At 28.1% G+C, this 57,671-nt stretch carries 60 protein-coding genes, 1 tRNA gene, 1 other RNA gene and 1 pseudogene (2 of these 63 running past the window's edge); 33 read left to right on the forward strand and 30 right to left on the reverse strand.

Annotated features, from left to right (window positions below; translation table 11 throughout):
* Positions 1-115: a transfer-messenger RNA gene (gene ssrA / locus L8V85_RS01450) on the forward strand; it begins 244 nt to the left of the window's first position.
* A gap of 4 nt (positions 116-119) precedes the next feature.
* Here ssrA and L8V85_RS01455 read toward each other — a convergent pair.
* The 3 genes from L8V85_RS01455 to L8V85_RS01465 form a co-directional block, all read right to left on the reverse strand.
* Positions 120-341 (reverse strand): hypothetical protein, encoded by a 222-nt coding sequence (locus L8V85_RS01455; protein ID WP_133319756.1) that lies wholly within the window; start codon positions 339-341, stop codon positions 120-122.
* Positions 342-459: 118 nt separating this feature from the next.
* The gene (locus L8V85_RS01460; RefSeq protein ID WP_139470980.1) at positions 460-1,389 is read right to left on the reverse strand and encodes a ribose-phosphate pyrophosphokinase; all 930 of its coding nucleotides are present in this window, start codon (positions 1,387-1,389) and stop codon (positions 460-462) included.
* A 64-nt stretch (positions 1,390-1,453) separates the two neighbouring features.
* A complete protein-coding gene (locus tag L8V85_RS01465; protein WP_133319755.1) occupies positions 1,454-1,858 on the reverse strand; it encodes an acyl-CoA thioesterase in 405 nt (134 codons plus the stop codon).
* Between the two features lie 64 nt (positions 1,859-1,922).
* On the opposite strand from L8V85_RS01465, the gene ciaB reads away from it, so the two are divergent.
* Positions 1,923-3,758: an invasion protein CiaB gene (gene ciaB / locus L8V85_RS01470; protein ID WP_263737328.1), complete on the forward strand. Its 1,836-nt coding sequence runs from the start codon at positions 1,923-1,925 to the stop codon at positions 3,756-3,758.
* 18 nt (positions 3,759-3,776) lie between these two features.
* On the opposite strand, the gene L8V85_RS01475 is transcribed toward ciaB, so the two are convergent.
* Positions 3,777-3,971 carry a hypothetical protein gene (locus L8V85_RS01475; RefSeq protein ID WP_039668753.1) on the reverse strand — a complete coding sequence of 65 codons (195 nt, stop codon included), beginning with the start codon at positions 3,969-3,971 and terminating at the stop codon, positions 3,777-3,779.
* On the reverse strand, positions 3,964-5,433 hold the full coding sequence (locus tag L8V85_RS01480; RefSeq protein ID WP_263737329.1) for a DNA methylase: 1,470 nt from the start codon (positions 5,431-5,433) through the stop codon (positions 3,964-3,966). The genes L8V85_RS01475 and L8V85_RS01480 overlap by 8 nt, the downstream gene beginning before the upstream one ends.
* A 204-nt stretch (positions 5,434-5,637) precedes the next feature.
* On the opposite strand from L8V85_RS01480, the gene L8V85_RS01485 reads away from it, so the two are divergent.
* Both L8V85_RS01485 and L8V85_RS01490 read left to right on the forward strand, forming a co-directional pair.
* Positions 5,638-5,874 carry a hypothetical protein gene (locus L8V85_RS01485; RefSeq protein ID WP_133319752.1) on the forward strand — a complete coding sequence of 79 codons (237 nt, stop codon included), beginning with the start codon at positions 5,638-5,640 and terminating at the stop codon, positions 5,872-5,874.
* A complete protein-coding gene (locus L8V85_RS01490) occupies positions 5,855-6,136 on the forward strand; it encodes a type II toxin-antitoxin system RelE/ParE family toxin (protein ID WP_133319751.1) in 282 nt (93 codons plus the stop codon). Before L8V85_RS01485 ends, L8V85_RS01490 begins: the two co-directional genes overlap by 20 nt.
* Positions 6,137-6,275: 139 nt before the next feature.
* Here L8V85_RS01490 and L8V85_RS01495 read toward each other — a convergent pair whose 3' ends face one another.
* The gene (locus tag L8V85_RS01495) at positions 6,276-6,584 is read right to left on the reverse strand and encodes a TetR/AcrR family transcriptional regulator (protein WP_263666378.1); all 309 of its coding nucleotides are present in this window, start codon (positions 6,582-6,584) and stop codon (positions 6,276-6,278) included.
* A 345-nt stretch (positions 6,585-6,929) separates the two neighbouring features.
* Between L8V85_RS01495 and L8V85_RS01500 the strand changes: the two genes are divergently transcribed.
* From L8V85_RS01500 to L8V85_RS01550, 11 genes are all read left to right on the forward strand, one after another.
* Positions 6,930-7,301 carry a hypothetical protein gene (locus tag L8V85_RS01500; protein ID WP_133319750.1) on the forward strand — a complete coding sequence of 124 codons (372 nt, stop codon included), beginning with the start codon at positions 6,930-6,932 and terminating at the stop codon, positions 7,299-7,301.
* A gap of 114 nt (positions 7,302-7,415) precedes the next feature.
* Positions 7,416-7,634, forward strand: a complete 219-nt coding sequence (locus tag L8V85_RS01505) for a hypothetical protein (RefSeq protein ID WP_133319749.1) — start codon at positions 7,416-7,418, stop codon at positions 7,632-7,634.
* A gap of 9 nt (positions 7,635-7,643) precedes the next feature.
* Positions 7,644-7,787, forward strand: a complete 144-nt coding sequence (locus L8V85_RS01510; protein ID WP_165955278.1) for a hypothetical protein — start codon at positions 7,644-7,646, stop codon at positions 7,785-7,787.
* A 121-nt stretch (positions 7,788-7,908) separates the two neighbouring features.
* A complete protein-coding gene (locus L8V85_RS01515) occupies positions 7,909-8,049 on the forward strand; it encodes a hypothetical protein (protein ID WP_165955277.1) in 141 nt (46 codons plus the stop codon).
* Positions 8,050-8,060: 11 nt separating this feature from the next.
* Entirely contained in the window at positions 8,061-8,192 is a 132-nt protein-coding gene (locus L8V85_RS01520) for a hypothetical protein (protein WP_263662597.1), read from the forward strand.
* The gene (locus L8V85_RS01525) at positions 8,193-10,022 is read left to right on the forward strand and encodes a hypothetical protein (protein ID WP_263662598.1); all 1,830 of its coding nucleotides are present in this window, start codon (positions 8,193-8,195) and stop codon (positions 10,020-10,022) included. It begins immediately after the preceding gene.
* Between the two features lie 9 nt (positions 10,023-10,031).
* On the forward strand, positions 10,032-10,451 hold the full coding sequence (locus L8V85_RS01530; RefSeq protein ID WP_133319747.1) for a hypothetical protein: 420 nt from the start codon (positions 10,032-10,034) through the stop codon (positions 10,449-10,451).
* Positions 10,452-10,453: 2 nt separating this feature from the next.
* The gene (locus L8V85_RS01535) at positions 10,454-11,599 is read left to right on the forward strand and encodes a zonular occludens toxin domain-containing protein (RefSeq protein WP_133319746.1); all 1,146 of its coding nucleotides are present in this window, start codon (positions 10,454-10,456) and stop codon (positions 11,597-11,599) included.
* A complete protein-coding gene (locus L8V85_RS01540) occupies positions 11,562-12,734 on the forward strand; it encodes a type II secretion system protein GspD (RefSeq protein WP_263666381.1) in 1,173 nt (390 codons plus the stop codon). The genes L8V85_RS01535 and L8V85_RS01540 overlap by 38 nt, the downstream gene beginning before the upstream one ends.
* A gap of 19 nt (positions 12,735-12,753) precedes the next feature.
* Entirely contained in the window at positions 12,754-14,148 is a 1,395-nt protein-coding gene (locus L8V85_RS01545) for a hypothetical protein (protein ID WP_263737330.1), read from the forward strand.
* On the forward strand, positions 14,138-15,019 hold the full coding sequence (locus tag L8V85_RS01550) for a tyrosine-type recombinase/integrase (protein WP_133319745.1): 882 nt from the start codon (positions 14,138-14,140) through the stop codon (positions 15,017-15,019). The genes L8V85_RS01545 and L8V85_RS01550 overlap by 11 nt, the downstream gene beginning before the upstream one ends.
* Positions 15,020-15,111: 92 nt before the next feature.
* Here L8V85_RS01550 and L8V85_RS01555 read toward each other — a convergent pair.
* The 18 genes from L8V85_RS01555 to L8V85_RS01640 all read right to left on the reverse strand — a co-directional run bounded on the left by L8V85_RS01555 (position 15,112) and on the right by L8V85_RS01640 (position 33,494).
* A tRNA-Ser gene (locus L8V85_RS01555) sits at positions 15,112-15,201 on the reverse strand.
* A gap of 49 nt (positions 15,202-15,250) precedes the next feature.
* Positions 15,251-15,805, reverse strand: a complete 555-nt coding sequence (locus L8V85_RS01560) for a hypothetical protein (protein ID WP_263737331.1) — start codon at positions 15,803-15,805, stop codon at positions 15,251-15,253.
* A 63-nt stretch (positions 15,806-15,868) separates the two neighbouring features.
* Positions 15,869-16,579: a CDP-diacylglycerol--serine O-phosphatidyltransferase gene (gene pssA, locus L8V85_RS01565; RefSeq protein WP_263737332.1), complete on the reverse strand. Its 711-nt coding sequence runs from the start codon at positions 16,577-16,579 to the stop codon at positions 15,869-15,871.
* Positions 16,576-17,193: a phosphatidylserine decarboxylase gene (locus tag L8V85_RS01570; protein WP_263737333.1), complete on the reverse strand. Its 618-nt coding sequence runs from the start codon at positions 17,191-17,193 to the stop codon at positions 16,576-16,578. The genes pssA and L8V85_RS01570 overlap by 4 nt, the downstream gene beginning before the upstream one ends.
* Positions 17,193-19,115: an ATP-dependent zinc metalloprotease FtsH gene (gene ftsH, locus L8V85_RS01575; RefSeq protein WP_263664935.1), complete on the reverse strand. Its 1,923-nt coding sequence runs from the start codon at positions 19,113-19,115 to the stop codon at positions 17,193-17,195. The genes L8V85_RS01570 and ftsH overlap by 1 nt, the downstream gene beginning before the upstream one ends.
* Positions 19,115-19,951, reverse strand: a complete 837-nt coding sequence (locus L8V85_RS01580; RefSeq protein WP_133319740.1) for a 50S ribosomal protein L11 methyltransferase — start codon at positions 19,949-19,951, stop codon at positions 19,115-19,117. The genes ftsH and L8V85_RS01580 overlap by 1 nt, the downstream gene beginning before the upstream one ends.
* 12 nt (positions 19,952-19,963) lie before the next feature.
* Positions 19,964-20,341, reverse strand: a complete 378-nt coding sequence (locus L8V85_RS01585; protein ID WP_039619063.1) for a chemotaxis response regulator CheY — start codon at positions 20,339-20,341, stop codon at positions 19,964-19,966.
* A 113-nt stretch (positions 20,342-20,454) separates the two neighbouring features.
* On the reverse strand, positions 20,455-22,218 hold the full coding sequence (gene pglF / locus L8V85_RS01590) for a UDP-N-acetylglucosamine 4,6-dehydratase (configuration-retaining) (RefSeq protein WP_263666384.1): 1,764 nt from the start codon (positions 22,216-22,218) through the stop codon (positions 20,455-20,457).
* Entirely contained in the window at positions 22,208-23,380 is a 1,173-nt protein-coding gene (gene pglE, locus L8V85_RS01595) for a UDP-N-acetylbacillosamine transaminase (protein WP_263737334.1), read from the reverse strand. Before pglE ends, pglF begins: the two co-directional genes overlap by 11 nt.
* A complete protein-coding gene (pglD, locus tag L8V85_RS01600; RefSeq protein WP_263673355.1) occupies positions 23,377-23,973 on the reverse strand; it encodes a UDP-N-acetylbacillosamine N-acetyltransferase in 597 nt (198 codons plus the stop codon). The genes pglE and pglD overlap by 4 nt, the downstream gene beginning before the upstream one ends.
* Positions 23,960-24,562 (reverse strand): undecaprenyl phosphate N,N'-diacetylbacillosamine 1-phosphate transferase, encoded by a 603-nt coding sequence (gene pglC, locus L8V85_RS01605; protein WP_263737335.1) that lies wholly within the window; start codon positions 24,560-24,562, stop codon positions 23,960-23,962. Before pglC ends, pglD begins: the two co-directional genes overlap by 14 nt.
* Positions 24,555-25,682 (reverse strand): N,N'-diacetylbacillosaminyl-diphospho-undecaprenol alpha-1,3-N-acetylgalactosaminyltransferase, encoded by a 1,128-nt coding sequence (gene pglA / locus L8V85_RS01610; RefSeq protein WP_263737336.1) that lies wholly within the window; start codon positions 25,680-25,682, stop codon positions 24,555-24,557. Before pglA ends, pglC begins: the two co-directional genes overlap by 8 nt.
* Positions 25,679-27,817 carry an STT3 domain-containing protein gene (locus L8V85_RS01615; RefSeq protein WP_263737337.1) on the reverse strand — a complete coding sequence of 713 codons (2,139 nt, stop codon included), beginning with the start codon at positions 27,815-27,817 and terminating at the stop codon, positions 25,679-25,681. The genes pglA and L8V85_RS01615 overlap by 4 nt, the downstream gene beginning before the upstream one ends.
* Position 27,818: 1 nt before the next feature.
* Positions 27,819-28,919, reverse strand: coding sequence for a glycosyltransferase (locus tag L8V85_RS01620; RefSeq protein WP_263737338.1), 1,101 nt, complete (start codon positions 28,917-28,919; stop codon positions 27,819-27,821).
* Between the two features lies 1 nt (position 28,920).
* Positions 28,921-29,985 (reverse strand): glycosyltransferase, encoded by a 1,065-nt coding sequence (locus L8V85_RS01625; RefSeq protein WP_263737339.1) that lies wholly within the window; start codon positions 29,983-29,985, stop codon positions 28,921-28,923.
* Positions 29,982-31,676 (reverse strand): ABC transporter ATP-binding protein, encoded by a 1,695-nt coding sequence (locus tag L8V85_RS01630; protein WP_263737340.1) that lies wholly within the window; start codon positions 31,674-31,676, stop codon positions 29,982-29,984. The genes L8V85_RS01625 and L8V85_RS01630 overlap by 4 nt, the downstream gene beginning before the upstream one ends.
* On the reverse strand, positions 31,670-32,656 hold the full coding sequence (gene galE, locus L8V85_RS01635) for a UDP-glucose 4-epimerase GalE (RefSeq protein WP_012661952.1): 987 nt from the start codon (positions 32,654-32,656) through the stop codon (positions 31,670-31,672). The genes L8V85_RS01630 and galE overlap by 7 nt, the downstream gene beginning before the upstream one ends.
* Before the next feature lie 58 nt (positions 32,657-32,714).
* Complete coding sequence (locus L8V85_RS01640) at positions 32,715-33,494, reverse strand: 3'-5' exonuclease (protein ID WP_220567218.1); 780 nt, start codon at positions 33,492-33,494, stop codon at positions 32,715-32,717.
* Positions 33,495-33,560: 66 nt separating this feature from the next.
* Between L8V85_RS01640 and waaC the strand changes: the two genes are divergently transcribed.
* The 4 genes and pseudogenes from waaC to L8V85_RS01660 all read left to right on the forward strand — a co-directional run bounded on the left by waaC (position 33,561) and on the right by L8V85_RS01660 (position 38,182).
* The gene (waaC, locus tag L8V85_RS01645) at positions 33,561-34,580 is read left to right on the forward strand and encodes a lipopolysaccharide heptosyltransferase I (protein WP_261545120.1); all 1,020 of its coding nucleotides are present in this window, start codon (positions 33,561-33,563) and stop codon (positions 34,578-34,580) included.
* Positions 34,577-35,449, forward strand: coding sequence for a lipid A biosynthesis lauroyl acyltransferase (locus tag L8V85_RS01650; RefSeq protein WP_263737341.1), 873 nt, complete (start codon positions 34,577-34,579; stop codon positions 35,447-35,449). The genes waaC and L8V85_RS01650 overlap by 4 nt, the downstream gene beginning before the upstream one ends.
* An 8-nt stretch (positions 35,450-35,457) precedes the next feature.
* Entirely contained in the window at positions 35,458-37,005 is a 1,548-nt protein-coding gene (locus L8V85_RS01655; RefSeq protein WP_263737342.1) for a glycosyltransferase family 2 protein, read from the forward strand.
* 3 nt (positions 37,006-37,008) lie between these two features.
* Positions 37,009-38,182: pseudogene (locus L8V85_RS01660) on the forward strand (glycosyltransferase family 2 protein).
* Here the strand turns inward: L8V85_RS01660 and L8V85_RS01665 are convergent.
* Entirely contained in the window at positions 38,166-39,161 is a 996-nt protein-coding gene (locus L8V85_RS01665) for a capsular polysaccharide synthesis protein (protein ID WP_263737343.1), read from the reverse strand. The pseudogene L8V85_RS01660 and the gene L8V85_RS01665 overlap by 17 nt on opposite strands.
* A 57-nt stretch (positions 39,162-39,218) precedes the next feature.
* On the opposite strand from L8V85_RS01665, the gene L8V85_RS01670 reads away from it, so the two are divergent.
* A complete protein-coding gene (locus tag L8V85_RS01670) occupies positions 39,219-40,391 on the forward strand; it encodes a glycosyltransferase family 2 protein (RefSeq protein WP_263737344.1) in 1,173 nt (390 codons plus the stop codon).
* On the opposite strand, the gene L8V85_RS01675 is transcribed toward L8V85_RS01670, so the two are convergent.
* Positions 40,386-41,759 (reverse strand): hypothetical protein, encoded by a 1,374-nt coding sequence (locus L8V85_RS01675; protein ID WP_133319723.1) that lies wholly within the window; start codon positions 41,757-41,759, stop codon positions 40,386-40,388. The genes L8V85_RS01670 and L8V85_RS01675 overlap by 6 nt on opposite strands.
* Before the next feature lie 77 nt (positions 41,760-41,836).
* Between L8V85_RS01675 and L8V85_RS01680 the strand changes: the two genes are divergently transcribed.
* The 7 genes from L8V85_RS01680 to L8V85_RS01710 are packed head-to-tail and all read left to right on the forward strand — an operon-like array spanning position 41,837 to position 48,420.
* Positions 41,837-42,847, forward strand: coding sequence for an NAD-dependent 4,6-dehydratase LegB (locus L8V85_RS01680; RefSeq protein WP_258108821.1), 1,011 nt, complete (start codon positions 41,837-41,839; stop codon positions 42,845-42,847).
* A gap of 7 nt (positions 42,848-42,854) precedes the next feature.
* Positions 42,855-43,418 carry an acetyltransferase gene (locus L8V85_RS01685; RefSeq protein ID WP_258108820.1) on the forward strand — a complete coding sequence of 188 codons (564 nt, stop codon included), beginning with the start codon at positions 42,855-42,857 and terminating at the stop codon, positions 43,416-43,418.
* A 2-nt stretch (positions 43,419-43,420) separates the two neighbouring features.
* A complete protein-coding gene (locus tag L8V85_RS01690) occupies positions 43,421-44,542 on the forward strand; it encodes an N-acetyl sugar amidotransferase (RefSeq protein ID WP_258108867.1) in 1,122 nt (373 codons plus the stop codon).
* Positions 44,529-45,539, forward strand: a complete 1,011-nt coding sequence (gene neuB / locus L8V85_RS01695; RefSeq protein WP_133319720.1) for an N-acetylneuraminate synthase — start codon at positions 44,529-44,531, stop codon at positions 45,537-45,539. Before L8V85_RS01690 ends, neuB begins: the two co-directional genes overlap by 14 nt.
* On the forward strand, positions 45,529-46,689 hold the full coding sequence (neuC, locus tag L8V85_RS01700; protein ID WP_263659301.1) for a UDP-N-acetylglucosamine 2-epimerase: 1,161 nt from the start codon (positions 45,529-45,531) through the stop codon (positions 46,687-46,689). Before neuB ends, neuC begins: the two co-directional genes overlap by 11 nt.
* Positions 46,686-47,717, forward strand: a complete 1,032-nt coding sequence (locus L8V85_RS01705; RefSeq protein ID WP_133319718.1) for a nucleotidyltransferase family protein — start codon at positions 46,686-46,688, stop codon at positions 47,715-47,717. Before neuC ends, L8V85_RS01705 begins: the two co-directional genes overlap by 4 nt.
* Positions 47,704-48,420, forward strand: a complete 717-nt coding sequence (locus L8V85_RS01710; protein ID WP_258108817.1) for a cytidylyltransferase domain-containing protein — start codon at positions 47,704-47,706, stop codon at positions 48,418-48,420. The genes L8V85_RS01705 and L8V85_RS01710 overlap by 14 nt, the downstream gene beginning before the upstream one ends.
* Here the strand turns inward: L8V85_RS01710 and L8V85_RS01715 are convergent.
* The gene (locus L8V85_RS01715) at positions 48,417-49,223 is read right to left on the reverse strand and encodes a glycosyltransferase family 2 protein (protein ID WP_263737345.1); all 807 of its coding nucleotides are present in this window, start codon (positions 49,221-49,223) and stop codon (positions 48,417-48,419) included. The two genes, L8V85_RS01710 and L8V85_RS01715, sit on opposite strands and share 4 nt — an antisense overlap.
* A 57-nt stretch (positions 49,224-49,280) precedes the next feature.
* Here L8V85_RS01715 and waaF point away from each other — a divergent pair, with 57 nt between their 5' ends.
* From waaF to L8V85_RS01745, 6 genes are all read left to right on the forward strand, one after another.
* Positions 49,281-50,201 (forward strand): lipopolysaccharide heptosyltransferase II, encoded by a 921-nt coding sequence (gene waaF / locus L8V85_RS01720; protein ID WP_263737346.1) that lies wholly within the window; start codon positions 49,281-49,283, stop codon positions 50,199-50,201.
* The gene (locus tag L8V85_RS01725; protein ID WP_263737347.1) at positions 50,202-51,704 is read left to right on the forward strand and encodes an MBOAT family O-acyltransferase; all 1,503 of its coding nucleotides are present in this window, start codon (positions 50,202-50,204) and stop codon (positions 51,702-51,704) included. It abuts the gene before it with no gap.
* An 8-nt stretch (positions 51,705-51,712) separates the two neighbouring features.
* Positions 51,713-52,840 (forward strand): hypothetical protein, encoded by a 1,128-nt coding sequence (locus L8V85_RS01730; protein ID WP_263737348.1) that lies wholly within the window; start codon positions 51,713-51,715, stop codon positions 52,838-52,840.
* A 92-nt stretch (positions 52,841-52,932) separates the two neighbouring features.
* The gene (locus L8V85_RS01735) at positions 52,933-53,235 is read left to right on the forward strand and encodes an HU family DNA-binding protein (protein WP_039619003.1); all 303 of its coding nucleotides are present in this window, start codon (positions 52,933-52,935) and stop codon (positions 53,233-53,235) included.
* A gap of 96 nt (positions 53,236-53,331) precedes the next feature.
* On the forward strand, positions 53,332-54,234 hold the full coding sequence (gene cysK / locus L8V85_RS01740; protein ID WP_263737349.1) for a cysteine synthase A: 903 nt from the start codon (positions 53,332-53,334) through the stop codon (positions 54,232-54,234).
* A 12-nt stretch (positions 54,235-54,246) separates the two neighbouring features.
* On the forward strand, positions 54,247-55,632 hold the full coding sequence (locus L8V85_RS01745) for a replicative DNA helicase (RefSeq protein ID WP_133319711.1): 1,386 nt from the start codon (positions 54,247-54,249) through the stop codon (positions 55,630-55,632).
* Here L8V85_RS01745 and tpx read toward each other — a convergent pair.
* The 3 genes in view from tpx to L8V85_RS01760 are tightly spaced (at most 11 nt apart) and all read right to left on the reverse strand, a layout consistent with a single transcriptional unit that may run on beyond the window.
* A complete protein-coding gene (gene tpx / locus L8V85_RS01750) occupies positions 55,629-56,147 on the reverse strand; it encodes a thiol peroxidase (RefSeq protein ID WP_220566323.1) in 519 nt (172 codons plus the stop codon). The two genes, L8V85_RS01745 and tpx, sit on opposite strands and share 4 nt — an antisense overlap.
* Before the next feature lie 11 nt (positions 56,148-56,158).
* Positions 56,159-57,502, reverse strand: coding sequence for a magnesium transporter (gene mgtE, locus L8V85_RS01755; RefSeq protein WP_133319709.1), 1,344 nt, complete (start codon positions 57,500-57,502; stop codon positions 56,159-56,161).
* A 1-nt stretch (position 57,503) separates the two neighbouring features.
* Positions 57,504-57,671, reverse strand: partial view of a M23 family metallopeptidase gene (locus L8V85_RS01760; RefSeq protein ID WP_133319708.1) — the 3' end only. Its footprint extends 990 nt past the window's final position; 168 of the gene's 1,158 nt are visible here — the last part of the coding sequence; its start codon lies off the right edge, out of view; the stop codon is at positions 57,504-57,506.

A 57,671-nucleotide genomic window follows, 5' to 3' on the forward strand; every position in this document is an offset into this window, starting at 1 on the left:
GCTTGAAATTTTGGAAGGTGAGTTTGGCTAGATGAAATTTTCACCTTTGCTAAGCATGTAGATGCCGTGGTTGTTTTATTTTTGGACAGGGGTTCAATTCCCCTCGTCTCCACCAGTAATTAGTTTTTATTAACTAGTGCATCTCTTATATCTATGACAAGGTAAATCACAAAAAAGCTTAAAAATATCGCAACTAAAGATCCAATAAGTGTTACTAGACCTACTATAAATCCTAGAGTAAACATCAGCGCAATAGAATAAATAATCGCTATAATAAAGCTTAATGCAGCTGCTATATCTAGCAAAGTTCTACCAAATTTTATGATTAAATTTTTAATCATAATAACTCCTTAATTAATAATAATTTATTAATTATATCAAAATATATTTTTAATTAATATAAAATTGTAGAATTATTGAAGTTTAGATTTTCTTTGCAAGGCTATCCTTGCAAAGAATTTATACAAATAAAGAATTTACGCTTTCATTGTGATAAACTCTGCGTATTACCTCGCCAAAAATAGGTGCTACGCTTAGGACTTTGATTTTATCCATTTGTTGTTTTAAAGGTATAGTGTCAGTTACTACTAGCTCATCAAGCGCATCTTTGGCTATTCTTTCATAAGCTACGCCGCTAAGTACAGGGTGGGTACAGCAAGCTATAACTGACTTTGCACCTTTGTTTTTAAATACTTCAGCAGCTTTTACTATGGTTCCTGCTGTATCAATGATATCATCTACCAAAATAACTTCTTTATCTTTTACATCACCGATGACATTCATCACTTCGCTTTCATTAGCCTTTTCGCGTCTTTTATCTACTATAACTATATCAAGTCCTAAAGCTTTTGCTACGCTCCTAGCTCTTGCTATACCGCCTATATCAGGACTTGCAATGATAGGATTTTTATAGTTTTTATTTTTAATATAATCATTAAAAATAATACTCCCATAAAGATTATCTACAGGTATATCAAAAAAGCCTTGAATTTGTCCAGCATGTAAGTCTATGGTAGCTACTCTATCCACACCGGCTGATTCTATAAGATTTGCTACTAATTTTGCAGTAATAGGCACCCTAGGACTTGCTTTTCTATCTTGTCTAGCGTAACCAAAATAAGGGATGATAGCTGTGATAGAGCTTGCACTTGAGCGACGCAGAGCATCTGTCATGATTAAAAGTTCCATTAGATTATCATTTGTTGGAGCACAAGTACTTTGAATGATAAATACATCTTTACCACGCACGCTTTCATCTATTTGAATGCTAATTTCACCATCACTAAAACGTTTCACACCCGCATTGCTTAGAGGCAGTGAAAGGTATTTTGAGATTTTTTTAGCAAATTCCTCATTTGCTGAACCAGAAAATATTTTATATCCGCGCATATATAAGCCTTAGAAAGTTTTCTGTGATGATATAAAATTTTTTTTGAAAATACAATAAAACATATCAAAAGCCGTGCAATCTTTTTAAATCCGCATCAATAGGAAGTTTATTTCCGTCTTTATCTACACTTACATAAGTTACCACAGCTGAAGTTACATGCATGCAATATACACGGCCATAATCATTGGCTCTTTGGGTAACTACTTCTACTTCTACGGTGATAGAAGTATTACCTGCTTTGATGATTTTTGCATAGCAAGATACCAAATCACCTACGAAAATTGGTTCTTTAAAAATGATCTTATCCACTGCTACAGTTACTACTCTTTGCGGAGAAAGCTCCCTTGCTGCAATGGCTCCAGCTAGATCAATTTGTGACATGATCCAACCACCAAAGATATTACCAGCGGGGTTTGTATTGCTTGGCATAGCTATAACTCTTAGTTTAGGTTCTCCCATATCTTTCATACATTCTCCTTGTGTTTTGAAAAAAACATTATAATTAAGTTTTAAAAATAAAGAAAGGTAAAAAATGAATGATTTTAAGCAAATAGCAAAAATTGTGAAAAATAGGAAACAAAATATCAATAGTCTTTATAATATACTTCAAACTAATCAAAGTCATCCTTTGATAGATAGAGCTTTAGAACTAGCTAATCTTGAAAATGAAAAAAGCAATGTTTTAGCAATGTTGCGTCGTTTGGTGGATTTAAAAGAGGAAAATTTAGTCCAAGAACTTGAGAAAAAAGGTTTAAATGAAGAAGAAATTTCTCAAATAAAATATAAAGTTTTTTCTTTAGTAAGAGCCTTTTATGAAGTAGAACATCAAGATTTAATCGATGAGATTAAGAGTAAAAATTTACTTGATGAGTTTTATTTGGCTCTAGTTCAAGGTGTGCATAATATAGGCGTAGTTATGAATTCTTTTGAGCTTGTTTGGAGCAAGCAAATTTTAGATACAAATAATAAAATCTTAAAAGAACAATTTCCAAATTTAAGCGATGCTTTGGAGTTTTTAAAACAAAATGAGCTTTATCAGCTTAATCAAGATGGTGAAATTTGTGAAAGAAGCTATGGAGCTTTAGTTAAAATAGGAACACTTTGGAGATTTTTACCTTATGCAAAAGCTTTTGAAAATGAAGTTTTAAAGCTTGAATATGAGTTTGATAAACTTTTAGAAAAACTAAGAAATTGTGTGCTAGATGATGAAAAAAATGCTTATATTGATTATATAGAAAAATTAAAATTTGCATTTTGTGAAAAAGATAATAATGAAGTAGTTAAAAAATGGCAAGAAGCAGAGCTTGCGTGGATGGAAGTAAAATGTCCATTACAAATTGGCCATCCTTTAGAATACTATGAGGACTCTTATACACATGCAGTAGCACTTGAGTGGGATATACGCTTAGAAGATGTGAGTGATTTTAATGGGAGTGAGTTTAAAGATAAAATCAAAGAAAGTTTTGCAATGGTGTATGCAAATTTAGATGAAGAAGATGAAGCTTTGTTTGATGAAGTGAATTTTAATCTTGAAAAAACTCAGCTTTATATTTGTATGCCTATGATTTTTTATGGAGCAGAGCTTAAGGGGCTTTTTTCCGCTCAAGTAGTGCCAAATGATGAGTATGTAAGCAATATAGCAGGTAAAAAGATCTTTGCTTTTTTAAATTATGTTTATGAAAATGCTAAAACCAAGCCTTTTATGAAGCTTTCTTCTATGGTATTTGAAAAAGAATTTTTAGATTATGGTAGAGAAATTTTATTTTACAATGAAAAATTATGGAAAAGAATTTATGAAGTTTCTACCATAGGTCATGAGTTTGGGCATATTTTCTTTGTGGCAAATGATAGCGAAAAGAAAATGAATGAAAGTGGTGTGTTTAAAAATATAGAAGAGTTTAAAGCTACTGCGGGCGGGCTTGTAAATTTCTTTTTACATGAAGAAGATGATTTAAAGCTTCCTGTATTTTATGAGCTTATTAAAAGGGCTATAGGATTGATTGCTTGGCAAAGAGTAGAGGAGGTTAAGCCTTATTATACAGAAGGTTTGATTCATTTGTCATTGTTGTTTAAATCAGGGGTGTTATCTTTTGCAAATGAGAAATTAAACATTAAATTTGATGAGGAAGCTTACGAGAGTTTTAAGGCTGTGTTTATGCAAAATTATTATAAGCTAGCAAGACATTATATGTTAAAAGAAGATGCTAAAAATTATTTAGATGAATTTTGTGTTTTAGAAGATGAGGTATTTTTACCACTTGATGAAGAGTGTAAAGAATTTGTAAAATACTACTATGAATTACACAAACTTTATGGCAATGAAATCGATGAAAGTGGAGAGTTTGAAAAATACTCTAATGTAAAATAAAATTTTATCAAGAAGAACTTAGCTTTCTTCTTGATATTTACTATTTTCTAATGCTTTTTCCATATCTTTTTGCGTTTTTAAAATAGCTTTACTAAAGCCATTTAGTACTGAAAATGGAGCAAATTGTGCCGCTCTTTTTTCTCTTGACATTGGTGGAAATTGTTTTGATTTTTGATATTTTATATCTATTATATCTTTATAATCATCATGCATTATGACCTCCTATTAAAGAAGTAATTTCTTTAGTCTCATCATCCAAGCTTGAAGCTTTTAAAATAGCTTTTTTACCAAATTTTTGCATGATTTGAAGTCTTGCTTTTTGGAGCTTTTCTTCTTTTTCAAGTTGATTTTTTTCTTGTGAAATTGCGTTAAAATCACTAAATAAATTTAATTCTTGGAAATTTTCTTGAGCTTTATCTGTGATATTATTTAAACTTAGGCTGATTTTTCTAATACTTAAGTTTTTATCACTGATTTTATAAAAAAGTTCTAAGGTTTTTTTGTTGATGATTTTTAAAGAATGGGTAAAATTTTCTAAATTCATACTTCCGTGAGCATTTTTAGGCATAGCTCTTCCGTAATTATCTTTAGTAATAGCTCCTTTATAAGAACTCAAAAAACTTGAATTTTCTAAATTGCTTTTATCATATTGTATATCTAGTGTGATATGGTTTGTTTTAAGGTTATTTTGTATAAGTTCAAGTACCAAATGATCTACAAGTTCTTTTAAAACCTTTATTGTTTGATTATTATCATATGCAAAAGGTAAAACTTTAGCCATGATTTTAGAGTGATTTTGTGATTTGTAATTTTTAATATCTTTCATTGTGCAAGTTTCAATACCCCATGCATGATCGATCAAAAGTTCAGCATTAACACCAAAGTGTTTATAAAGCAAGTCTTCATGTTTTAAAGAAAATCTTGCAAGATCTCCCATAGTATAAATGTTTAAATCTGCAAGTTTTAAGGCAATACCTTTACCTATACGCCAAAAATCTTTTAAAGGTTTATGCTGCCACAATTTATATCTATATAATTTTTCATCTAAAAAGGCTATAAGCAAGCCATTTTCATCTACTTTTTGTCTTTTAGCGAGTATATCCATAGCAATTTTAGCTAAGTATAAATTTGTGCCTATACCTGCTGTTGCGGTGATTTTACTTGTGTGTGAAATATCAAGTAAAACCTTAGTAAGTAGCTCATAAGCTGAAAGTTTGTATTTTTCAAGATAAGAACTAAGATCAATAAAAACCTCATCAATAGAGTATATATGAATATCTTTAGCATCAAAATACTTCAAATAAATGCTGTATATTTTTGTGCTAAATTCTATATAAGTAGCCATTCTAGGCTTAGCAATAATGTAGTCTAATTCTAAATTTAAATCATTTTCAAGTTCCAATATATTAAAACTTTTAGCTTTAAAGTGGTGTTTTTGAGCTTGTTTTAGTCTTTCTTGGTTGATTAAATGGATTTTTTGTTTAAACTCAAAAAGTCTTAATCTACCGGGTATATTGTAAGTTTTTAACGCGGGTGAAACTGCTAGTATGATGGTTTTGTCCGTTCTTGTTTCATCTGCTACAATAAGATTAGTTGTTAAAGGATCTAAATTTCTTAAAACGCACTCAGCTGATGCATAAAAAGATTTCAAGTCAATAGAAGCGTAAATTTGCATAGTATGTGAAGCTTGCCTTTAGATTTATTAAGTTTTGATGGTATTAATTATAACAATAAAAATTACTAAAATAGATGAAATAAAATGAAATTTATAAGGTGGCGGACAGAGAGGGATTTGAACCCTAATAAATATTGATTTTTTCATAAAAATATTTTATTATGTTTTTTTGTTATAATTTTCAAAAAAAGAAAGGATTGTTATATGTATTTAGAGCTTTCAAGAGAATCAGAACATTTTTTAACTAATTATTGTAAAGATAACAATTTAAGTCAAAAAGAAGTTTTAGAACTCGCTTTAACCTATTTAGAGCATAAGATAAGAATAGAAGATTATAAAAAAGATATAGAACTTTATAAACAAGGAAAATTAAAAACATATACTTCTGATGAAGTTTTTTCAAAAGTTAGGTCTAAAATAAATGCAGATCATACAAACTGATCGTTTTTTAAATGAATTAGGGGTAATATCTGATTTTATTTCATTGGATAGTGTAAAACAAGCTAATTTATTTTTAGATAAATTAGAACAAAGTATTCATAATCTTTCTTTTATGCCTTATAAAAATAGAAAATCTTTATCTTTTGATGATGAAAATATAAGAGATTTAATTTTTAAAGGTTATGTTATCCCTTATTTAATTGATACAAACAAAGATCAAATTATAATACTTGGTATTTATAAAAGTAACATTTTCTTTTAAATTTTTATTTTTTATTTTATTTTTTATAAAAATAATAAATAAATATACTATAATTTATAATCGTAATTAATTACAAATGCTATTTTTTAGAATCTTGATTTCTTTCTTTTATTTCTTTTTTAAATCAAGATTCTTTTACTCATTCTATTTCTTTTTTTAATATTCTAGCTTCTATATCAGCAATATAGAATTTTTTTTCCTTTTCGTTTAATTTCTCAAAAAGTTCTAATAACTTGCTTTCCATTAGATTATTTTTCTTTTCTTTTTCTTTTTTCTTTTCTTTAATTTCATTAAAATATTTTATTATCTCGCTTTGTCCTATTTCTCCACCATTTTCATATTTTAATCCATATTCTATAAGTTTTATTAATTCTGGTTTTGTTTTTTGCCAATTATACAGTGTTGTAATTGTTACATTTATTCTTTTTGCTATTTCTTTTTTATCCATTTTTTATTTCTTTCTTTAATTTAATTTATTTGATGTATATTACAAATAAATTAAATATTATTTTTTTGCTATTTCTTTTTTATAAACTATTATAATTTTTTAATTAATTGAAATTTTTTATAATATTTAAGTTTATTCTAATTTTAAATAATTATAATAATTGAAATATTATAAATTCATTTTTTTAATTATTTTTAATTTTACTAAATTTTTTTAAATTTTTCAAAAGCTGAAAAGTCAAATTATTAGAATTTAATTTTTGAGCTTTTGCTCTGCTCCCTTTTTTCTTAACACCTTGAAAGGGAGTTTTTTTAAAGGTGTTAATTTTTTTTGAAAGGTGTAAAAATGGAAATTGTAAGTCAAGATTATTTAATTAATTATAGTCTTTCAAATGGTCTTGTTAGATCTGTTGCTGAAGGTTCTTTTGATGGTAGGACTTATTCTGCTAGTGTTAGAATAGAATCATCTAATGTTTATGATGTTTTAAATGAAAAAACCGGCGTTTTGGATACTATTAAAAAAGAACTTATCTTTCGTATTATTTGCCCTGATAATTTAACCGCTGGTCAAGTTCTCTCATTTATCCGCAATAAGTTTAAAAATAAAGAAATTATTGTTATTGACGGTGGTATTCCTGATAATAATGGAGTTGTTAGAGTGAATAATCCAATAGAACATTTTTTAGGTGTCGAGTTTAAAAAATCCGATAAAAAATAATTTTTTTGAAGTATTTAAAATATTTTAAATACTTCTTTTTGAATTTTCTTATATTTTTTGGTGTTGAAAATATAAGAGAATTTAAATTCTCTAATAAAAATATAAGGAATTGTTATGTTAAAGAAAATTTCTAAACATAAAATGTTAGCTTCTGCTTTTGGTGTTGCATCTTTTGCATCTTTTGCTTCGGCTGCTGTTACTGTTAGCGAAGCTGGTGTTATGAGTGGTTCTCTTGATATGGCTCCCTTTTTTGGTGGTGTTGCTATTGTCATCGCTGCTATTGGGACTATAGTTGCTGTTAAAGCCGGTATAAAAATGCTTAAGTCAATTTAAGGTTTTTTTATGGGTTTTGGTTTTAGCAATGTATTTGATGTAGGTAAATTAATTCTTTTTGCTAATTCGCTTATCGCTTTACTTATAGCAACTTTTTTTATTGCTAAATCTGTATTAATTTCAATTAAAATCTTAAATGATGTTGTTGATTAGTTTTTTTGCACTATTTTTTTAAAAAAAATAGTGCCTAGCGCCGACAATTCAACTTAAAGGCTTTTTAAAAACTTCTCGGCGATGTGTAACACTTTCAAAGCCTATTTTAAAGGATTTTTTTATGAAACTTGAATTACCTTTGGAAGTTTTATATATTTTGGGTCAGCAAAACTATAATTTTTTAATGAGTTTAACAGGTATTCTTTGTGGTTTTTCTCTTTTGCTTCTTGTGGTGCTTTTGATAGCTTCTTTTAAGTCTTAAAAGGTGTTTTTATGAGTGGTATTCTTAACATAACAGGCGTTGTTAGTTTTGATTTCTTTTTTAGTATTTTCATATATTTTATTGTTGGTATAACTCCTATTTTGCTTATTTTGGTTTTATTTGTTAGTCGTTGGATGAAGTAAATGCGTTTTTTAATTTCTTTGTTATTTTTTCTTGATTTTTCTTTTGCTTTTTGGCCTGTGTATTATTCTCCTTCGGATTGGCTAAATCGTTCTTTTCCTAAAAATTTTATTGGTAATGCACATTTTAGTGCTAATTTTGCTTTTAGTGAGATTGGTTTTGTAGTCAGTGAGCGTGGAGCACTCTATTTTAACTCATCTAAGGAGTTAGATCCTGATTATCAAGATTTTACTGTAGCTGATTCAAGATATCCATATTCTGACTATTTTTATGATAAGTATGATTTTAAAGTTCCAGATACTGCATTTTATGAAGTTCATGTTATTAATGATAATTATATTTACGGAAAATTATTTATAGATGATGTTCATTTCGGTGGTGGTGAAATTGGTATTTTACTTAGTTTTGGAAAGCCAAATACCCTGAAAGAGATTGATAATAGTTGTTTGCGTCCTTTAGATTCTATTTTTGATTATGAAGAAGGTTATATATACACCGACGGCGGTGATAATTACTATAATTCTCCTTTTATCATGAACAGTGAAGATGAAGGTTGCGAAGGCTCTTATAATGGAGAATATGTTAATATTGAATTGCAAAGAGGTTTACAAGTTCAGAAATTTTATCAAACTTTTTATAAAAAAATTCATGAACCTTGTGAAGATAATTATATTTTTAAAATTGATGATAGCGTTAATTCTGTTACTTGCGTTCCTTGCCAACCTGGTGAAATAGCTGATAGTTTTAAAAATAAATGTGTTTCTTTGATTGATAAAGAAAGTATATCTAATCCCTATTCTTATGCTAAAGCTCAGTGTTTTGAAAATGGTGGTTTAAAATACATTGATAGCGTTCTTGGTATTTCTAATGGTGGTAAAGGTTATAATTGTGTTAGTATTTGTGCTGATGAAACTACTTATATAAATTATAATTGCCCTAATATTATTGATTTTTCTAAAGATAATTTTACTCCTTCTTGTATTGAGCATCATTGTAGTTTTATTTCAAATGAAAATACTAGTTCTAATAATATACCTTTTCATAAACCTTCTACCCCATCTTCTAGTGGTTCTGAAATTAGTATTTCTAAAGATAATGATAATATTTGTTTTGATGGTAATAGTTGTTTTAAAGCTGATGATAATACTGATGTAAAAGACAATAAAATCTGTATTAATGGTAAGTGTTCTTCTATTAATAAAGGATCAGGCTTTAGTAAAAATAATACTATTTGTATTGATAATAATTGTTTTCATTTTGGTCATAGTGATGAAAGAACTTCTATTAAGGATAATAATAAGTTATGTATTGGTAGTAATTGTTCTTCTATAAAACCTTCTAATCCTGTTGGAAATGGTTCTAATAATAGTAATAGCTCTAATAATAGTAATAGCTCTAATCCTGTTGGAAATGGTTCTAATAATGGAAATGGTTCTAATGGCGATAATGTTTGTAAAGATAATAATTGCGGTTCTTATGATGGATCTGATTTTGGTAGCTATAATAGTTTTATTGATTCTTTAAAATCAGATTTTTTATCTTTTTCTGATGATTTGAATAATCAATATAAGTCTTTTTCTAATTCTATAAATGATTTTATATCTGTTGTTGAAAGTGGTTTTAAATCTATAGATTTTCCAATACAGACAAATACTTGTCCTTTAACTTTTGATTTTGATTATATAGATGGTAAAAATGAAATAAAAATTGATTTTTGTGAATTTACAAGTAAATTATCAGGCGTTTTCTATGTTTTCTTTTATTGCCTTTTTTTCTTATTTTTTATCAGGGTTATTTGGCGTTTTTCTCTTAAGTTTTTAATTAATCTTTAAAGGAATAATATGTTTCAAATTATTGTAGCTACGCTTGCTTTTTTTGGTGATTTTTTTAAAAGATATGTTATTGAAGCTAGTTTAAGAATTTCTAGTTTTGTTACGATCATTGCTATAAATTCTTTATTTTTTTTGGCTTTTTTTGCTGGTCTTTTATCGTTTGCAAAAATTATAATTTTTGTTTTTAATGAAATAAATAATTTTTTTGAATATATCAATTCTTTATTTTTAAGTTCAGATGATATATTTTTAAATGTTTTGTCTGTATTTTCATCTCTTGGATTTTTTAAGGCTTTTAATGATGTTTTTTCTGTTTTTTCTCCTATTTTAATTAGTGTTTTTGTTTTAATTTTTTCTAAACTTCTTTGGTCTGTTCTTTTTCATATTAGAAATTCTGTTTTAGCTGTAATTATTTCTATTAAGGAGTAAAAATGGCTATTACTTATATTGTTGGCAATCCTGGAAGTGGTAAAACTTATTTTGCGGTAAATAAGCTATATGAATATTTTGTTGAGCCTACTTTAAAGAATAAAAAAATATTAGGTTTTGAAATTAAAAGAAAAATTAAGACTTTTGATTATCTTTATTGCTATACTAATATAAATGGCTTAAAATTTGATATTAGCAATAAGCTTTTAAAGTTTGATTTTGATGTTTTTTATTTGTATCTATCAGAACTTTATAATTTATATTCTAATAGTGCTAATGATGATGAAATAAATATTAAAGCCAATGAATTGAAATTATTTAAATCAATGTTTATTATTGATGAGATACACAATGTTTTTAAAAATAAAGATGATAAAATTTTAATTTGGTGGTTAACATATCATCGTCATATACATCAAGAAATTATTTTAATCACTCAAGATTTAAGTTTAGTTTCTAATGAATATAAAAGAGTTGCTGAGTTTTTTTATAAAGCTTTAGATAGTGGTAAAAGAATAAGTAAAAATTCTTTTAGATACGCTCAATTTTCATCTTATAAAATGTATGGCAAAGATTTAGTTTTTAGATTTTCTTTAAAAGCTAATCAAGAAGTTTTTAATCTTTATCAGTCTGGGAAATCTAGCTCTAATAAATCTTTTTTTACTAAAATTTTTATTTTTGCTTTTATTTCTTTTTTTCTTTTAATTTTATTTTTCTATATTTTTTTAAATTATTTTAATACTAATTCAAATGATATACCTAAAATTAATTCTGATGAAAATAACTTAACTTTTAACTTTGATAATAATTCTTCATTTCCTTTATTTAAAACAAGTAATTATTTAAATGATTTTTCTGATAATGTTAAAGATTTTAATTCTACTTTTGTTTATAAGGTTAATTGTATTCAACTTGAATGTAATATTGTTGATAAGGATGATAATTCTTTTTTTAGTATTCCTAGAGATTATTTTGATGAAATTCTTAATTTTTACAATCCTGTTTTTATTCATAAAACAAAAATTTTTAAGGGATATTCTTATTTTTTAGTCTTTAAAATTGAAGTTTTTGATAATCTTAAGAAAGGTGTTAAAAAAAATGATAAATCTAATGAAAAAACAACTAGTTTTAATTCTTTTAAGTTTTAGTTTTTTATTTGGTCATACTTTTTCAAATAATATATTTGAATATGCTGAGTTAGCTTCCACTTATAATAATGTTGATATTTTGGTAAGTTCTAATATTAATCCTGATAAATATATTTTTTATACTAATAAAAATTTTCCTAATATTACTTTAGATGTTTTTGAAAGTGCTTTAAAGCTTCAAAATCTAAAGCTTGCTTTTACCGGATCTTTTTATTATGTGTATGAAAATAATTTTAAAGATAATAATTTAAGTTATTTAAAAAATAAAAATAATAATAAGAATTTAAGATATATAAGACTTAATAAAAATTCTTATGATGATATATCTTCTCTTTTAAATATTTATGATATTAATTCTACCTATATTTATCGTTCTAATTCTATTTCTTTTTTAAGTGATGATTTCATATATTCTAAGTTAAAAAGTGCTATTAATGATATTGATAGTTTTGATTTAAAACAATTAAAGTTTAAAATCACTATCTTAGAAACTAATCTTGATAATTTAAAAGATATGGGTTCTACCTTAAAAGCTCGTTTAAAAAATAATTCTATCAATAATTTTAATTTCTATGTTAATTTAATTACTATTCCTTATTCAACTGAAAATAATATTATTGAAGTTGATAAAAAGAGTTTTTATTCAACTCTTAGCTTTTTAGAAAATAAAGGTATTACCAAAATCGTTTCTAATCCTTTTTTGGTCGCTAGATCTAATTCTGAAGTGTTTTTTAGTTCTGTTCAAAATATTCCATTTTTAAAATCTACTACACAAGTTTCTAATACTGAAGTTGCTCAAAATTCAAGTTATGATTATAAAGATGTAGGATTACAAGTTAGGTTAAAACCTTTAATTATAGGTGATTTAGTTGATTTTGATTTACATTTAATTGTTGAAGATTTAATATCAAATAATAATCTAACTCCTATTACTTCTAAAAAAGAATTAAAATCATCTTATACACTTAAGCGGGGCGATTTATTGGTTTTAAGTGGAATTAATAAGCAAACTAATATTAATTATGAATCTGGTATTCCATTATTAAAAGATATTTGGCTTCTTGGTTATTTATTTAAGATAGAAAGAAATCAAGTTAGTAATACTGTCTTAACTCTCTCAATAGAAATATTATAAATTATATAAAGGTGTTGCAATGGAAAATAATTTATTTAATCAATCAATAAATTACAATCTAAAAAAAGATGGCATTATGAGCGACGCAGTCGCACATAATGACAGCTCTTGTCAATTTAATAAAAAACTCTTACCTTTAAGTTATGGACTAAGTTTAAAAGATTTAGAGCTGTGTAATTTAAAATTAGATAATCAAAGAAATTATCTTTCTAATAGATTTTATACTTCTTTTACCGGTGAAATAAAATCTTTTTTAGATTTGTCATATTCTGCCAATTTTGGTAAAAAATATTATGCTGAGCTTGTTAATCGTTGTAATGTTATTTCAAGCTTACAATTTGATTACGATCTAATGCCTGTTTTTTTGACTATTACTCTTAATGGTTGTTTTAGAAATGCTTTAAAAGGCGATTTTACTTCTTTTAAACCATTTGATAGAAAATATCTTGATTATTCTTTAAATTATAAAATAAATATTAATGAAGCTTTTACAATTAAAGATTTAATTAAACTATTAAATTATCAATGGAATTTATTTATTATGAGAATTCATAGAAAATATAAAGGTTTAAAAAAGCTTTATATCAGGTGCTTTGAACCGCATAAAAAGGACGGAGTTCCACATATTCACGCTTTAATTTATATTCCTAAATATGCGTTTAATTATACTTTTGAAATATATAAAAAAATATTCTATGCACCTCAAAACTTAAAACAAGGCAATAAACTTACAAAAGAACAAGTTTTAAATGGTGAAATTAATGGTTTTCAATGGTCTTTAAATAATCCTACCGGCTATGTTATGAAATATATTTATAAAACTTTTATTAATTTCAATGATAGACATGATTTAGATTTTTTAAGTGCGTGGTATGTTAAGCATAAAGTAAGAAGATTTTTAACTTCTAAAACTCCTGTTCCATTATGGATATATAGAAAAATTAATTTTTTTAAAAAAGATTTTTATAATTTATTTGATTTTATAAATAATGATGATTGTGTCTGTGAATGGAGTTTTGATAAGCAATATTTTTGTTTTATGAATGATAAGGAAACTATAGAGTATGATAATTGTAAATTAATTTATAAATTTATGGGAAGAATTGTATATCAGTATGAAAAAGAAAAACATCCTAAATTATATAAAAGATATAAAAAAATATCATTCAAAAAAAGAGAAAATACAGGCATTCTCTCTGTAATGAGAAATAATAAACATCCATTAAGTGATTATGCACTTATGAAATTAATTCAAAGCGATGATTTTAAATATTGTGGTATTGATGGAAAAATTTTATATCATGTGAATTTAGCTATTGAACGCGGGCTTATTGATGCTAAAAAAATAAAAATAAATGATATTGATGATTTAGAAGATTATTTGATTGAAAAAGGTTATAAATATGTCTTTTAAATCATATTCTGAATTATTTTTGAAAATTTCTCAAAATAACTATAAAGTTTCAACACATTATAAAGTTAATGGTATTATTAAAAATCGTCTTTCTTATTTTTTTGAATATGATATAAGTGAAATTAAACCATCCATTATAAAAAACTGGATAAGCAATATTAATGATGTAAGTATTAAGTCAAAAAAGCATTATTTAGGTATTTTAAGTCAGATATTTGATTTAGCTTTAGACGATGAAATAATTTTAAAAAATCCAACAAAGAATATAAAACTTCCAAAACATCAAAAAAAACGCATTAAGCCATTTTCTAAAGATGAAGTTCTAAAAATTATTGATTTTAGTAAAAAATATAATGATAAATTTCAAATATTTTTAAAATTAGGTTTTTTTACTGGTATGAGAACTGGTGAGATTTTGGCATTAAAAATAAATGATATAGATTTTAAAGCTAAAACTATAAATATAAACTCTACTCGGTCGCGATTTGGAGAAAGCACTCCTAAAACTTTTTATAGCATTCGAAAAATACCTTTATTTAATGTTATTTATAGTGATTTATATGAGTATGTTCATAAATACAAAAATAATACTTATCTTTTGGAAACTCAGTATTCAGATCCTTATAAAGATGATTATGTTTTTAGTCGAAATTATTGGAAAATAATTTTAAAAGATTTAAATTTAGAATATAGACGACTTTATTCAATGCGTCATACATTTGCAACTAATGCACTTTTATCAAAGTCTTTAAGTCCTATTGAGTTAAGTAAAATCTTAGGTCATTCAAATTGTGAAATGGTTTATAAAGTTTATGTTTCTTATATAAATAATTTAGAAAAGAATATTGATTTTGATATAAATATTTATTAAAAATAATAGTTATAATAAATAATTATAATATTAAGTATTATTTTTTTATTTCTTTCATACCCTTTTATTATGGAAAAATAGTATTCAGATAGTGGCGGACAGAGAGGGATTTGAACCCTCGAGACCCGTTAAGATCTGCACCCTTAGCAGGGGTGTGGTTTCAGCCACTCACCCATCTGTCCGTATTAAAAGGGAAAGTATATCTTATTGTTTATAAGATATACCTTAAATTTATACACTAAGATAAGCTATGATTAAAGTTATAACAAAACCAGCACCTAAAACTGCGATTTGTTTGCCTCTGTCTTTGCGTATAGCTATGATAGTGATTAAAAGTCCTGAAATATAAAGGATTATCATAGCAAGCGCAAAAGCTAACCCAAGCACAGAAAAATACCACATACCTTTGTCTTTATGAAGCAAAATCATATTTCCAAGTAAGCTTCTTTCTTTTGTGATGATTTCATAATTGTTTTCATCTATTTTAATAATACTTGCAGTATAGCTTATAGTACCAAGCTCTATACCATTACCTTTTTTGTTGAGTTTTGGTTCCAAAGATGAAGGAATTTTTAAGTTGTTTTTCTTTAAAAAGTCAATTAAAAATTCAGCTTCAGCACCCTCTTGAATAATAGCTTGAACTTTGTAATTTTGAATTTCAGCTCCACTTTCTCCATCATAACCAGCTATATAGGCAAAACCTGTGATTGCATATAAAAATGCAAGTGGTAAGAAAAATAAACTAATGTAAATGTGAATTTGTCTGAATAATTTGTTTTTATTCATTTTTACTCCTTTTTGAAAAATAATGAAAAGTATATTATCAAAAAGTGAAGTGAAAATAAAATTTTAATCTTTTTTAAATTTACGGGCTAGAGTAAAAAAGCTTCGAATGATTCCATAAAGCACATATAAACTTGCAACGATTAACGCACTTTCTAAAAAATACAGATAAAGCATAGAAAATAAAATTACTAAAAGGATTAACACCTTCAAAACATTTGCTCTTTTTAGATCGATTTTCTTAAAACTTGGATACCTTATGTTGCTTACCATTAAAAAGGCTAGAAGCATTTGGATACATATTATTATTAAAGAAAAATCATGTAAAAAATCATAATATAAATAAGCACTTACCCATAAAGCACTTACAACTGCTGCTGTTGGTATAGGTAGACCTATAAAAACCGATGGTTCATAAGTTCCTGTTGTGACATTAAATCTTGCCAAGCGTATAGCGCCAAAAACTACAAATAAACCAGCTATTAATGAGCCAAAACGACCATATTCATAACCTATGCTCATATAAAAAAGCATGGCAGGTGCTACACCAAAGGCTATTAAATCAGCTAGTGAGTCAAACTCAACTCCAAATTTAGAAGTAGAGTTGGTAGCTCTTGCAACGCGTCCATCTAAACCATCGCAAATTAATGATAAAATGATATAAATTAATGCTTTATCAAAGTTTTGATTAATAGAAGCAATCACTGAAATAATACCTAAAAATATGGAAGCGGCTGTAAAAAGATTAGGTAAAATATAAATTAGTTTAAAATTCATGGATTTAAATACCCTATTAATGTACCAATGCGTACTTTATCATTTTCATTTACGCAAATTCTAGTGTCTTTTGGAAGTAATAAACTCACACTGCCATCAAACATAAAACCTATATTTTGTCCATGGTTTAAATGATGGCCAAAATCATCAATATGAGCTTTTCTATTTAATGCTCCAAAAATAACGCGTAATGCCCATTGTTTGCTCTTGGAATTAGCTAAAAATAACATTCTTTCACCCATTAAATTTGTATTTTTCATAAATGGACATAAAAAAAGTCCATGCCTTATTCTAGTTTCTTCTATATTCATATCAAGCGGAGCTATGATATTTCCTTGGGAAAAAATATTATTGATAATTTGCACTTCTATACACTCGCCAAGCTCTTTATATGAGCTTGTTTTGATACATTTGATTTTTCCTTCTATGGGAGCTATGATAGTATTTGGATCTGCTATATAATCGATTTTACTAGTTCTAAAAAGACAAGCAAAAAATATAAAAATACACCATAAAAGCCAAGAAAATCCCCATATAAATTGAAATATTGCAAAAACTATAGCTAGAACTATAAGCAAACTCCAACCAGTTTTTGCAATAAAATTTGTTTTCATTAGTTTTCCTTAGTAGCTTCTTGCTCTTTTTCTTCTAGGCGTGTTGGAAGATTATTTTCTTCTTCATAGTTTTTAATAATCTCTCTTACTTTGGCACCATCAATAGTTTCTTCTTCATAGAGTGCTTGCACCATCACCTCTATAGCACCGCTATAGGTTTTTAAAATTTCTTTTACGCCTGCATAGCGTTCATCTAATGTTTTCTTTACATACTCATCTAAATCTTGAGCCATTTTATCAGAATAATCTTTTACAGTTTGCCCGCCACTTAAGAAAGTATTTCTTTGCTTTTCAAGTACCATTAAGCCAGCAATTTCACTCATACCATACATAGAAATCATAGCTTTGATGATATCAGTTGCACGCTCAAGGTCATTGCTTGCACCTGTTGAAATTTCTTTAATGAAAATTTCTTCAGCTGCGCGTCCTCCTAAAAGCACATCAACTTCAGCTAAAAGTTCATGTTTTTGCATTAAAAATTTATTTTCTTCAGGGGTATTGAGTGTATATCCTAAAGCTGCTAAACCACGAGGAATAACAGAAACTTTACTTACTTTTTTAGCACCTTTTGTAGTTTCAGCTATTAAAGCATGGCCGCACTCATGATAAGTTACGATTTTTTTCTCTTTATCATTAATTCTGCGTGATTTTTTCTCAAGTCCTGCTATGGCTCTTTCTACTGCCTCTACTAAGTCTTTTTGTTCCACATGTTTTTTAGAATCCCTACCTGCAAGCAAAGCTGCTTCATTAATGATATTTGCCAAATCAGCACCCGCAAGACCTGCTGTTAATCTTGCAATATCTTCTACTTTTACTTCAGGTGAAATTTTAACATCTTTCATATGGACTTTTAAAATATCACATCTACCTTTAAAATCAGGCTTATCTACTAAAACTTGCCTATCAAAACGCCCCGGTCTAAGTAATGCTGCATCAAGTACTTCAGGACGGTTTGTCGCTGCTAGTACGATTACCGGTGAGCTTTCAGTACCAAAGCCATCCATTTCTGCTAGAAGTTGATTTAAAGTTTGCTCTCTTTCATCATTTCCACCCATCATGCCACTTGCAGCACGGGATTTACCTATAGCATCGATTTCATCTATAAATACAATAGCTGGAGCTTCTTTTTTAGCATTTTCAAACAAATCTCTAACCCTGCTAGCACCAACACCAACAAACATTTCTATAAAAGATGAACCTGATACGCTAAAAAATGGCACATCAGCTTCGCCTGCTACTGCTTTTGCAAGCAAAGTTTTACCTGTACCTGGAGGGCCAACAAGCAAAAGTCCTTTTGGAATTTTTGCTCCAAGATTAATGTATCTTTCAGGATATTTTAGAAAATCAACAATTTCTTTAACTTCTTCTTTTGCTTCTTCAACACCTGCAACATCATTAAATTTAACCTTCGGTTTTTCTGAATTTACAAGTTTTTTAGAACTTCCTATACCAAGTATAGATCCACCCATATTTTTTTGCATACGAGAAGCTAAAAACATCCATATACCAAAGAAAATAAATACTGGCAAAACCCAAGAAAGTAAGATATCTATAAACCAATTGCTTTCATTAAAAGCACCATAGGAAACGCCTTTTGAGTCAAGTAAAGGAACAAAAGTAGCATCATTTGGAACTTTTTTGGTAATATATACCATATTTCCTGCTTTAGATACAGCTTTTATAGTAGTTTGACCTATATTAACTTGGGCAATTTGATTATTTTCAATTAAAGTTTTTAATTCAGAATAAGTAACTTTTTTAGTGTTTTCTCCGCCCATAATACCCATGCTACCATCATCTGAAAATCCTTTAAATAAAAGAATCATCACAATGGCAAAAATGGCAAAAATAAAAATGGGATTTTTGTTAAAAAAGTTATTATTGTTTTGATTATCTTTTAAATCATTTGGTTTTTTATTCATTATTGCAATTCCTTTTTATAAACTAAACTCAACCATTCTCCTTTGTGTTTGCATTCTAACAAAGTGAAATCTTTGAATTTATTTTTAATCCTTTCTTCATATTTATTTAATATACCAGATAAGATCAAAATTCCACCTTCTTTGGTTTTTTCTTTAAGATCTTTTTCTAGTATGATCAATATATCGGCAATGATATTTGCCACAACTATATCATATTTATGTAAGCTTTTATTAATAGAACCTACCCAAATATCATCAAAGCTAACTTGATTTAATTTTGCGTTTTCTTTACTTGCAACTATAGCTAATTCATCTGTATCGCAAGCTTGTACTTTGGCTCCAAGTTTTGCCATGATAATGCTTAAAATTCCACTTCCACAACCCACATCTAAGCAAAATTTGGAATTATCTGTATATTTTTGTAGAAATTCTATACAAGTATAAGTACTCTCATGATGTCCTGAGCCAAAAGCTAGAGCAGGATCTATAATGATATTAATTTTATCTTGTTTAGCTTCTTGCCAAGTGGTGTGAATATGGATATTATCGATCGTCAAAGCTTGTATACCTTTTTTATACTCTTCTATCCAATTTTTATTTTCTTTTTTTTCTAAGGTAGAGTGGAAATTAATATGAGTATTTAGTTTTTGACATAATTTTTGATGAAAATCATGCAAGGCTATTTTAATGAGTTCTATATCTTCTTCTGATCTTATATAAATACCATTGTTTTTTTCTTCTATAGCGTCTATCTCTAGAGAAAAGATAAGATCAAGGAATAAATCTAAATATTCCTTGTCTGTTTGAAAAAAAAGTTCGTAATAATGTGTTTGCATAAAAACTTATAATTAGCCTTCGTTTGTTCCTAAAACATCTTCAAGTTTTTCTTTTAACACTTGAGGAGTAAAAGGTTTTACAATATAGTTATTTACGCCTGCTTTTAAGGCGGTAATAACTTCTGCTTTACCACCTTCTGTAGTTACCATAATAATTGGCATATCAGCATATTTTTCTTCTGCTCTTACTTTTTTTACTAATTCCAAGCCATTCATTTCAGGCATATTCCAGTCAGTAATTAAAATTTTAATATCATCATTTTGTGAAAGTAAATCCCAAGCTTCAACCCCGTGTTCAGCTTCTAAAACATCCTTGTGGCCTAATCTTACAAGGGTATTTTTGATTATTCTTCTCATGGTAGAACTATCATCAACTACTAATAACTTCACTTTTTTTCCTTTATCTTGATGTAATTACATAAAACTGTAATTGTATCGTTTTTATTTTTATTAATCAATTAAAAGTTTATATTATATCATTTTAAAATAAAATTAGAATTTAATCACTCTCCGTTTTTATTGTGATTAAATTCAGGCACAATCTCCTTTAAAACTTTTGCAGGATCTGTGCTTTGGAGTAATTTTTCTATTTCTTGATTTAAAATTTTTAAATCTTTAAGATCACTAGTGGTAACAAATATACTTTCATATTGAGTTTTTAAATCATTTTCATGGATTAAAAGCTCTTCGTAAAGTTTTTCACCTTTTCTAAGTCCAGTGATTTTGATTTCTAACTTTTTATTAGAAAGCAAAAGCATTTTTTTAGCTAAATCCATGATTTTAACAGGCTCACCCATATCAAGTACAAATAATTCCCCACCTTTGGCAATAGCCGCAGCTTGTAAAACAAGTTGCACAGCCTCATCTACTAACATAAAATAACGCACTATATCAGGATGAGTAAGAGTAAGTGGCTCATTAGCTGCAATTTGAGCTTTAAATTTAGGTATTACACTTCCACTTGACCCTAAAACATTACCAAAACGCACACAAGCTACTTCAAAATTTTCACAACTTGAGCTTAATGTATAAAGTTCACAAATTCTTTTTGTGCAACCCATGATGTTAGTCGGTCTTACAGCCTTATCAGTGCTTATCATAACAAATTTAGCAACCTTATAAGCTTTTGCAAGATCGATTAAATTTTTAGTACCTATGATGTTATTTAAAATAGCTGAATGTGGATTTTGCTCACATAAAGGCACATGTTTGTAAGCTGCTGCATGTAAAATTAAATCTATGTTTTTTTCTTGTAAAAGTTTTTCCAATGCTTCTTTGTCTAATATACTCATCATAATAGGTTCGATTTTTTCTTTATGTAAGCTTAATTCTTCATTTATTTTATATAAATTATACTCACTATGATCAAGCATGATTAAGTGTTTTGCACCAAATTTAATGCATTGTTTGCAAAGCTCACTTCCTATTGTTCCACCAGCTCCACTAACTAAAACTACTTTATCTTTGATAAAATCAATCACGCAAGCATTATCCAAATCTTTTGGCTTACGCGCTAATAAATCTTCGATACTTATATCTCTTGCTTCATTTTGCGTAAAAGAAAAAAGCTTTATATCGTTAATCCCATAAGCAATGAGTTCGTCAAAAAGCTTTTTTAATTCTTCTTGCTCAAGTTTTAAAGCAATGATAGCAGTATGAATTCCTTCAGCGGTATATTTTCTGATTGCTTCTTTTTCTTCAACTATAAATTTATCACAATAAGTACCTATTAAATTTTTACGCTCATCTACCACAGCTACAGGGAAAAGTCCTAAGCTCCCTTCTTTAGCTCCTTTTAATAAATGCAAAGCCTTTGAAGTGGCGCCAACTACTATACAAGGATGTTCTTCATTGTATTTTGGCTTTCTAAAATCAACTATCATTCTTTTGCTTATACGCAAACTTCCAATTAGCATACAAGATAAAACAAAGTCTATTCCTATAACGCTTCTTGGAAAAGGATTAAAAAAATCATCATAAAAATAATAAATTGCTAAAAATACAAGCTCAGCCAAAGCTAAAGCGATGACTAATTTACGCGCTTCATTAAGGGAGAAAAATCTCCAAGCAACTTGATAAATTTTAAAAAAAGCTAGAAAAATGATTTTAAGTAAAATCAAAATCACAGCACTTTTAAACATACCTTCATAAAATTCACTTGGGATGTCTGCGCTAAAGCGTAAAGAAAAAGACAAATAAATACTTATAACAAAAAGTAAAATATCAGCGCCTAGAAAAAATCCTAAGCGTTTGCTTTTATAATCCATCTGAGTCCTTTAAGGTGTTTAAGATTAAAGTAGAAACTTCCTCTACATCAGCTTTGCTCATAGTAGTTGCACTTGGAAGGCAAATTCCATTACTAAAGAAAAACTCACTATTACCATTTAAGTAAGCATCGCAACCTTTGTAAAGTTCTTGCAAATGCATTGGCTTCCAAAGTGGACGGCTTTCGATTTTATTATCTTTTAAAACTTGTATGATTTTTAAAATTTTATCTTGAATTTGAACATTTTTATTTTCACATATACAATGTTTTTCATAAGTATTAAGTTTATTTAAATCAAAATCAAGTAAGGCAGTGCTTAACCAGCGATTTGACTTGGTATTTTCAAGCTCATCTAAAAAAGTAAAAGTTCCACTTAAAAATTCTTTATACCAGCTATAAATTTCACGCTTTTTACTCACTCTTTCTTCTAAAACTTCCATTTGAGCAGTGCCGATTGCACCTAAGATATTACTCATTCTATAATTATAGCCATATTCTTTATGCTCATAATGAAGGCAATTTTCTCTAGCTTGGGTACTATAAAATCTTGCTTTTTCAAGATTAGCATGATTTTCACTCACAAGCATGCCACCACCACCTGTTGTGATGATTTTATTACCATTAAAAGAATATACTCCAAAATCCCCAAAAGTACCTAAAGCTTTATTTTTGTAAAAACTTCCCAAAGCTTCAGCAGCATCTTCGATTAAAAAAATCTCATTTTCTTTACAAATTTGGACGATCTCATCCATTTTAGAAGCATTACCATAAAGGTGTGTTAAAATGAGAGCTTTTGGCTTTTTAGGACTTTCTTTGATAGCTTTTTTTAATAAATTTACATCTAAATTATAAGTTTCATCACAATCAATAAATACAGGCGTAGCATTCATGTAAGAAATAGGCGCTACTGAAGCAATAAAGGTAAAACTTGAAGCTAGAACTATATCGCCTTCTTTGATGCCCAAAACTCTTAAAGCTAAATGAATAGCTGCAGTGGCTGCATTTAGAGCAAGTGCGTTAGAACTTTTTGTATAATCTTTAATACTTTGTTCTAAGGCATTAACAAACTCACCCAAAGGTGCTATATAATTACTTTCAAAAGCTTTGTGTATGTATTCTAATTCTTTTCCACTCATATGTGGTGCTGATAGAAAAAATCTCATTTTACCTCCTTTATTTTCTTGGCAGGAACTCCAGCATAAATGCCTTTAGAAGTTAAGTTTTTAACTACAACTGCTCCTGCGCCTAAAGTTATATCATCATATAAACTTATACAAGGAATAACACTTGAATTAACTCCTAAAAAACAACGCTTTCCTATTTTTACATTTCCTGTTAGTTTAGCTCCAACACTAATATGGCTAAACTCATCTACAAAACACTCATGCTCAATCACACAAGCAGTATTTAAAATCACACCTTTTGCAATACTAGCTTTAGCATTAACTACGACATTTGGCATGATTAAAATACCCTCATCATCTAAAAAAGCACTTGGGCTAATAATAGCACTTTTGTGTATCAAATTAACTAATCTAAATCCATCATCTTTTGCTTTTTTGAAAAGTTTTTCTCTAATAGAGTTTGCGCCAATAGCAATAAACATATCGTGTTTTTCTAAATTGGAGTGATATTTTAAGCCTTTATTATCATCTAAAAAGATGATTTTTTCATATCCTAAATTTCTAGCTACATCAGCACAGACTAAACCATGCCCACTAGAACCATATATATAAATACTTTTAGTTGTGTCCATTGAATTTATCCGTTGTAGCTACTCCTTCTTTATTAACCCCGCTTCTTTTTAAAACTTTAATAATGGTCATAAAAAAGATTTTAAGATCAAATAAAAAAGAGCAATTTTGCACATATTCTACATCATATTTAAATTTTTGCTCCCAAGAAATAGCATTGCGTCCATTAATCTGTGCCCAACCTGTAATGCCTGGTCTTACATCGTGGCGTTTTTTTTGCTCTTGATTGTATAAGGGCAAGTATTCTACAAGTAAAGGTCTTGGGCCTATGAAGCTCATATCGCCTTTTAATACATTAAAAAGCTGCGGTAATTCATCTAAACTCAAGCTTCTAACTAGCTTACCAAAAGGCTTTAAGCGTAATTCATCAGGAAGTAATTCTCCATTTTCATCGGTTTCATCACTCATAGTTTTAAATTTATAAATATAAAAAATTTTTTCATTTAATCCTGGTCTTGCTTGTTTAAAAAGCACACTTCCTTGAACGATTTTTAAAACAATACCTATAAGCACTATAAAGGGTAAAAAAATAATCAATAAAATCAAAGCTAAAAAAAAGTCAAAAACACGCTTGAAACCATTTTTATACATTTGTAAAACCCCTATAAAAGTCAAGATATTTCAAAGCTATGATATTTTCATCATAATTTTGCGCTCTAAGAAAAGCATTTTGCGCTAAAGTATTTTTTAGTTTTTCATCTTCTAGTAAAACTGCTATTTTTTCAGCTAAATCCTTGCTATCTTTGCTTTTACAAATTAAACCGTCTATGGCATTATTCACTGCTTCAATGCAACCCTCAGCATCACTTACCACGCATGCTTTTTTACAAGCTTGTGCTTCTAAAACCGTTCTTGGATAGCCTTCTTTATAACTTGGTAAAACAAAAATATCGCATAAATTTAATAAATGTGCAATATCACTTCTTGCGCCAAGATAAAAAACATCATTTGAGTTTAAAAATTCTAATGGTGCACAAGATTTATTATCATCTCTTCCACCCACTAAAACAAAATTTGCCTTATCTTTTAAAATTTGGCTTGCTTCATAAAATTCTTTAATTCCTTTATGCCAAAGTGCTCTTGAAATCATTAAAACGATAGGTTTATCAGGCATATTGTGTTCTTTTAAAAAAGCTTGTTTTTCTTCTGTGCTAATTTTTAAAGGTAAAAATTGTTTTAAATTTAGCCCTACGGATTTTATGATTTTGATTTTTTCTTCTTTTAAGCCTAAATTTTTCATAAATAAAGCATTGCTTTCATTGACAAAAATAAAACCATTAGCAAGTTTAAAAGAAATTTTATAAAGTAAATTAATACTCATTCTTACTAATTTGCTTTTAAAATCATCATCTATGTAAAAACTTCCTAAGCCTTCAACCAAACCAAAAGTGTATTTAATACCCGCCATTTTAGCCGCTATAATACCTGTTGTATTGCTTTTGTGAGCGCTTGTTTGTAAAAGATCTAAATTTAAGCTTTTGAGTGTATTTTTTAAACTAAGTAGATTTTTAAAAACAATTAAAGGATTGACACTTGATCTAGCTAAATCATAAAAGCAAATCTTATAGCCTAGCTCTTGTAACTTAATAGCAAAATCATCTTTTGGAGTGATGATTATAACTTCATGATTATTTTTTTCTAAAGCTCTAATGAGTGCAAGACGAAAATAATACACACTCATTGCGCTATGGGTTAAAATTCCTATTTTCATCTTTTTAGCCTATAAATTTTTGCTCTTGCATCATTAGTGACTTGCTCAAATAAATCTTGATCGTATTGATTTAATAAAAACATTTGTATGTAGGCACTATTATAAAGATTTTCATCTAAAATCACAAAGCTTTTATATTCTCTTAAAAAGAGTAAATAAATTTGAGCTTTTGAATCAATTTCATTGTAATAAAATTTGCCATTAGTGATGGATTCTATATCTACAAAAGCTTTTAAAGGTATAGTTGTACCTTCTAGTTTTAAAGCTCTAAAATCATTAATAATTTCTACTCCATTATCAAGCATAACAGAACCTGTTGTTTTATCTTGAGCTATGGCATTAGCTTGAGAGAAAAATAAACTTTTTTCTTGCTCTCCATTGTCAGGATTTGTATTTGCAAATTGTGCTACCACGGGCATGATACGCAACATTCTATAAGGCATGTAAATATATACATCTCTAGTTTTATTGGTATCAAATTTAAAATCTTTATCATTTAAACTTTCTAAAAAATCTTTAGCACTTGTTTGGTTATAATCTTTTACCATAGCTTTTAAAACATCAGGATAATTTTCTTTGAAAGATTTTTCAGTGTATTCTACGCTAAGTCTTGCCATGTTAGCTGCTGGAATTTGTTCTTTACTTAAGACAAAAGATGAGAAAAAATTATCTTTTCCTAAGTGTTTTCCACCATCAATTAAGGTTTTTACATCGCTATAATAGCGTATTGGATAACCATAATCCCACCAAGCAACGACATAATCTTCTCTTTGAGCTTTATTTTTTAAATCATTTAAAATACTAGCTTCATAAGAAGTAAAAACAGTAGAGGATTTATAATAATAAATATGCATTAGGGCAGGGCTTATACTAAAAAATGCAATGAGTATGAGCAAGATATTTTTATTTTTTAGATTAAGTTTGATTTGTTTTTTTTCTAAAAAATTAAAAAAAGTATATAAAAAATACCCAAAACCCAAAGCCATCACAGGAACTGCATAAATGGTAAATCTAAGTCCAGCTCTTAAAGCCATAAAACCTAGTGCAAGCATAGGTAGAGCTAAAAGCATACTTTTGTGATCTTTGCAAAGTAAGATAAAACCTATAAAAGAAAGGATAAATACTAAAACACTAGAGCTAATTCTTTGCATAAATACTTCAGGATCGATAGTATTTACTTCCATAATAGTTTCATTAACATTAAAATACATAAAGGCAGCATCTTTTAAATTTTGCACATCAGAAGCTTTGAAAACATAAAATTTAAGTTGATATAAAACAGGATCTAAACCACCACTTAAATGTAATATCAAAATGCTAATAAAAATCAAAGCCCAAACCATATAAAAATTAATTTTTTCTTCTTTAAAGGCAAAAATAGCAAATAACAATACAATTAAAGCAAGTTTATATTGCCATGCTAGCATACTTAAAGCTATGATCATTAAAGCAATAGCTAGATAAAAAATCTTTTCTTTTCTATGAAATACTAAAGTATAAAGACCAAAAAGTCCTATCATGGCAAAATTTAAAGAATAACTTGATGGATACCACCACAAATAAATCATGATGAAAACCGGACTTAAAAGTAGGGTAAAAATGTCTTTATTAATAGTTAAGCGTATAAAGGTAAGCAAAATAAGCATTGGTAAAACTAACACTAGCATATCAGTATCATAATACCCGCTCATAGTGCGGTTATAATAACTATTTGCAATACTTCCAAGTAAGGCTGCTATAAAGCCATAGGTAGTGAGTTTATATTCTCTTGCGATTAATATAATAGGCACAACAATCAAAGAAGCAAAAAAAGTACTCATATATAAAATAATACTTTCAAAGCTAAAAGGTAAAATACTATAAAGCCAATAAGTTAAAGTAGAAAGTGAGCTTCCAAAATAAGATAAGTCATTAGGTTGGTGAAAACCTGCTATCATATCTCTTGCACCTTCTGCAAAAGCATAGCCATCATTAGTAGTAATCATAAGTTGATCATTAAAGAAAAACTCATAAAACTCACTTGCCCAAGCCACCCAGTATAATCTACACAAAACACTAAAAGTAAAGGCTATAAGGATTAAAATACAGGTATATTTTATAGAATTATTATCAGTGAAATTTTGTTGTAGTTTCATTTTATGCCTTGTTGAAAAATTCAAATAATTGCTTTGCTATGCTAATTTTATCAAATTCTTTTGCACGCAAAAAAGCCTTTTGTCTATATGAAGCTTTTAGTGCTTCATCATTGCACATTTTTTCTAAGCCTTCTTGCATGGCTTTTTCATCATCTACTTTTACTAAAAGTCCAAACTCATCATCTAAAAATAGCTCCCTTGCGCCACTTTTATGATCAGTGCAAAGTACGGCAGTATTACAAGCTAGGCATTCGATTAAAACATTGGAAAAACCTTCAAAACTTGAAGCAAAAGCAAAAAAGTCACATTTGCTCATGTATTTATAAGGATTTTTATCAAAACCTAGTAAAAAGACTTTATCTTTTAAATTTAAAGTTTCTATTAAAGCTAAAAGCTCATCTTTTAAAATGCCCTCGCCCAAAATGACTAATTTTAAATCAGTTTTAACTTTTGCATAAGCTCTTATAAGCATAGCATGATTTTTACCACGATCAAGCCTACCAACACTTAATATAAAAGGATCTTTAAAGTCTATTTTTTCTTTAGATTTTTCTATAATGTTTTCTAAGTCTATGGCATTGTATAAAATATCGCATTTTTTAGCCTCTATATTGAAATTTTGTATTAAATCTTCTTTGTTTCCTATAGAATTTGCTAAGATTAAATCTGCTTTATTGTAAAGTTTTTTAATAAGAAATTTATTGATAAAAGAATTTAGATTATTATGTTTATAAATTACACTTGGAGTGGTGCATTCATTGATAATAAGGGTTGATTTAAGTCCTAGGGATTTTGCCATTAACGCAATATAATTAGGTCTATTTAATAATACAAATTGCAAGTTGATTTTTAAATCTTCACAAAGTTTTTTGTATTTTATAGCTAGCAAGGGTAGTTTTAAAAATTTAGCTAAGTTACTTTCACTTGGACTTGATTTTTCAAGGTAGTGGATATTAACTTCAGGAATATCATATGATATTTTATCATTCATTAAAATTAAATGTATTTCATATTTTAAATTTAACACAGGTAATAGCGTAGATACAACCCTTTCAGCGCCACCACTTCCTAAAGAATAAATAAAAATTGCTAGTTTTTTCATTTTAAACCCTTACTTCTTTGATTAAATCAAGCCATTTTTGTGCTACATTGGCCACTTCATAATCTTTACATCGTTGCTGTGCATTAAGCGCTAGTGTTTTTCTTAAATTTTCATCTTGCATTAAAAGTGCGAGTTTTTCGCTTAAAGCTTTTTCATCATCTAAATCTACTAAAAATCCATCTTTTCCATCATCAATTAAATCTTTATGACCGCTTGTGTATTTAGTGCTAATGCGCGCTACTTGATAATATAAACTTTCAAGCAAAACCGTTGGCAAGCCTTCTATGAAAGAGCAAAGGCAGATTATTTTTGCTTTTTTATAAAATTCTTGCATATTTTCAACTTTACCTAGAAAATTAACTTTGATATTTAAATTCTTGGCTTCTTGTTCTAAATCTTGTCTTAATTCTCCATCGCCTGCTATGAAAAAATTGTATTGATTTTGTAAATTTGTATCTAGCCTTGCTATGGCTTTTAAAAACATAGAAGCATTTTTATTATGATCAAGTCTGCCTACGAAAATGACATTATTTTCTTTTTCTAAATTTTCTTTAATAGGGCTAAAATGACAAGGATTTGGCATATTGATAACTTTTTTAACAAAGTTTTCATAGTAATTTTTATCATCATTACTTAGCACGGTTAAAGCATTTGCATGAGGAAAACTTATACGGCGTAAAAACTTCCAAATTTTAGATTTTAAATAAGTATAAGAGCTATGCTCGCTAATGATTAAAGGTGTATTAGAACCTTTGTTTGCCCAAATGCAAGCAATATTAGTTGTATCTAAAAATGAGATAAAAACATCGCTTTTATGATCTTTAAGTGCTTGTTTTAAGGCTTTGAATTTTTTAATGCGTGAGGCTATTTTATTATAAAGAGTGGAAAAGTCAAACTGCTCTAGGGTAAAAAGTTTGATTTTTGGCTCAAGCTTGTAAAAAGAGTCTTCTTTGTGGAATTTAATAATATTTATTTCATGATTTTTACAAAGTTCATTAGCTAAAGTGACTAATACTCTTTCAGCGCCGCCTGAATTTAAAGTAGCTATGATGAAAGTGATTTTCATGCTTGTTCCTTTAAATGCCCATATTTTACTTCAAATACTCTATCACAACCTTGTATAGTTGAGAGCCTATGGGCTATGATGATGAGGGTTTTGTCTTTTGAAATTTTATAGATTTCTTCCATGATTTTTGCTTCACTTTCTTGATCAAGAGCACTAGTTGCTTCATCTAAAACTAAAATTTCAGGTTGTTGGTAAAGCGCTCTTGCTATGGCTATTCTTTGTCTTTGGCCTCCACTTAAAAACGAACCTGAATCACCTACCTTAGTATGCACTCCATCTTCAAGTGAATTTACAAAGCTTTCAAGATTAGCTTGTTTGATTACCTTATGTAAAAGCGCTTCATCTACTTCTTCTCCAAAGCTAATATTTTTAGCAATAGAATCATTAAAAAGATAAATTTGCTGAGGTATGTAGCCAATTTTACTTCTAAAACTTTTTATATTGCTCTCATCAAGCTTAATTCCATCTACAAAAATAGCTCCATCGCTTGGTTTTAAAAGCCCTATGATAAGATCGACTAAAGTGCTTTTACCACTTCCACTTTTACCTATAAAAGCGATTTTTTCATTTTTCTTAAGCTCAAAATTTAAATTTTTAAATAAATTTTTCTTACCCTTATAAGCAAAGAAAAGATTTTTCAAAACGATTTTTTCTTTAAATTCAATACTTTCATCGCCTAGCTTTTCTTCTTTTTCATTGAGCATGTTATAAATAATATCTAAAGAGTTTTTATAATATGTGATTTCATTATAACTTGTGATGATACGATTAGCACTTGGCATAAGCCTATAAAGAGCTACCACAAAAATAGTAATAGTTGCTAAGATAGAGGAAATATCACTTTCATATCTTAAAACTAAATACACCACAATAAAACAAAGCATACAAAAACCTATACCTTCAAGGTAAATTCTAGGAATGCTTGACATGCTTTCATTGCTAATATTTGCTTTGGCAAAAAGCCCACTTTGAATTTCATAAAGCTTTTGTGTGCTTTGTTCTTTGGTTTTGAGTTTGATGATTTTAAGGTTGTTTAAATTTGCATTTAAAATTTCAAAATAATTTTTCATCGCCTCTTCTCTAGCTATGGAAGCTTTTTTTACCAAGGGTGAGAGGATTTTAATCAAAATAAAAGCATTTAAAAGTAAAAAAGCACTTAAAGCTAGGGTGATTTTATAGTTGATAATTAGCAATAAAGTATAAAGTAAAAACACCACAAAGCTTTCACTTAGCATAAGTAAAAAAGCACTAATTAAAGTGCTTAAATGAAATACTTCTTGAGTGATAGTTTTTAAAAGTTCTGATTGATTTTTGTTAGTAAAATTTTCATATTCAAGGTGTAGGTATTTATCAAAAATACGACAAGCAAGGCTGTGGTAACGCCCTTTAGAAAAGCGCGCAAGCAAATGAAAATAAAAGGCATTTAAAAAGGCTCTAAAAATATAAAAGGCGATTAATATACAGCCAAAATAAGCAATAATCTTATAACTTGGTAAATTTAAATACTCATATACAGGTTGAAAATAGGAGCTTTTTTCTAAAAGCTCAAAATTACTCGCCACTGATACAAAAGGCATGATTAAAGAAATAGCAAAGCTTTCTATAAATCCTATAAAAATAGAAAAAATTAGCAAAGCAAATAAAAATTTCTTATCATGGGCATTGAGTATGAAAAAAAGTTTTTTTAACACTGTTTTTCCCACTCATAAGCACTTTTACAGATTAATTCTAAATTATCATATTTTGGTTTCCAATTAGTTAGGGTTTTGATTTTATCAGCATTTGAAATAAGCACAGAAGGATCTCCAGCTCTTTTTGGTGCAAGTTCTACTGTGAAATCCACCCCGCTTACTTTTTTCATAGTTTCAATAACTTCTTTTACGCTAAAGCCATGTCCATAGCCTACATTGAAAATATTACTTTCATTGTTTTCTAGGTATTCTAAAGCAGCTAAATGCGCACTTGAAATATCATCAACATGGATAAAATCTCTAATACAAGTGCCATCTTTAGTATTATAATCATCGCCAAAAATATAAAGCTTTTCTCTTTTTCCTGTGGCTACTTCAGCAGCAACCTTGATAAGTAAAGTAGCTTTTGGATAGCGTTGACCTATAGGATAACTCATGCAAGCACCTGCTACATTGAAGTATCTTAAAATGCAGTATTTAAATTCAGGATTAGCCATATTAGCATCTTGCAAGACTTTTTCGCTCATTAGTTTGCTTTGTCCATAAGGATTAATCGGTGCTAATGGACTTTGCTCATCTACGATAGGAGTTTGTGGCTCTCCATAAGTCGCTGCAGTTGAAGAAAAAATGAATTTTTTCACACCTGTTTCTAGACAAGTTTGGATTAAGTTACTTGTATTTGCGGTATTGTTCATATAGTATTTTAAAGGATTTTCCATACTTTCAGGAACTTCGATACTAGCTGCAAAATGCACAATTGCATCAAATTTTTCTTCTTTGAAAAGTTTTTTAATCCCAGCATAATCACTTAAATCTTGCTCAAAAAACTTAAAAGGTCTGATTTTAGAAAGTTCATCCAAACTTTTTTTGCTACCTTTTGAAAGATTATCTAATACACAAATTTCATGATTTGTTTCTAAAAATTGTTTTAAAGTATGAGAGCCTATGTATCCTGCGCCACCGGTGATTAAAATTTTCATTTTTATCCTTTTTGTGATATTTAATAATAGTTATTTTAATATACTTTTCTTAATTAATTCAAAACTTGCTCTTTTCTTTTTCTATGGCCTCTAAAAATGGCTTTTGATAGCTTTTATCACTATGTTTTTGCAAAAGCTCTTCTTTGAAATTTTCCAAAATATTAAGATAATCTTCTTGGGTTAAATTAGCTTTGATGAGTTCGTATTTTAAAAATAGCATATAGGTGTTTAACACATCGCTTTCACAGTATTCGTGAATTTTTTCTAATTTGTTTTGATAAAAAAGTTCTAACACTTCATTTCCATGCACATCATATTTTCCAGGAAGTCCTGCCATAGCACAAAGCGTGTCAAGTCTTAAGCCTTTTTGACCAAAACTTCCTAAAGATTCTAATAAATCACAATGTTTATTTTCTACAAATTTGCTTTTATAGTTATTCCATTTATCGCTTGCGTCCAAATAAGCACTTGCGTTGATATTGTATTTTAATGCTCTTATAACAAGCAAAGGCATGTCATAGCTTTTACCATTAAAACTTACAAGGCGAGGTTGGTGTTTATCTATGAAGTTAAAAAACTCTTCTAACATTTGTTTTTCATTTTCGCCTTTGATTTTATTGACTTTGATAAAATTTCCAAATTTATCTGCAATCACTGCACAAATGCTTACAACTTTATGAAAAGGTAGGGGTAAAAATTCACTTCCACTTTCTTCTTTTTGTCTTTCTAAAGCTTGCTTGCTAATGCTTAAATCATCGCCATTAAAATCATAAAGATGTTTTATCAATTCTACATCAGGAATGCTCTCACAATCAAAAACACAAATATATTCTTGCATGATAAACCTTTTTTTAAAAAAATCTTTGTTAAAATCATAACAGAAAATTTAAAAATAAAGTAGTATATGAAAATAGGTTTGGTTAAATTATCCGCACTTGGAGATATCATCCATGCGGTAATTGTTTTACAATTTATTAAAAAGCATTATCCTAAGGCGAGTATTGATTGGTTTGTAGATGCAAGATTTGCAGGATTATTGCAAGATCATCCAATGATCAATGAAGTTTATGCCCTGCCTTTAAAAGATAGAAAATTCAAAGAAGTTTTTGCTATGCTTTTTGAAGCTAGGCAAAATAAATATGATGTTGTGATTGATTTGCAAGGTTTGATTAAATCTGCTTTAGTGAGTAAATTTTTATGTGCTAATACTTTTGGTTTTGATCAAGAAAGCATAAAAGAGGGCTTTGCGAGCAATTTTTATACGCATAAATTTGCGTGTAATTATGAAGAAAATATTATCGTGCGTAATCTTTCTTTGGTAGCTTATGTGCTAAATGAGCATTTTGATCATAGTGATATAGAGTTAAAACAAAGTTGTTTTAGCGTAGATGATGAGTTAAAAGAAGAGCTAGAGCAAAGACTTTCTTTAAGTGAAAGTGCGCCAAATATACTCATACATGTAGGCTCATCTATGCCTAATAAAATTTACCCAAAAGAGCGTTTGATACTACTTTGTAGAATGCTTTTAGAGTATTTTACTAGTGCAAAAATCATGCTTGGTTGGGGCAATGTTAATGAGTTTAATTTTGCTAAAGATATAGTTTTAAATTTAAAACATTTGAAAATAGAACTTGCGCCAAAATTAAGCTTAAGCGAGCTTTGTGCTTTAACTAAGGCAAGTGATTTGATTATCGGAAATGATAGCGGGCCTACTCATTTAGCCTTTGCATTAAACAAGCCTTCTATAACGATTTTTGGTGCTACTCCTAGTCAAAGAAATGCTTATGAAACAAATATCAACAAAACAATCAATGCAGGTAAAAAAATACTGCATTCAAAGCATATCGATAAGAGTGATTTTTGCATACAAAATATCGATGAAAAAGATATTTTTAAACTTGCTTGTGAGCTTTTAGAAAAATGATAAATTATGTATATCTAAGCCTTTTTTATATATTAAAAGCCCTTGTGAAGATTTTACCTTCAAAGCTTTTAAACTCTTTTGCAAATTTGGTTGCTTTGATCACTTATAGGCTTAATCACAAACACCGCAAAATCATTGACATAAACTTAAAAATTTGCTTTCCTGAAAAAGATCAAAAATGGCGTGATGAAACTAGCCTTAATATCTATAAAAATTTTGCTAAATTTGGGATTGATTTTATCAAAAATCAAGATGCAAGCAAAGAAGAAATCGTCAATAAAATTTGCTTTGATGATGAGGGGCAAATTTTAAATATAATGCAAAGTAAAAGACCCTTGATTGTAACTACGGCTCATTATGGTAACTGGGAGCTTTTGGCTTTGTCTTTTGGGGCTAAATTTCAAGGAATTTCCATAGTTGGAAGAGCACTTGATAGCGTGATAATGGATAAAATTTTAAGTAAAAATCGCACGCAATTTAATATAGAGCTTATAGAAAAAAAGGGCGGGCTTAGAAAAATGCTAAAAGCCTTAAAAGAAGGTAGATCGCTTGGAATTTTAACCGATCAAGATGCAGTGGATAGTGAAAGTGTAAAAATACAATATTTTAACCAAGAAGTAAATTTCATAGCAGGTGCAAGTGTACTTGCTAAAAAAACAAATGCTATGATTTTACCTTGTTTTGTGTATCAAAAAGATGAGAAATTTTTTGTAAAAACTTTTAAGGCTTTAGATGCAAGCAAGGCAAGTATAGAAGAGCTTACTAAGTATCAAGCAAAGTGTTGTGAAGAGATGATTAAATTTAAACCTGATGAGTATTTTTTCTTTCATAAGAGATTTAAAAGATACAATCATGAATTATATTTATAGGGTATAAAATGGATTTAAAGCAAATTAGTGTGATAATGATTGTTAAAAATGCTCAAAAAACTTTAAAAGCTTGCTTGGAATCTTTGCAAGAATTTGGCGAGATAGTTTTGATAGAAAATGATAGCAATGATGATACTTTAAAAATTGCTTATGAATTTAGTAAAAGTTATAAAAATATCAAGATTTATCAGCATAAATTTATAGGTTTTGGACCTTTAAAAAATTTAGCCATAAGTTATGCTAGCAATGATTGGATTTTTAATATTGACGCAGATGAGCTTGCTAAGAAAGAATTTTTACAAGAATTAGGGCAAATTGAGCCTAATAAAGAAGATATCATAGCTTTACCAAGAGAAAATTTATACAATGGAGAGTGGATTAAAGCTTGTGGATGGTGGCCTGATTATGTAATGCGTGTGTTTAATAAAATCCATACTAGTTTTAATGAAAATTTAGTGCATGAGAGTTTGATTTTACATGAAGATAGTAAAAAGATTAAGTTGCAAAATGGTTTGAGGCATTTTGCATTTGATGATATCGATGGTTTGCTAGATAAGCTTCAAAAATACTCTAAGCTTTGGGCTTTGCAAAATTTACATAAAGAAAGTAGTGTTTGTAAGGCTTTACTAAGAGGAATTTGGACTTTTTTTAGAAATTATGTTTTAAAAAAGGGAATTTTTTATGGCTATAAAGGCTTTATCATAAGTACTTGCAATGCTTTGGGAGCTTTTTTTAAATATATGAAATTATATGAGCTAAAAAGGCAAAAGCCAAAAACTTGTGCTTTAATCATCACAACTTATAATCAAAAAGAAAGACTTGCTTTGGTGCTTGATAGCGTTAAAAACTTAGAGCCTTTGCCAGATGAGGTTTTGATAGCTGATGATGGAAGCAAAGAAGATACAGCTAAGCTTATACAAGCTTATCAAAAAGATTTTCCTTGTAAGTTAGAGCATATTTGGCAAGAAGATGAGGGGTTTCGTGCCGCAGCAAGTCGCAATAAAGCAATCAGAGCTTCAAATAGTGAATATATTGTTTTAATCGATGGGGATATGATTTTAGAAAAAAACTTTATCAAAGATCATTTAAAATTTGCTAGTTTAAAAACTATCTTGCAAGGTTCAAGAACTATTTTAAACGAAAAAGAAAGCAAAGAACTTTTAAGCAAAAATGATTTTAGCTTAGCTTTTAATAAAAAGGGTTTTAAAAACAAAAGAAATGCTTTTTTAGCTAAATGTGTATATAAATTTTCAAAGCTAACTAAGAAGTTTTTTAAAAAATCACAACTTGTTAAAGGCAGTAAAACTTGCAATATGAGTTTTTATAAAAGTGATTTTGAAGCTATTAAAGGATTTAATGAAAAATTTATAGGCTGGGGCAGAGAAGATAGTGAGTTTGTGGCTAGATTTTTATTTAATGAGGGAGTGTTTAAAAGGCTTAAATTTAATGCTCTGGCTTATCATATCTACCATGAAGAAAATAGCAAAAATATGCTTGAAATCAATCATCAAATTTATCTTGAAACTATAAAAAATGAAAAAACAACTTGGAGATAAGGCATGAAAACCGTAGGCGTAGTAATCCCCATATACAATGTAGAAAAATATCTAAAAGAATGTTTAGATAGTGTAATCAATCAAACCTATACTAACTTAGAAATCATACTCGTAAATGATGGTAGTACAGATGAAAACTCACTCAATATTGCAAAAGAATATACTCTAAAAGATAAAAGAATAACTCTTTTTGATAAAAAAAATGGTGGTTTAAGTAGTGCTAGAAATGTAGGTATAGAATTTTTTTATGGTGAATATGAAATACAATATATTGAAAAAGAAAATGAATTAAATATTTTTAAGATTGTTGGCAATAACCCACAAAATATTTATAAAATTTATAAACATAAAAATGCTTTAGTAGATGATAAATTAGAAATTCCAAAGATTGATTATATTATCTTTTTAGATTCTGATAATTATTGGGAGTTAAACTGCATAGAAGAGTGTGTTATAAGAATGCAAAATGTAGATGTATTATGGTTTGACCATACTTGTATTTATGATGATGGTATAGAAGATAAGGGTCAAAAAACAAGGATGAATATATTTAATTTCACTCAAGAATGTACTATCACTCCAAGAGACTATGCTAAGCAAGCTATAAAAGTAGGTTCAAGGGATATCTCGTTTAGCTGGGGTGGTATGATAGATTTTTCATTTTTAAAACAATTAAAACTTAAATTTATTAACAAAATCATCAATGAAGATATTCATTTTGGTATGGTTTTATTTAGCTGTGCTAATAATATTTATATTTTGCCAAAAAGATTGTATTTGTGCCGTTTGAGAGCAAATAGTATATCAAATCATGATAAGAAAGTCACAAAGGCAAATGTATCAGAGTACTTTAAAGACTTATATGAATTTTTTGGAGAAAATGCTAAAGAGGCAAAAAACTATTTAAAAGCAGCAAGTAGGATGATAACAGCTTTAGAGTTGATAGAATTTTTTAAAGATCAAAAAAATGAAAATTTTCAAGCTATAAAGGAAACCTTTCTGCCTTTTTATGTAAAAAAGGCTTTGAGGATTAAAAAATTTAAAAAAGATCCTTTAAATTTAAAAGAAAAATTACCTATAATAAAACCTTTTATCCAAACAAAAATTCCTTATGATCTTTGGAAAATTTGGCAAAAAATAAAAGGTATTTTTAGATAAAATCAACTTTGCAAAATGATTTTATCTATCATTGAATCTTTTTTTATAGATTTAAAATGCGTGAGTTTGTGTAAAAAACTTTGCTTTTGAATTTCTTCCCAAAGAGTTGGATTAAATTTTTCTTTGGCGCTAAATTGTAATAAATGACATTCTATATCACTCATATTTTTATAGGTATCATTTACAAAGCCATGTTCTTTTAAAAGTTCAAATATGATATGCAGTACAAAATAATAGTGATTTTCATTTGATTGCTCATTTTTCCAATAATTTATTAAAATATCTTTTAGAGTTTGAATAAAAGTATTGCTTGCTTTGGCTATCATAAAACTACTTAGCATTTTAACCTTAAAATCATCATTCCAGTTAAAATATCCATAAGAAAAATATCCACTTTTGATAAATTTTTTCAATTTTTCTTTACTAGGTTTTGTTTTTGATCTTTCAAAGATAAAAAAATCCTTATCACAAAGCTCATTAGGAATTTTAGAGCTTAAAAATATACTTGCATCACACCATATACCTCCATAAGTTGCAAGTAAGCATACTCTTAAAAGATCTGAAAAAAAAGTTATAGTTTTTTCTCCAAAAAAATTATTTTCCAATTTTTCTATAACATATGGTGGAAAATCAATATACTCTTTTATATTATCTTTATCTAAAATGATGATTGTGTAGTCATCTTTCATTTGACTTTGCACTGAATTGAAACATTGTTGTATCATAGGTGAAGCTTGATTTTTACCTTGATACCAAAATTGCCAAATAATTTTATCGTTTTTAAAATGATGTTTTTTTTCAAAATCAAAATGAGGAATTTTTCCTTCTAAAAAAGGGTTTATATAGTTGTTTGAAAGATAATTAGCCACTTTGGGGTGTTCTAACTTATATTGAATATGATTTCTTAATTTTCTTCTTATTGATTTTATAGGTATAAATGAGCTTAATTTTTTTATTAAATTATTATAAAATAAAGGGCTATTTTGTTGTATTTGCATATATATTCCTAAAAAGTTTTTTGATATAATATCAAAAATAATTAAGGTTATGCATATATGAAAATCATCGGCGTAGTAATCCCCATATACAATGTAGAAAAATATCTAAAAGAATGTTTAGATAGTGTAATCAATCAAACTTATACTAACTTAGAAATCATACTAGTAAATGATGGTAGTACAGATGAAAACTCATTTAACATAGCAAAAGAATACACTTTAAAAGATAAAAGAATCACTCTTTTTGATAAAAAAAATGGTGGTTTAAGTAGTGCTAGAAATGTAGGTATAGAATATTTTAGTGGAGAATATAAACTCAAAAATAAAACCCAAACTATAAAAGAAAATTCTTTAATAGAATTTAACATAGAAGGTAATAATCCTTATGAAATATATACTGTATATAAAAGCTATAAAGCTTTTAATGATGAACAAGATTTAACTAACTTTACTTATCCTATTATAGATTATATTATCTTTTTAGACTCTGATGATTATTGGGAATTAAACTGCATAGAAGAATGTGTACCTAGAATGGATGGGGTTGATGTGGTTTGGTTTGATGAAGCAAAATACTATGAAATATCTTGTAAAAATCAAAGTCAAAGTAGTAGATTAAAAGATATTAATATAAAACAAGAAAAAAAGATTACTCCATTAGAATGGTTGCGACATTTAGCAAGAAGCAAGATGAAAGATTTTTCTTTTGCTTGTTCAGGTATGATAAATTTTAATCATATAATAGATAAAAAAATAAAATTTAAAGATGGTATTTTTGCTGAAGATCATTTATTTGGAATTTTGCTTTTTTCGCAAGCTAAGAATATTTATATTTATCCTAAAATATTTTATTATTATAGAATTCGAGCTAATTCTTTGACAAATCAAGATAAAAAAATTACCAAAGATAATATTCTTCCATATTTTAAAGATATATTTATTGCATTTGAAGAGAATGCAACTTTAGCAAAAGAGTATTTTAAATGCGCTAGTTGGGTGCAAACTAGTTTAGAATTAGTGCGATTTATAGAAAATTATCATGATAAAAAAATTTCTTCACTATTAAGAGATGTTATTTTATACTTTTATATCAAAAATGCATTTAAAATTAAAAAAATTGGTAAAGATCCTTTGTGTATTAAAGAGAAATTACAACTATTAAAACCTTATAAAATTTCTAAAATCAGATATGTGATTTTTAGAAATTATTTTTATATTAAGAAATTATAAAAGAATTTGTATTATATCTTGTATTTCTTTTGTATTATTTGTTTGGAGAAAAGTGTAGTTTTCTAAAATATAATCTAAATCATCATATTTGGGAATAAAATTTTTTTGAATTTTATCAATAGCTTTTGCTAAATCTTCTTTAGAGCGAATATTAAAACATTCATTGAGTAATTCAATAAAATTAGTATTTTCACCAAAATTTATAATAGGTTTTTTTAATAGAACTGCTTCTATTAGAGATGTTGCAGCTATTGCACATGTAGCTTTAGAATATTTTATAAGTTCAGTAGAGTTCGTATCTATATCTATAATTTTTACATTTGACATCTGTTCTAAAAATTCATAAAATTTTAAGCTTCTAAAATAATGAATATTGTTTAGATATGGCAATTCGTTTTCATAGCAAAAAAATTGATGCGGGTGTTCTTTGACATAAATTTTCCAATTTTTGGGCAATAAATTTGATAGGAGTTCAATAATAAATAATTGAGATGATAGTGTTGTTCTATTCATAATTGAAGCTTCTGGTTCTAGGTGTAATGGAAAGTATATATAATTATCTTCAAAATCAGCTTTTTGTGAAATTTTCTTATATATTTTTCGAAGATTGTTTATATATACAGACTGTCTATATATTTCATATTTTGAAAGAAAAAACATTTCTTTGTTTTTAATTAAGTTGTACTCTAAATATATACCTCCCAATTTTCTTTGAATTATTCTAGGTAGGGTTTTTATTTTTGTTTTATAAAAATATTTTAAAGGATTTTTAATTCCTATTTTTTTATTTGATGTTGAATTGTTAAAAAAATTATAGAGGTTTACTTTAGTTTTGTTGATACTTTTTATGTTTTTAAAACTATGACTATTTAAATGTAATAGTTGATAGATTTGTTGATTGTTAAAATCACTAGATATTGATAGTAGATAAACTGGGATGTTGTGTTTTAAAGCAATATCAAAAGGAATGCTATCCCAATCACCACCATGCTCTATTTGATCGGAAAATATCATATCGATGCGGTTGTTATTAAAATAATCAAGCCAGAAAGAAAGTGCTTTATAATATAAATTTTGTATTACACCAGTATCTAGATAATACCTATGGTAATATTTTTCAAGTTTATATTGAGTTGATCTAAATTTTAATATTTCTTCATATTTTAAATCATAATTTATTTTATGAATATTATTTATTTTTTCTCTGATTTGTCCTTGCGGATAAAAAAATTTTACAAACTCTTTATACTTTTCCTTGGCTCTTTTTATATCATTGGTAATTAACATATCTATCTTAATATATTTGTTAAAAGATAAAAATTGCTCTATTAACTGTAAATCTAGATCTATTAGGATTATTTTTTTCATTATTTTCCTTATTTTTATTTTTATTATATAATATAGTTTTTAAAAAGCAACTTTAGTAAAATATTTAAAGAAGAATTATGAGTAAGAATATATTAGTCACAGGTGCAGATGGTTTTATAGGTTCGCATTTAGTTGAAATGCTTTATACACAAAGCAAAGACAAGGATTCTTTGTTTTATGGTTATAAAATTAAAGCTTTAAGTCAGTATAATTCTTTTAATTATTGGGGTTGGCTTGAAGATATAGAGTGTTTAAAAGATATTGAAGTAGTTTGTGGAGATATTAGAGATCCACATTTTTGTAAAAATATCACTCAAGATATAGAAATCATCTTTCATTTGGCGGCTTTAATAGCCATACCTTTTTCTTATGTTGCTCCAGATAGTTATGTAGATGTTAATATAAAGGGTACTTTAAATATCTGCCAAAGTGCATTAGAAAATAATGTAAAGCGTATTATTCATACAAGTACAAGCGAGGTTTATGGTACGGCTTTGTATGTGCCTATTGATGAAAAACATCCTTTGCAAGCACAAAGTCCATATTCAGCAAGCAAAATAGGTGCTGATGCTATGGCAATGAGTTTTTATAATGCTTTCAATCTCCCACTGACCATAGCAAGACCTTTTAATACCTATGGCCCAAGGCAAAGCGCAAGGGCGGTGATCCCAACTATCATCACTCAAATTGCAAATGGAGCTAAACAAATAAAGCTTGGAGATGTAAGTCCTACTAGAGATTTTAATTATGTGAAAGATACTTGTTTAGGGTTTTTAGAGTTAGCTAAATGCCAAAAGGCTATAGGTGAAGTGGTAAATATAGGATCAAATTATGAAATAAGCATAAAAGATACTTTAGAACTCATTAAAAAACTTATGAAATCAAATGTAGAATTTATCACAGAAAATGAACGCGTTAGACCCGAAAATAGTGAAGTATTTAGGCTATGGTGTGACAATAGCAAGATCAAAAGCCTTACTAACTTTTCACCACAATATGATATAGAAAAAGGTTTAGCTCAAACTATAGAGTGGTTTAGTAGTTCTTTAAATTTAAAAAAATATAAAAGTGATATTTATAATATTTAGGATTTTTGTGAAAGAAAAAATAATCATTATTGGAGCTGGAGGACATGCAAGAGCATGTATGGATGTTATAGAGCTTGAAGGTAAATTTGAAATTGCTGGTTTTGTGGATAATGATATAGAAAGTGCGTATTATCCATTGCTTGGGAATGATGGTGATTTAAAAAAATTATTTAAAGAATATAAATATGCCTTAATTGGTATTGGACAAATTAAAACTTCATTGCCGAGAGTGCAAATTTATGATAAGTTGAAAACTATAGGTTTTAGATTGCCAACTATTATTTCGCCGCTTGCTCATGTGTCAAAAAGATCTTTTATTGATGAGGCAACTATAATAATGCATCATGCCTTGGTAAATACAAATGTCAAGATAGGTAAAGGTTGTATAATAAATTCAAAGGCATTAGTTGAACATGATGCTATAATTGAAAATTTTTGTCATATTAGTACAGCTAGTGTTGTTAATGGGGGTTGCTTGATAAAGCAGCATAGTTTTTTGGGGTCAAATACTCATTTAAAACATGGTAGTATTTTAGGCGAAGATAGTATAGTATATATGAAAGGAGTATAATGATGAAATATTGTGATTATTGCGTAATGCCAAATACGAGACCAGGGATAAAATTTAGTAAAGATAAAAATGGTAAAAATATTTGTTCAGCTTGTGTAAATCATAAAAATAAAGAAAATATTGATTATGAAGCTAGATTTAAAGAATTAGAAAAACTTTGTGATAAATATAGAAGAATGAATGGTAAGTATGAGTATGATTGTGCTATTGCGGTAAGTGGGGGCAAAGATTCTCATTTTCAAGTACATATTATGAAAGAAAAATTAGGAATGAATCCTATTTTATTTAGCGTAGAAGATAATTTTACTATGACTGAAGCTGGGAAGAAAAATTTAAAAAATATTTCTGAAGAATTTGGCTGTCATCTTATAAGTTTAAAACCTGATATAAAAACTCAAAAAAAAGTTATGTTGAAAACCTTTGAAAAGTATGGAAAACCTACCTGGTTTATAGATAGATTAATCTACTCTTACCCTTTTGCTATGGCTTTGAAATTTAACACACCTTTGCTTGTCTATGGGGAAAATATTTCATATGAATATGGCGGGAATGATAACATCGAAACTCCTGATGCAAGTGGTATTTTTTTAAATGGAGTAGCGAGTGATTTGGATATTAATGAATTTATAGATGATGAAATAAAGGAAGAGAATTTGCAATTGTTTTTTGATCCACAAAAAGACGATTTGGGTAATCTTCATCCTATATACTTGAGTTATTTTGTTAAATGGAATTCTTATTCTAATTATGTTTTTGCCAAAAATAGAGGGTTTAGTGATTTAAATGGAGAATGGGACAGGAGACATTGTGCTGAAAATTTTGATCAAGTTGATAGTATTGCTTATTTAATTCATCCATGGATGAAATACCCAAAATTTGGCCATGCTATGGCTAGTGATTATGCAGCTAGATTTATAAGATATGGACTTTTAAGCAGAGATGAAGCCGTAAAAATAGTAAAACAAAAAGATCATAATTTGGATAATAAATGTATAGAAGATTTTTGTAATTTTTTAGGTATTTCAAAATCTAAATTTTGGAGTATAGTAGAAAAGCATTATAATAAAGAGTTATTTTATAAGAATGAATTTGGAGAATATAAATTAAAAAATGAAATACAATAAAACTCTTGTTATAGCAGAAGCTGGAGTTAATCATAATGGTGATATAAATTTAGCTAAAAAGCTTATAGAAGTAGCTAGTGAAGCTGGGGCTGATTTTGTAAAATTTCAAACTTTTGTAGCTGAAAATTGTATAAGTAAAAATGCCAAAAAAGCAGAGTATCAACTCCAAGCTACTGATGAAAATCAAAGCCAGCTTGATATGGTTAAAAAATTAGAACTTTCTAAACAAGATCATGAAATTTTAATAGAACATTGTAAAAAATTTAATATTAAATTTCTTTCCACTGCTTTTGATTTAGAAAGTATTGATTTGCTTGTAAAATTTGATATAGAAATTTTTAAAATTCCAAGCGGAGAATTAACTAATCTTCCTTACTTGAAAAAAATTGCTAGTTTTAATAAAAATATCATCTTATCGACAGGAATGGCCACTTTAGGTGAGATTGAAAAAGTTTTAGATATTTTGGTGCAAAATGGCACTCAAAGAGATAAAATCATTATTTTACATTGTAATACAGAATACCCTACACCTTTTGAAGATGTAAATTTAAGAGCTATGCAAACTTTAAAAAAAGCCTTTTGTTTGCCCGTAGGATATTCTGATCACACTTTGGGTATAACTATACCTATAGCAGCTGTAGCTATGGGAGCTTGTGTGATAGAAAAACATTTTACTTTAGATAAAAGTATGCAAGGGCCTGATCATCAAGCTTCCTTGGAACCTGAAGAATTAAAAGCTATGATTAAATCCATAAGAGAGCTAGAACAAGCTTTTGGAAATGGTGTTAAAATTCCAAGCAAAAGCGAAATTAAAAACAAAGCCATTGCTAGAAAATCTCTTGTAGCTAAAAAAGTTATAAAAAAGGGCGAATGTTTTAGTGAAGAAAATCTTACCACAAAGCGACCGGGGGATGGAATTTGTGCTATGAAATATGATAAATATTTAGGTAAAATTGCTAGTAGAGATTATGCTGAAGATGAGTTAATTGATGAATAGAAAAATTTGTGTTATTAGTGGCACTAGGGCTGAATGGTATTTGTTAAGAAATTTATGTAAATACATTGAACAAGATAATGAATTAACTTTGCAGCTTATTGTTACAGCAGCTCATTTAAGTCAAGATTTTGGTTTTACTTATCAAGAGATTGAAAAAGAATTTAAAGTAAATAAAAAAATTCCCATTTTGCTTAATAACAATGATGGTGTAGGTATTTGTAAAAGTATGGGGCTTTTACAAATTTCACTTTGTGAAGCTTTTGAAGAATTAAAACCTGATATTGTGGTGATATTAGGCGATAGATATGAAATGCTCTCTTGTGCTAGCGCTTGTTTGGTAATGCAAATTCCCTTAGCACATCTTTGTGGAGGTGAGCTTACCTTGGGAGCTATTGATGATAGCATTAGGCATGCTATTAGTAAAATGGCGCATTTGCATTTTGCTAGTACTCAAACTTATGCAAATAGAATTTTGCAACTTGGAGAAAGTAAAGATAGAGTTTTTAATGTAGGTTCTCTAGGGGGAGAAAATATCAATAATATGAATTTTTTAAACAAGGAAGATTTGCAAAAAGAATTGAATTTGATATTTGATGAAAATATATATTTAATAACTTATCATCCTCAAACGATACAAAAATCAAGCGTTAAAAAAGAAATAAAATTATTGCTTGAATTTTTAGATAATTTGGAAAATTCTACTTTAATTTTTACGAAAGCAAATGCTGATGAGAATGGTTTATATATTAATGAGCTTTTAAATGAGTATTGTATAAAACAATCTCATAAAGCAAAGTTATTTGATAATTTGGGCTCTAAAAGATACTTAAGTTTAATGAAAATAGCAAATATGCTTATAGGAAATAGCTCAAGTGGAATTTGCGAAAGTCCTTTTTTAAGAATTCCTTGTATCAATATAGGTAACAGGCAAGAAGGAAGAATTTTTGCTGATAATATTATAAATTGTGATATTTATCATTTAAAACAAGCGTTTTTGTATGTTAATACCAAAGAATATCAAGATAAGCTAAAAAATTTCATTAATCCTTTTGAGTGTGAAGGTAAAAATACAAGTCTAATGATAAAGGATATTTTAAAAAATATTTCTTTGGAAAAAATTTTATATAAAAAATTTGTGGATATGCAATGAGTATTGAAAAATTAAAACTTGCTAAAAATGCAAGCATACAAGAAGCTTTAAAAATTATAGGTAGTGAGCGTGTTAGAATAGCTTTGGTGGTAGAAAATGATAAATTTTTAGGTGTAATTAGTGATTCTAACATTAGAAGAGCTTTATTAAATGGCAAAAAGCTTGAAGATAGTATAGAAACAATTTATACTAAGAATTCGCTAACTATTAAAGAAAATACAAGTAAAGAAGAGCTTTTAAAATTAGCTAGTCAAACTGATATTTATGATTTTCCTGTCTTAAATAGCGAAAATGAAGTCATAGCTATAAAATCTATTGCTTCAATTCTTAAAGAAAAAAGCTTTGAAAATGAAGTAGTTCTAATGGTTGGAGGTCTTGGAAGTAGATTGGGTGAACTTACCAAAAATACTCCAAAACCTATGTTAAAAATAGGTAAAAAACCAATACTCGAAAATATTGTTTTAAATTTCAAAGAACAAGGTTTTAAAAAGTTTATATTTTGTGTAAATTATAAAAAAGAAGTTATTTGTGATTATTTTCAAGAAGGCAAAAGTTGGGGTGTTGAAATTTCTTATATTAAAGAAAAACAAAAACTTGGCACTGCCGGGGCTTTGTCTTTGGTGAAAGATATGAAAAAATCATTTATTGTTATGAATGGAGATATTTTAACTAAACTTGATTTTGATCAACTTATTCAAGAGCATAAAAAAAGTAAAGCAGTGATGAGTGTGGTACTTAGAGAATTTGAGCAACAAATTCCTTATGGTGTTGTGAAAATTTCTAACAATGATATAAAAGATATAGAAGAAAAACCTATGCAGAAATTTTTAGTTAGTGCTGGAATTTATGTATTAGAACCAGAAGTTTTAAAGTATATCAAAAAAGATGTGTATTTGGATATGCCTAATTTGATTAAGCGATTGTTAGATAAAAAATTAAAAATAAATTCTTATATATTGCAAGATTATTGGATTGATATAGGAAGACTTGAAGAATATGAAAAGGCGATTATTGATGCAAATAATTAAGAATAGTTTAAATGATATTTTGGCAATCATTCCTGCGCGTAGTGGAAGTAAGCGTCTTATTCATAAAAACATTAAAATTTTAAAAAACAAGCCTTTAATCGCATGGAGTATTGAAGCTGCTTTAAAGTCTAAATATATAAAAAATGTCATGGTTAGCACAGATTCTCAAGAATATGCAAGGATAGCAATGCAATATGGAGCGCAAGTGCCTTATTTAAGAGATAGATCTTTATCAGATGATACATCATCTTCTTTTGATGTTATAAAAAATATTATTGATTTTTATGCTGATAAAAATATTAGTTTTAAATATATTGTTTTGTTACAACCTACAAGTCCTTTGAGAAATAATAAACATATTGATGAGGCATTGGATTTATTTTTTAAGAAAAACGCTAATTCTGTAATTAGTGTTTGTGAGTGTGAACACTCTCCTCTTTGGAGCAATACTATACCAGAAAATGGCGCTATGGATTCATTTTTGCCTTCAGAGATTAAAAATTTACGCTCACAAGATTTAGAGAAACATTACAGACTTAATGGTGCTATTTATATAGCAAAAATAAAAGAATTTATGCAATATAAAGGTTTTTTTATGCCAAATAGCTTTGCTTACAAAATGGAGTCTATTTATTCTATAGATATTGATACGGATTATGATTTTAAAATGGCTAGTTTGTTGTTAAAAAGTGAGTATATTTAAATCCTACTCTCTAACCCTAAAATTTCTTTTTCTAAAACTTCTAATATTTTTTTATTAAAATGCTTATATTGAAAAATATTAGTTAATTTTTTAATGTATTTTAAACTTTGCTTTTTATGCATGTAATTTTGCCATAAAATTTCTTTATTTTTGTTTTCATATCTACCATTTTCATTAAATTCATAGCGGTATATACATTCTTTCGATATAAAAAAACTTTCACTAATCAGAAAATTTACATAGTTAAAAAGCACATCCTCTCCATAGCAAAACCTCTCTTTAAAATCAACATGCTCAAAACTTTTTAAAATCAAATTTTTCCTATATACTTTTGCCCAAACACTCCAGCAAAAATGTTTCTGTTTAAGTAAAAATTCCAAAAATTCATCTTTGTTAAAAAGCCCATCTTGTTTAAATCTATAAAATTTCTTAAATTTCACCCTATGTACATATGCATCAAACACTACCATATCTACATTTTTGATTTTTTCAAGCCCAACTTCACAAGCATTAAGCTCTAAATAATCATCAGGATCTAAAAACATTATAAAATTTGATTTTGCATTTAATACACCTATATTTCTACTAGCAAAAGTTCCTAAATTCTCTTCATTATGTATGATTTTTATCCTATCATCTTTACTAGCATATTCTTTAGCTATATCTATACTTTTATCATTGCCAAGGTCATCTACTATAATGATTTCTATATCTTTAAAAGTTTGGTTTATACAACTTTCTAATGCTCTAGCAATATATTTTTCTACATTATAAGTTGGTAGTATAATTGAAATTTGACTCATTTTAGCTCTTTAAATAAAGTGATGATATAATTATAGCTTTTATTTTTAAGGAAAATTATGAATATTTTTATCAACCTTCCTACTTGGCTTGGCGATGCGGTGATGGCTAGTGCGGCTATTTATGCTATAAAAGAAAAATATCCTCAAGCTAAATTTACTTTTTATGGTTCTTTTGTAAGCACAGAGCTTTTTAAACGCTTTGAAAATGCTCAAATTTTAGTGGAAAATAAAAAGCAAAGATATAAGCAAATTTTAAAAGCTAGAAAAAACTTTGGTAAATTTGATCTAGCTTTTTCGTTTCGCTCGGCATTTTCAAGCAAGATCATTTTAAATCTAATCAAAGCAAAAAAAAGATTTTATTTTGATAAAAATATTCTAAAAGAAGAACACCAAGTCTTAAAATACTTAAATTTCATAGAAAAAGCCTTAAATTTTAAAGCCACTTCAAATGCTTTAAAACTCCCTATAAAAGCAAAATCAACTCAAAAAATCTTAGGTATAAACCCGGGTGCGCATTTTGGAAGTGCCAAAAGATGGGAAGCGAACTATTTTGCAAGGGTAGCAAAAGAATTTAGCTCAACTCATCAAATTTTAATCTTTGGAGTAGAAAGTGAGAGAGAAATTTGTGATGAAATTGAGTATTTTCTTCTAAAAGAAGGTATCAAATCAAAAAATCTTTGTGGTAAAACTAGTATTTATACTTTATGTAAAAATATTTCTATGCTTGATTTGCTCATCACAAACGACAGTGGTCCTATGCATATAGGTGCAGTTTATGGGGTGAAAACGGTGGCTATTTTTGGCTCGACTAAATTTAGTCAAACCTCGCCTTGGCAAGAAAATGCTAAAATAGCACATTTAAATTTAGCTTGTATGCCTTGTATGCAAAAGGTCTGCCTTTTAAAACATCATAAATGTATGAAAGAATTAAAGCCTGATGTGGTAATAAATTTAGCAAAAAATTTTTCAGGAGTATAAATGGTTTTTAGTTCTTATGAATTTATATTTATATTTTTACCTATAGTTTTAATTATATTTTATATGCTTAAAAAATTTAATCATATTCAAAGTGCAAAATTATTTTTAGTTTTAGCAAGTTTATTTTTTTATGCCTTTTGGAAGGTTGAATATGTTTTGATTTTATTGCTTTCTATGGGTGTGAATTTTTATCTTGCAAATTTAATTTTACTTAATAGGGGGAGGATAAAGCTATTGTTTTATAGCGGAGTGTTTTTTAATTTAGTCTTACTTGCTTTTTTCAAATACACCGATTTTCTTTTAGAAAATTTTAATGTATTTTTTCAAATAGTCCAACTAGATTTTAATATTCCTTTACCGCATATATTACTACCTTTAGCTATATCTTTTTTTACTTTTCAGCAAATTGCTTTTTTAGTTGATTGTTATAAAAGAACAAATATAGAAGGTTTAAAAAGTGAAAATACATATAAAATAAATATTTTAGATTATGCTTTGTTTGTAACATTTTTTCCTCAGCTTATAGCAGGTCCAATAGTGCATCATAAAGAAATGATGCCTCAATTTAAAAGTATGCTTTGGAATAATTCTATTCTTATTAATTGGGAAAATATAGCCAAAGGATTATTTATATTTTCTATGGGTTTATTTAAGAAAGTATATATTGCTGATTCTTTTGTGCTTTGGGCTAATGCAGGGTTTAAGATAGCTGAAAATGGAGGTGCTTTAAATATTTTTGAAGCTTGGGCAACTTCTTTATCTTATACTTTTCAGCTTTATTTTGATTTTAGTGGCTATTGTGATATGGCTATAGGTATAGCTTTATTTTTTAGTATAAAACTTCCTATTAATTTTAACTCTCCTTATAAAGCATTGAATATAAGTGATTTTTGGAGAAGATGGCATATAACATTAGGTAAATTTTTAAAAGATTATTTATATATACCTTTGGGTGGTAATAGGGTTTCTAAGATTATAAATTTAAGAAATCTTTTTATAGTGGCTTTTGTAAGTGGAGTATGGCATGGAGCTGGATGGGGTTTTGTGATATGGGGAGTGTTGCATGGACTAGCTATGGTGCTTCATAGAATATATGTATTTATAATCCTAAATGCTAAATTTAAAGAAAATATTATTTATAAAATATTTGCATGGTTTATAACTTTTAATTTTATTAATCTTGCGTGGATATTTTTTAGAAGCGAAAGTCTTCAAGGTGCTATAAATCTTTTAAAAGCTATGTTTGGTTTAACTTGGGTAGATTTACCAATAAAATGGCATAGAATGAAAGAATCTTTAGCGCAAATTAGTGGTAGCAATGAAACTTTAATTTATATCATCGTTTGTATGATTTTATGTATTGGGTTTAAAAATAGTATTGAAAAACTTGAAAAGTTTAAAACTAGTTATATAAATTCTTTATTAGTCATGCTTTTTTTATATATAGCTTTGATAACTTTAGGAGTAGTTCCTTATACTGAATTTATTTATTTTAATTTCTAAGGATAAAAATGTTTAAATCATATAAAAAATTTGTAATTTATTCTTTAGTAATACCTTTGCCTTTTATATTGTTTTTAGGAGTTTTACTTTATGTGTATGATCCATTGCAACTTTATCATGAACCTTGGTTTAGAAAAAAAACATATTACAATGATTTAACTATTAGCTCCAAAGGTATAATTGATCACAATAAATTTGATTCTATAATTTTTGGAACTTCAATGCTTCAAAATACTTCATCTTTTGAAGCAACTTCTAAACTTGGAGGGCAATTTATCAATTTATCAATAGGTGGAAGCACTTTTGAACAAAGAAAGATTATTTTAGACTATATATTGAAAAAACATACTATTAAACATTTAGTAATATCTTTAGATGAATTTGCAATTATGGATGTAAAATTTCAAAATTTTTCTAATTTTAGCTATTTATATGATCAAAACACCTATAATGATTTAAAAATTTATCTTAATAAAAAATTTATTTTCTGCACATTGAAATTTTCTAGTAATAAAAAATGTGTTGGAGATGATACTGAGTTAGAAAATTTACCAAAATGGATTAAAAGCCCAATTGCACAAAAACAATTTGGAGGGATTGGAAATTGGATTAAAAATATAGAAGAGGGTGTCCGAAAGGATATTAAAAAAATTGTGCAATTATACAATGGAAATTACATACATGATTATTCGAGTATAGATCTTAATGTTTTAAAAAATCATATTGATATTTACATATTTAACTATGCTAAAATGTATCCAAATGTCCAGTTTTCTTTAATCTTGCCAACTTATTCTAGAGTTTATCACAAGATGGCACAGGTTGATTTTCAATATTACCAACAATGGGTAGATTTGGTAAAATATATTATTTTAAAGTCAAAAACACTTGAAAATGTTAAAATATATGGATTTGATGATTTAGATTATGCAGATGATATTGCAAATTATAAAGACTTAAATCACTATAATATAGACATGAATTCAATGCAACTTGATGCTATTAAAAACCAAACAAACATTTTAACGCCTGAAAATATGGATGAGTATTTTAAAATTATGGAAGAAAAAATCAAAAATTATGATTTAAATCCTTTAATTGAGCAAATAAAAGCAAGCGGTATTTTAGATAAATAGTGTAAATAAAAGCTTTTTTTGCATGAAAACCTCTTGCAAAAGCTTGATAAATGTGTTAAACTTAACAATCATTTTTAATCAAGGAGCTTTTTATGACTAAAGCAGATTTTATTTCTCAAGTTGCTCAAACTGCTGGGCTAACTAAAAAAGATGCAACTGCAGCTACTGATGCAGTAATCGCTACTATTACTGATGTATTAGCTAAAGGTGATAGCATTAGCTTTATCGGTTTTGGTACATTTTCTGTGGCTGAAAGAGCTGCTAGAGAAGCTAGAGTACCAAGCACTGGTGCTACTATCAAAGTACCTGCTACTAAAGTTGCTAAATTTAAAGTAGGTAAAAACCTTAAAGACGCAGTTGCTGCTGCTAAAACTGCTAAAAAAGCTAAAAAATAATTCTTTGCGCAAAAGTTAAAAAACTTTTGCGTTTTTCTTCATAGTTAAGTATTAATTTTCTTTTGATATTGTTTTTAAAAATATTAAAGGAAGACAATGTCAGTTTATAATAATATCTTAGATTGTATAGGTAATACCCCGATTATTTCTTTAAAAGAATTTGCTCCAAATCTTTATGCTAAATGCGAGTATTTTAATCCAAGTCATTCTATAAAAGATAGAGCGGCTGTGGAGATGATAAAACAAGCTTTAAATGAAGGTAAAATCAATCAAGAAACAACCATTATAGAAGCTACAAGTGGAAATACCGGCATAGCTTTAGCAATGATTTGTGCAAGCTTAAAGCTTAAACTTATCATAGCTATACCTGAGTCTATGAGTATTGAGCGTAGAAAAATGATGAGTTTTTTTGGTGCAAAGCTAGAACTTACTCAAGCAAGTAAAGGCATGCAAGGAGCGCTTGATAGAGCTAATGAGCTTTTGAGTGAAATTCCAAATTCATTTATGGTAAGTCAATTTGAAAATATCAACAACAAAAACGCACATAAAAAAAATACTGCTTTAGAAATTTTAAAAGCTTTACCTGATCTTGATATTTTTTTAGCAGGTTTTGGTACAGGTGGGACTATTAGCGGGGTAGGAGAAATTTTAAAAGAACACAATCCTAATGTCAAAATCATAGCCTTAGAACCCGCATCTTCGCCACTTTTGAGTCAAAATACTGCTGCAAGCCATAAAATTCAAGGTATAGGTGCAAATTTTATCCCTAAAATTTTAAATCAAAAAATTATAGATGAGATAGTTTGTGTAAGTAATGAAGATGCTATAAATACAGCCTTAGAGCTTGGTAAAAACGGCATAATGGCAGGAATTTCAAGCGGAGCAAATGTACATATGGCTAGAAAAATTGCTTTAGAAAACCCTGATAAAAAAGTCTTGACTATGTTAAATGATACAGCCGAGCGATATTTGTCAACTGATTTATTTGCAAATTTATAATTAGGGGTGTGTATGAGTCAAAATAATGAGCATTTTGATTTAGATCTTGAAAGGGCGATTTTAAGTTCTTGTATATATAGTGAAGATTCTTTTTTTAGTGTTTCTTCGGATATTGAAATTAATGATTTTTCGCTCAAAGCTCATCAAGATATTTATAAAGCTATTTTAGCTTGTGTGAATGCAGGCGAGCCTATAAGTGCAAGTTTTATAAGAAAACATAAAAAAGTAGATGAGCAAATTTTAGCTGAAGTTTTAGCTACTACTTCCATAGCAGATGTGAGTAAATACGCTTATGAATTAAGAGAAAAGTCCATTAGACGCCAACTTTTAAATTTTGCTTATACTATACCTACAAGGGTAAATGAAGATAAAAGCATTTCTCAAATCTCAGATGAAATAGGCAAAGAAATTTTTAATCTTACAAACCGTGTAAATAGTAATAGTATTAAGGATATGACTATGGTGATGTCTGAGCTTATGGATGAGTTTAAAAAGCAAAAAGAAGCTGAAAATAAAGATATTTTGGGACTTGATACAGGTTTTAGTGAGCTTAATAAAATGACAAAAGGCTTTAAACCCGGCGATCTTGTAATCATCGCAGCACGCCCTGGCATGGGAAAAACTACAATTTGTTTAAATTTTATAGAAAAAACACTAAGGCAAAATAAAGGTGTTGTAATGTTTTCACTAGAAATGCCTGCTACGCAAATCATGCAAAGATTAATCAGTGCAAAAACTTCCATTCCTTTGCAAAAAATTCTAATCGCAGATTTAAACGATGATGAGTGGAGTAGGGTAGGTGATGCTTGTAATGAATATGCGCAAAAAAATCTTTATATTTATGATAGTGGTTATGCTAGCATAGCAGACATTCGTTCAATTTTACGCAAAATCAAGGCTCAAGATGAGAGTATTGAGCTTTGCGTAGTTGATTACATCGGTCTTATGATGAGTAACTCAGCTTTTAATGATAGGCATTTACAAGTGAGTGAAATTTCAAGAGGTTTAAAGCTTTTAGCAAGAGAATTAAATATGCCAGTAGTGGCACTCTCACAGCTTAATCGTTCATTAGAAAGTAGGGCAAATAAGCGTCCTATGCTTAGTGATTTAAGAGAAAGTGGCGCTATAGAACAAGATGCAGATACGATTTTATTTGTATATAGAGATGAGGTTTATAGAGAGCAAGAAGAAAAAGAAAGAGAAAATAAAGCTAAAAATGAAGGCAAAACTTATGAGAGAAAATTTATGCCAAATCCTGTGCAAGAAAAGGCTGAGCTTATTATAGGTAAAAATAGAAATGGTCCTGTAGGGCATGTGGATTTGCTTTTCTTAAAAGAAAAATCGTGCTTTATTGAAGCTCCAAAAGAAGATTTTGTAGTTACCAATTTTGAAGGTTAATTTAAAGAATAGCGATAATCGTTTTGTATAAAAAGCTCTAAATCTTTAAAATCAATTTTTCCCATCAGCTCTTTTACGAGCTGTTTGTATATTATTTTTTCATCTTTAACTATAAAAGCTGATCTTGCCAATAATCCTGCAAATATACTATCATGTATTAATACTCCATAATTAGCGCCAAAATCTTTAAAGGCAAAATCACTTGCAACTATGATATTATCAATTCCTTCAGTTGCACAAAAACGATCCATAGCAAAAGGTAAGTCCATGCTAATAACAATCACTTCAATGTTTTTTATAGATGCCAATCTTTTGTTAGTTTCTTTAGCTTGTTTGGAACATACTTGAGTGTCTAAGCTAGGAAAGGTTAATAAAATTTGAGTTTTTCCAGGCGGTGCTATTTCTACTGAGGCAAGATTTTTAGTTTTTAAAGTCACTTTTGGAGCATTATCGCCAATTTGCAGTTGATTTCCTGTGAGTTTTATGTTTTGTTTTTTATATATAATGCTTGACACAATTTTCCTTTTTATAATAAAATCATCTTAGCTAAAAGTAAAAAGCTGAAAAAACCCAAACCATCAGTAATTGCAGTAATCACAACACTTGAACCTACCGCAGGATCAATTTTAAATTTTTTCAAAGTTAATGGCACAAAAGAGCCTACAAAACCGGCTAAGGCTAGATTGATTAGCATTGACAAAGCTATAACAAGTCCTAAAAGGGCTGTTTTAAACCATATAAAAGCTATAATACTCATAACGCTAGCAAATATAAGCCCATTTAATAAAGAAATTCCACTCTCTCTTAATATAACTTTTTTAGCATCTTTGAATTCTACTTCATTGAGTGAGAGTTTTCTAACTGTTACCGCTAAGGCTTGTGAGCCTGTGTTACCTCCCATGGAAGCTACAATAGGCATAAGTACTGCTAGAGCTACAAGTTGTTCTATTTCACCTGAAAAAAGACTGATGATATTAGCTGAAATTAATGAAGTTGTAAGATTAATCATGAGCCAAAAAGCTCTTGCTTTAGCTGCTTTAAAAGCACTTTCTTCTTCAACATCTGCATCAACTCCGGCTAAATTATAAATTTGCTCTGTTGCATTTTCTTGGATTAAATCATGAATATCATCATAAGTAATTCTACCCAAAAGCACTCCATCATCATTTATAACAGCCAAAACACTTAAATCATAATCTTCTACTATATCAATAGCCTTTTGTATATCTTCATGATCTTTAATGCTATAACATTTATATTTTTCATTGTTGTTTTTAATAATATCTGCAAAACTTAGTTTAAAATCCCAAAGCAAGAGATCGCTTAGGTTGATAGCATTGCAAAGTTTTCCTTGTTTATCTATGATATAAACTTGAAAAATTTGATCTACTTGTCCTGAATGCTTTAAAATTCTATATCTTTTAATGGCCTTTTCTATACTTTCATTAATAGAGGCTGTGAAAATTTCTGTTTGCATATAAGCACCAGCAGTATTTTCATCATAATTTTTAAGGCGTAAAATTTCTTCTTTATCTTCTGAACTTAAGCGGTTTAAAATAGCTAAAGTTTTTTGTGGATTTAGCTCTTCAAAACGCTTAATTAAGTCTGTTGCATCATCACTTTCAAGCTCTTCTACTGCTTTTGCAATCTTTATAATGCTTAAGTTTTCTAAAATATCTTCTAAGATATGTTCAGGCGTTATAGTAGCTACATTTGCAAGTGTGTAAGTATCAAAAGATTTAAGAGTTTTTAAATAAAGCTCTTCATCATGCCTTTTGATAGTTTTTAAGGCTTCATTGATTTCATAGGTACTTTGATCTTTGAAAGTATTTTTTAAAAGTTCTTGTGCTTCTAAAAAATCATTCATCATCTCAAAGCTCCATAGAATTTTCTATATTTTGTTCTTTTGGTGGATTTTTATAATTTTCATCAATGCTTTGCAAGCGGTTTTCATATTCTTTTGCCATTTTTAAAAATTCTTCTTTGTTTTTTCCACTTAAGCTTGATTTTGGAATTTTAACTATAGTTTCAGGATTAAT

The organism is Campylobacter sp. IFREMER_LSEM_CL2090, assembly GCF_025771865.1.
GTDB lineage: Bacteria > Campylobacterota > Campylobacteria > Campylobacterales > Campylobacteraceae > Campylobacter_D > Campylobacter_D lari_D.

Bases quoted from the DNA above. Each gene is read 5' to 3' on its own strand.
- L8V85_RS01715 (WP_263737345.1), bottom strand. From the start codon at position 49,223: ATGAGTCAAATTTCAATTATACTACCAACTTATAATGTAGAAAAATAT.
- L8V85_RS01725 (WP_263737347.1), top strand. From the start codon at position 50,202: ATGGTTTTTAGTTCTTATGAATTTATATTTATATTTTTACCTATAGTT.
- L8V85_RS01670 (WP_263737344.1), top strand. From the start codon at position 39,219: ATGAAAATCATCGGCGTAGTAATCCCCATATACAATGTAGAAAAATAT.
- L8V85_RS01530 (WP_133319747.1), top strand. From the start codon at position 10,032: ATGTTTCAAATTATTGTAGCTACGCTTGCTTTTTTTGGTGATTTTTTT.
- L8V85_RS01680 (WP_258108821.1), top strand. From the start codon at position 41,837: ATGAGTAAGAATATATTAGTCACAGGTGCAGATGGTTTTATAGGTTCG.
- L8V85_RS01745 (WP_133319711.1), top strand. From the start codon at position 54,247: ATGAGTCAAAATAATGAGCATTTTGATTTAGATCTTGAAAGGGCGATT.
- L8V85_RS01480 (WP_263737329.1), bottom strand. From the start codon at position 5,433: ATGCAAATTTACGCTTCTATTGACTTGAAATCTTTTTATGCATCAGCT.
- L8V85_RS01490 (WP_133319751.1), top strand. From the start codon at position 5,855: ATGCAGATCATACAAACTGATCGTTTTTTAAATGAATTAGGGGTAATA.
- L8V85_RS01580 (WP_133319740.1), bottom strand. From the start codon at position 19,951: ATGCAAACACATTATTACGAACTTTTTTTTCAAACAGACAAGGAATAT.
- pglA (WP_263737336.1), bottom strand. From the start codon at position 25,682: ATGAAAATAGGAATTTTAACCCATAGCGCAATGAGTGTGTATTATTTT.
- L8V85_RS01475 (WP_039668753.1), bottom strand. From the start codon at position 3,971: ATGCATGATGATTATAAAGATATAATAGATATAAAATATCAAAAATCA.
- L8V85_RS01540 (WP_263666381.1), top strand. From the start codon at position 11,562: ATGAAAAAACAACTAGTTTTAATTCTTTTAAGTTTTAGTTTTTTATTT.
- L8V85_RS01675 (WP_133319723.1), bottom strand. From the start codon at position 41,759: ATGAAAAAAATAATCCTAATAGATCTAGATTTACAGTTAATAGAGCAA.
- L8V85_RS01570 (WP_263737333.1), bottom strand. From the start codon at position 17,193: ATGAAAACAAATTTTATTGCAAAAACTGGTTGGAGTTTGCTTATAGTT.
- pglD (WP_263673355.1), bottom strand. From the start codon at position 23,973: ATGGACACAACTAAAAGTATTTATATATATGGTTCTAGTGGGCATGGT.
- mgtE (WP_133319709.1), bottom strand. From the start codon at position 57,502: ATGATGAATGATTTTTTAGAAGCACAAGAACTTTTAAAAAATACTTTC.
- L8V85_RS01550 (WP_133319745.1), top strand. From the start codon at position 14,138: ATGTCTTTTAAATCATATTCTGAATTATTTTTGAAAATTTCTCAAAAT.
- ftsH (WP_263664935.1), bottom strand. From the start codon at position 19,115: ATGAATAAAAAACCAAATGATTTAAAAGATAATCAAAACAATAATAAC.
- L8V85_RS01495 (WP_263666378.1), bottom strand. From the start codon at position 6,584: ATGGATAAAAAAGAAATAGCAAAAAGAATAAATGTAACAATTACAACA.
- L8V85_RS01665 (WP_263737343.1), bottom strand. From the start codon at position 39,161: ATGCAAATACAACAAAATAGCCCTTTATTTTATAATAATTTAATAAAA.
- L8V85_RS01735 (WP_039619003.1), top strand. From the start codon at position 52,933: ATGACTAAAGCAGATTTTATTTCTCAAGTTGCTCAAACTGCTGGGCTA.
- pglE (WP_263737334.1), bottom strand. From the start codon at position 23,380: ATGAGATTTTTTCTATCAGCACCACATATGAGTGGAAAAGAATTAGAA.
- L8V85_RS01625 (WP_263737339.1), bottom strand. From the start codon at position 29,985: ATGAAAATCACTTTCATCATAGCTACTTTAAATTCAGGCGGCGCTGAA.
- L8V85_RS01535 (WP_133319746.1), top strand. From the start codon at position 10,454: ATGGCTATTACTTATATTGTTGGCAATCCTGGAAGTGGTAAAACTTAT.
- L8V85_RS01620 (WP_263737338.1), bottom strand. From the start codon at position 28,919: ATGAAAAAACTAGCAATTTTTATTTATTCTTTAGGAAGTGGTGGCGCT.
- L8V85_RS01560 (WP_263737331.1), bottom strand. From the start codon at position 15,805: ATGAATAAAAACAAATTATTCAGACAAATTCACATTTACATTAGTTTA.
- L8V85_RS01510 (WP_165955278.1), top strand. From the start codon at position 7,644: ATGGGTTTTGGTTTTAGCAATGTATTTGATGTAGGTAAATTAATTCTT.
- neuB (WP_133319720.1), top strand. From the start codon at position 44,529: ATGAAATACAATAAAACTCTTGTTATAGCAGAAGCTGGAGTTAATCAT.
- waaF (WP_263737346.1), top strand. From the start codon at position 49,281: ATGAATATTTTTATCAACCTTCCTACTTGGCTTGGCGATGCGGTGATG.
- L8V85_RS01465 (WP_133319755.1), bottom strand. From the start codon at position 1,858: ATGAAAGATATGGGAGAACCTAAACTAAGAGTTATAGCTATGCCAAGC.
- L8V85_RS01650 (WP_263737341.1), top strand. From the start codon at position 34,577: ATGATAAATTATGTATATCTAAGCCTTTTTTATATATTAAAAGCCCTT.
- L8V85_RS01460 (WP_139470980.1), bottom strand. From the start codon at position 1,389: ATGCGCGGATATAAAATATTTTCTGGTTCAGCAAATGAGGAATTTGCT.
- L8V85_RS01525 (WP_263662598.1), top strand. From the start codon at position 8,193: ATGCGTTTTTTAATTTCTTTGTTATTTTTTCTTGATTTTTCTTTTGCT.
- L8V85_RS01545 (WP_263737330.1), top strand. From the start codon at position 12,754: ATGGAAAATAATTTATTTAATCAATCAATAAATTACAATCTAAAAAAA.
- pglF (WP_263666384.1), bottom strand. From the start codon at position 22,218: ATGGATTATAAAAGCAAACGCTTAGGATTTTTTCTAGGCGCTGATATT.
- L8V85_RS01515 (WP_165955277.1), top strand. From the start codon at position 7,909: ATGAAACTTGAATTACCTTTGGAAGTTTTATATATTTTGGGTCAGCAA.
- galE (WP_012661952.1), bottom strand. From the start codon at position 32,656: ATGAAAATTTTAATCACCGGTGGCGCAGGATACATAGGCTCTCATACT.
- L8V85_RS01485 (WP_133319752.1), top strand. From the start codon at position 5,638: ATGTATTTAGAGCTTTCAAGAGAATCAGAACATTTTTTAACTAATTAT.
- L8V85_RS01520 (WP_263662597.1), top strand. From the start codon at position 8,061: ATGAGTGGTATTCTTAACATAACAGGCGTTGTTAGTTTTGATTTCTTT.
- L8V85_RS01500 (WP_133319750.1), top strand. From the start codon at position 6,930: ATGGAAATTGTAAGTCAAGATTATTTAATTAATTATAGTCTTTCAAAT.
- ciaB (WP_263737328.1), top strand. From the start codon at position 1,923: ATGAATGATTTTAAGCAAATAGCAAAAATTGTGAAAAATAGGAAACAA.
- L8V85_RS01655 (WP_263737342.1), top strand. From the start codon at position 35,458: ATGGATTTAAAGCAAATTAGTGTGATAATGATTGTTAAAAATGCTCAA.
- pglC (WP_263737335.1), bottom strand. From the start codon at position 24,562: ATGTATAAAAATGGTTTCAAGCGTGTTTTTGACTTTTTTTTAGCTTTG.
- waaC (WP_261545120.1), top strand. From the start codon at position 33,561: ATGAAAATAGGTTTGGTTAAATTATCCGCACTTGGAGATATCATCCAT.
- L8V85_RS01710 (WP_258108817.1), top strand. From the start codon at position 47,704: ATGCAAATAATTAAGAATAGTTTAAATGATATTTTGGCAATCATTCCT.
- L8V85_RS01505 (WP_133319749.1), top strand. From the start codon at position 7,416: ATGTTAAAGAAAATTTCTAAACATAAAATGTTAGCTTCTGCTTTTGGT.
- pssA (WP_263737332.1), bottom strand. From the start codon at position 16,579: ATGAATTTTAAACTAATTTATATTTTACCTAATCTTTTTACAGCCGCT.
- L8V85_RS01455 (WP_133319756.1), bottom strand. From the start codon at position 341: ATGATTAAAAATTTAATCATAAAATTTGGTAGAACTTTGCTAGATATA.
- L8V85_RS01640 (WP_220567218.1), bottom strand. From the start codon at position 33,494: ATGCAAGAATATATTTGTGTTTTTGATTGTGAGAGCATTCCTGATGTA.
- L8V85_RS01705 (WP_133319718.1), top strand. From the start codon at position 46,686: ATGAGTATTGAAAAATTAAAACTTGCTAAAAATGCAAGCATACAAGAA.
- L8V85_RS01730 (WP_263737348.1), top strand. From the start codon at position 51,713: ATGTTTAAATCATATAAAAAATTTGTAATTTATTCTTTAGTAATACCT.
- L8V85_RS01690 (WP_258108867.1), top strand. From the start codon at position 43,421: ATGAAATATTGTGATTATTGCGTAATGCCAAATACGAGACCAGGGATA.
- L8V85_RS01615 (WP_263737337.1), bottom strand. From the start codon at position 27,817: ATGAAACTACAACAAAATTTCACTGATAATAATTCTATAAAATATACC.
- cysK (WP_263737349.1), top strand. From the start codon at position 53,332: ATGTCAGTTTATAATAATATCTTAGATTGTATAGGTAATACCCCGATT.